55 protein-coding genes (2 of these 55 cut by a window edge) are annotated in these 57671 nt (G+C 63.8%); 29 read left to right on the forward strand and 26 right to left on the reverse strand.

Annotated features, from left to right (window positions below; genetic code table 11):
• The 7 genes from gcvH to idi form a co-directional block, all read right to left on the reverse strand.
• Positions 1-91, reverse strand: the beginning of a protein-coding gene (gene gcvH / locus ABZ677_RS18640; RefSeq protein ID WP_037189244.1) for a glycine cleavage system protein GcvH. 314 nt of this gene lie to the left of the window's left edge; only the first 91 of its 405 coding nucleotides appear in the window; the start codon lies at positions 89-91; its stop codon lies off the left edge, out of view.
• A gap of 40 nt (positions 92-131) precedes the next feature.
• On the reverse strand, positions 132-881 hold the full coding sequence (locus ABZ677_RS18645) for a DUF881 domain-containing protein (protein ID WP_358371964.1): 750 nt from the start codon (positions 879-881) through the stop codon (positions 132-134).
• A gap of 3 nt (positions 882-884) precedes the next feature.
• Positions 885-1313 (reverse strand): DUF1290 domain-containing protein, encoded by a 429-nt coding sequence (locus ABZ677_RS18650; RefSeq protein WP_082323574.1) that lies wholly within the window; start codon positions 1311-1313, stop codon positions 885-887.
• Positions 1310-2107: a DUF881 domain-containing protein gene (locus ABZ677_RS18655; RefSeq protein ID WP_230596205.1), complete on the reverse strand. Its 798-nt coding sequence runs from the start codon at positions 2105-2107 to the stop codon at positions 1310-1312. The genes ABZ677_RS18650 and ABZ677_RS18655 overlap by 4 nt, the downstream gene beginning before the upstream one ends.
• A 71-nt stretch (positions 2108-2178) precedes the next feature.
• Positions 2179-2781 carry a CDP-alcohol phosphatidyltransferase family protein gene (locus ABZ677_RS18660; protein WP_358371969.1) on the reverse strand — a complete coding sequence of 201 codons (603 nt, stop codon included), beginning with the start codon at positions 2779-2781 and terminating at the stop codon, positions 2179-2181.
• A 61-nt stretch (positions 2782-2842) separates the two neighbouring features.
• A complete protein-coding gene (locus ABZ677_RS18665) occupies positions 2843-3373 on the reverse strand; it encodes a CoA pyrophosphatase (RefSeq protein ID WP_230596233.1) in 531 nt (176 codons plus the stop codon).
• A gap of 131 nt (positions 3374-3504) precedes the next feature.
• Positions 3505-4113 (reverse strand): isopentenyl-diphosphate Delta-isomerase, encoded by a 609-nt coding sequence (gene idi / locus ABZ677_RS18670; RefSeq protein ID WP_037189239.1) that lies wholly within the window; start codon positions 4111-4113, stop codon positions 3505-3507.
• A 44-nt stretch (positions 4114-4157) separates the two neighbouring features.
• Between idi and ABZ677_RS18675 the strand changes: the two genes are divergently transcribed.
• The 3 genes from ABZ677_RS18675 to ABZ677_RS18685 all read left to right on the forward strand — a co-directional run bounded on the left by ABZ677_RS18675 (position 4158) and on the right by ABZ677_RS18685 (position 5936).
• The gene (locus ABZ677_RS18675; protein WP_358371971.1) at positions 4158-4316 is read left to right on the forward strand and encodes a hypothetical protein; all 159 of its coding nucleotides are present in this window, start codon (positions 4158-4160) and stop codon (positions 4314-4316) included.
• 103 nt (positions 4317-4419) lie between these two features.
• Positions 4420-4677: a hypothetical protein gene (locus ABZ677_RS18680; RefSeq protein WP_032398144.1), complete on the forward strand. Its 258-nt coding sequence runs from the start codon at positions 4420-4422 to the stop codon at positions 4675-4677.
• The gene (locus ABZ677_RS18685; protein WP_358371974.1) at positions 4674-5936 is read left to right on the forward strand and encodes a cupin domain-containing protein; all 1263 of its coding nucleotides are present in this window, start codon (positions 4674-4676) and stop codon (positions 5934-5936) included. Before ABZ677_RS18680 ends, ABZ677_RS18685 begins: the two co-directional genes overlap by 4 nt.
• 6 nt (positions 5937-5942) lie before the next feature.
• Here the strand turns inward: ABZ677_RS18685 and ABZ677_RS18690 are convergent, their stop codons facing one another.
• Together ABZ677_RS18690 and ABZ677_RS18695 are read right to left on the reverse strand one after the other, a co-directional pair.
• A complete protein-coding gene (locus tag ABZ677_RS18690) occupies positions 5943-6704 on the reverse strand; it encodes a glucose 1-dehydrogenase (RefSeq protein WP_094634450.1) in 762 nt (253 codons plus the stop codon).
• A gap of 26 nt (positions 6705-6730) precedes the next feature.
• A complete protein-coding gene (locus tag ABZ677_RS18695; RefSeq protein WP_358371976.1) occupies positions 6731-8527 on the reverse strand; it encodes an acyl-CoA dehydrogenase in 1797 nt (598 codons plus the stop codon).
• A 343-nt stretch (positions 8528-8870) separates the two neighbouring features.
• On the opposite strand from ABZ677_RS18695, the gene car reads away from it, so the two are divergent.
• Positions 8871-12398 (forward strand): carboxylic acid reductase, encoded by a 3528-nt coding sequence (gene car, locus ABZ677_RS18700; protein ID WP_037189966.1) that lies wholly within the window; start codon positions 8871-8873, stop codon positions 12396-12398.
• 42 nt (positions 12399-12440) lie between these two features.
• Here the strand turns inward: car and ABZ677_RS18705 are convergent, their stop codons facing one another.
• The 4 genes from ABZ677_RS18705 to ABZ677_RS18720 are packed head-to-tail and all read right to left on the reverse strand — an operon-like array spanning position 12441 to position 17306.
• Positions 12441-14021, reverse strand: a complete 1581-nt coding sequence (locus ABZ677_RS18705; RefSeq protein WP_037189235.1) for a hypothetical protein — start codon at positions 14019-14021, stop codon at positions 12441-12443.
• 10 nt (positions 14022-14031) lie between these two features.
• Complete coding sequence (locus ABZ677_RS18710) at positions 14032-14745, reverse strand: cysteine hydrolase (protein ID WP_094634452.1); 714 nt, start codon at positions 14743-14745, stop codon at positions 14032-14034.
• Positions 14742-16574, reverse strand: a complete 1833-nt coding sequence (gene atzF / locus ABZ677_RS18715; protein WP_358371981.1) for an allophanate hydrolase — start codon at positions 16572-16574, stop codon at positions 14742-14744. Before atzF ends, ABZ677_RS18710 begins: the two co-directional genes overlap by 4 nt.
• A gap of 57 nt (positions 16575-16631) precedes the next feature.
• Complete coding sequence (locus ABZ677_RS18720; protein WP_094742164.1) at positions 16632-17306, reverse strand: GntR family transcriptional regulator; 675 nt, start codon at positions 17304-17306, stop codon at positions 16632-16634.
• A gap of 105 nt (positions 17307-17411) precedes the next feature.
• Here ABZ677_RS18720 and ABZ677_RS18725 point away from each other — a divergent pair, with 105 nt between their 5' ends.
• A complete protein-coding gene (locus ABZ677_RS18725; RefSeq protein ID WP_037189233.1) occupies positions 17412-17708 on the forward strand; it encodes a DUF503 domain-containing protein in 297 nt (98 codons plus the stop codon).
• A 16-nt stretch (positions 17709-17724) separates the two neighbouring features.
• Here ABZ677_RS18725 and ABZ677_RS18730 read toward each other — a convergent pair whose 3' ends face one another.
• On the reverse strand, positions 17725-18288 hold the full coding sequence (locus tag ABZ677_RS18730; protein ID WP_037189232.1) for a dihydrofolate reductase family protein: 564 nt from the start codon (positions 18286-18288) through the stop codon (positions 17725-17727).
• Between the two features lie 81 nt (positions 18289-18369).
• Here ABZ677_RS18730 and ABZ677_RS18735 point away from each other — a divergent pair, with 81 nt between their 5' ends.
• The 5 genes from ABZ677_RS18735 to ABZ677_RS18755 all read left to right on the forward strand — a co-directional run bounded on the left by ABZ677_RS18735 (position 18370) and on the right by ABZ677_RS18755 (position 21115).
• Positions 18370-19521: an FAD-dependent oxidoreductase gene (locus ABZ677_RS18735; RefSeq protein WP_037189231.1), complete on the forward strand. Its 1152-nt coding sequence runs from the start codon at positions 18370-18372 to the stop codon at positions 19519-19521.
• Positions 19522-19540: 19 nt separating this feature from the next.
• The gene (locus ABZ677_RS18740; protein ID WP_358371986.1) at positions 19541-19831 is read left to right on the forward strand and encodes a hypothetical protein; all 291 of its coding nucleotides are present in this window, start codon (positions 19541-19543) and stop codon (positions 19829-19831) included.
• Positions 19832-19881: 50 nt separating this feature from the next.
• Positions 19882-20301 (forward strand): hypothetical protein, encoded by a 420-nt coding sequence (locus ABZ677_RS18745; protein WP_358371989.1) that lies wholly within the window; start codon positions 19882-19884, stop codon positions 20299-20301.
• Positions 20298-20594 carry a transcriptional regulator gene (locus tag ABZ677_RS18750; protein WP_358371992.1) on the forward strand — a complete coding sequence of 99 codons (297 nt, stop codon included), beginning with the start codon at positions 20298-20300 and terminating at the stop codon, positions 20592-20594. Before ABZ677_RS18745 ends, ABZ677_RS18750 begins: the two co-directional genes overlap by 4 nt.
• Positions 20595-20692: 98 nt before the next feature.
• A complete protein-coding gene (locus tag ABZ677_RS18755) occupies positions 20693-21115 on the forward strand; it encodes a VOC family protein (RefSeq protein ID WP_358372089.1) in 423 nt (140 codons plus the stop codon).
• 6 nt (positions 21116-21121) lie between these two features.
• On the opposite strand, the gene ABZ677_RS18760 is transcribed toward ABZ677_RS18755, so the two are convergent.
• The 4 genes from ABZ677_RS18760 to ABZ677_RS18775 form a co-directional block, all read right to left on the reverse strand.
• Complete coding sequence (locus tag ABZ677_RS18760; RefSeq protein ID WP_358371995.1) at positions 21122-22393, reverse strand: MFS transporter; 1272 nt, start codon at positions 22391-22393, stop codon at positions 21122-21124.
• A gap of 13 nt (positions 22394-22406) precedes the next feature.
• Positions 22407-23039 carry a GyrI-like domain-containing protein gene (locus tag ABZ677_RS18765; protein WP_358371998.1) on the reverse strand — a complete coding sequence of 211 codons (633 nt, stop codon included), beginning with the start codon at positions 23037-23039 and terminating at the stop codon, positions 22407-22409.
• Between the two features lie 79 nt (positions 23040-23118).
• Positions 23119-24639, reverse strand: a complete 1521-nt coding sequence (locus ABZ677_RS18770) for an amidohydrolase (protein ID WP_358372001.1) — start codon at positions 24637-24639, stop codon at positions 23119-23121.
• 40 nt (positions 24640-24679) lie between these two features.
• The gene (locus ABZ677_RS18775; protein ID WP_358372004.1) at positions 24680-26137 is read right to left on the reverse strand and encodes a cytosine permease; all 1458 of its coding nucleotides are present in this window, start codon (positions 26135-26137) and stop codon (positions 24680-24682) included.
• 128 nt (positions 26138-26265) lie between these two features.
• On the opposite strand from ABZ677_RS18775, the gene ABZ677_RS18780 reads away from it, so the two are divergent.
• The gene (locus tag ABZ677_RS18780; protein ID WP_358372007.1) at positions 26266-27774 is read left to right on the forward strand and encodes a PucR family transcriptional regulator ligand-binding domain-containing protein; all 1509 of its coding nucleotides are present in this window, start codon (positions 26266-26268) and stop codon (positions 27772-27774) included.
• A gap of 18 nt (positions 27775-27792) precedes the next feature.
• On the opposite strand, the gene ABZ677_RS18785 is transcribed toward ABZ677_RS18780, so the two are convergent.
• Complete coding sequence (locus ABZ677_RS18785; RefSeq protein WP_037189225.1) at positions 27793-29337, reverse strand: alanine/glycine:cation symporter family protein; 1545 nt, start codon at positions 29335-29337, stop codon at positions 27793-27795.
• A 92-nt stretch (positions 29338-29429) separates the two neighbouring features.
• Positions 29430-30647, reverse strand: coding sequence for an EAL domain-containing protein (locus ABZ677_RS18790; RefSeq protein WP_358372010.1), 1218 nt, complete (start codon positions 30645-30647; stop codon positions 29430-29432).
• Positions 30648-30833: 186 nt separating this feature from the next.
• On the opposite strand from ABZ677_RS18790, the gene ABZ677_RS18795 reads away from it, so the two are divergent.
• The 7 genes from ABZ677_RS18795 to ABZ677_RS18825 all read left to right on the forward strand — a co-directional run bounded on the left by ABZ677_RS18795 (position 30834) and on the right by ABZ677_RS18825 (position 40327).
• On the forward strand, positions 30834-32204 hold the full coding sequence (locus tag ABZ677_RS18795) for a serine/threonine-protein kinase (protein WP_358372014.1): 1371 nt from the start codon (positions 30834-30836) through the stop codon (positions 32202-32204).
• A gap of 30 nt (positions 32205-32234) precedes the next feature.
• Positions 32235-33569, forward strand: a complete 1335-nt coding sequence (locus ABZ677_RS18800; RefSeq protein ID WP_358372016.1) for an NAD(P)/FAD-dependent oxidoreductase — start codon at positions 32235-32237, stop codon at positions 33567-33569.
• A 314-nt stretch (positions 33570-33883) separates the two neighbouring features.
• Positions 33884-35947, forward strand: a complete 2064-nt coding sequence (locus ABZ677_RS18805) for an AMP-binding protein (protein ID WP_358372019.1) — start codon at positions 33884-33886, stop codon at positions 35945-35947.
• 566 nt (positions 35948-36513) lie between these two features.
• Positions 36514-36882, forward strand: a complete 369-nt coding sequence (locus ABZ677_RS18810; protein ID WP_358372091.1) for a carboxymuconolactone decarboxylase family protein — start codon at positions 36514-36516, stop codon at positions 36880-36882.
• A gap of 50 nt (positions 36883-36932) precedes the next feature.
• Positions 36933-37751, forward strand: a complete 819-nt coding sequence (locus ABZ677_RS18815) for a DNA-formamidopyrimidine glycosylase family protein (RefSeq protein ID WP_358372021.1) — start codon at positions 36933-36935, stop codon at positions 37749-37751.
• A gap of 261 nt (positions 37752-38012) precedes the next feature.
• Positions 38013-39755 (forward strand): DEAD/DEAH box helicase, encoded by a 1743-nt coding sequence (locus ABZ677_RS18820; protein ID WP_358372024.1) that lies wholly within the window; start codon positions 38013-38015, stop codon positions 39753-39755.
• Positions 39755-40327 (forward strand): hypothetical protein, encoded by a 573-nt coding sequence (locus ABZ677_RS18825; protein ID WP_358372026.1) that lies wholly within the window; start codon positions 39755-39757, stop codon positions 40325-40327. The genes ABZ677_RS18820 and ABZ677_RS18825 overlap by 1 nt, the downstream gene beginning before the upstream one ends.
• 33 nt (positions 40328-40360) lie before the next feature.
• Here the strand turns inward: ABZ677_RS18825 and ABZ677_RS18830 are convergent, their stop codons facing one another.
• Positions 40361-40825, reverse strand: coding sequence for an SRPBCC family protein (locus ABZ677_RS18830; protein WP_037189215.1), 465 nt, complete (start codon positions 40823-40825; stop codon positions 40361-40363).
• A 194-nt stretch (positions 40826-41019) separates the two neighbouring features.
• Here ABZ677_RS18830 and ABZ677_RS18835 point away from each other — a divergent pair, with 194 nt between their 5' ends.
• The 9 genes from ABZ677_RS18835 (at position 41020) to ABZ677_RS18875 (ending at position 49561) form a co-directional block, all read left to right on the forward strand.
• Complete coding sequence (locus tag ABZ677_RS18835) at positions 41020-42045, forward strand: LacI family DNA-binding transcriptional regulator (protein WP_094741880.1); 1026 nt, start codon at positions 41020-41022, stop codon at positions 42043-42045.
• 18 nt (positions 42046-42063) lie between these two features.
• Complete coding sequence (locus tag ABZ677_RS18840; RefSeq protein WP_358372030.1) at positions 42064-42930, forward strand: transporter substrate-binding domain-containing protein; 867 nt, start codon at positions 42064-42066, stop codon at positions 42928-42930.
• A gap of 34 nt (positions 42931-42964) precedes the next feature.
• The gene (locus ABZ677_RS18845; RefSeq protein ID WP_358372033.1) at positions 42965-43612 is read left to right on the forward strand and encodes an amino acid ABC transporter permease; all 648 of its coding nucleotides are present in this window, start codon (positions 42965-42967) and stop codon (positions 43610-43612) included.
• Entirely contained in the window at positions 43612-44409 is a 798-nt protein-coding gene (locus ABZ677_RS18850; protein ID WP_358372035.1) for an amino acid ABC transporter permease, read from the forward strand. The genes ABZ677_RS18845 and ABZ677_RS18850 overlap by 1 nt, the downstream gene beginning before the upstream one ends.
• A gap of 68 nt (positions 44410-44477) precedes the next feature.
• The gene (locus ABZ677_RS18855; protein WP_358372094.1) at positions 44478-45200 is read left to right on the forward strand and encodes an amino acid ABC transporter ATP-binding protein; all 723 of its coding nucleotides are present in this window, start codon (positions 44478-44480) and stop codon (positions 45198-45200) included.
• Between the two features lie 38 nt (positions 45201-45238).
• Entirely contained in the window at positions 45239-46456 is a 1218-nt protein-coding gene (gene manD, locus ABZ677_RS18860) for a D-mannonate dehydratase ManD (protein ID WP_358372038.1), read from the forward strand.
• Positions 46453-47952 (forward strand): mannitol dehydrogenase family protein, encoded by a 1500-nt coding sequence (locus ABZ677_RS18865; protein ID WP_358372041.1) that lies wholly within the window; start codon positions 46453-46455, stop codon positions 47950-47952. The genes manD and ABZ677_RS18865 overlap by 4 nt, the downstream gene beginning before the upstream one ends.
• Entirely contained in the window at positions 47949-48596 is a 648-nt protein-coding gene (locus tag ABZ677_RS18870; protein WP_358372044.1) for a bifunctional 4-hydroxy-2-oxoglutarate aldolase/2-dehydro-3-deoxy-phosphogluconate aldolase, read from the forward strand. The genes ABZ677_RS18865 and ABZ677_RS18870 overlap by 4 nt, the downstream gene beginning before the upstream one ends.
• Positions 48593-49561 (forward strand): sugar kinase, encoded by a 969-nt coding sequence (locus ABZ677_RS18875; RefSeq protein WP_358372046.1) that lies wholly within the window; start codon positions 48593-48595, stop codon positions 49559-49561. The genes ABZ677_RS18870 and ABZ677_RS18875 overlap by 4 nt, the downstream gene beginning before the upstream one ends.
• 94 nt (positions 49562-49655) lie before the next feature.
• Here the strand turns inward: ABZ677_RS18875 and ABZ677_RS18880 are convergent, their stop codons facing one another.
• From ABZ677_RS18880 to ABZ677_RS18900, 5 genes are all read right to left on the reverse strand, one after another.
• Positions 49656-51647, reverse strand: a complete 1992-nt coding sequence (locus ABZ677_RS18880; protein ID WP_358372049.1) for a TerD family protein — start codon at positions 51645-51647, stop codon at positions 49656-49658.
• 132 nt (positions 51648-51779) lie between these two features.
• Positions 51780-52511 (reverse strand): amino acid ABC transporter ATP-binding protein, encoded by a 732-nt coding sequence (locus ABZ677_RS18885; RefSeq protein WP_288143195.1) that lies wholly within the window; start codon positions 52509-52511, stop codon positions 51780-51782.
• Between the two features lie 53 nt (positions 52512-52564).
• Positions 52565-53305 (reverse strand): amino acid ABC transporter permease, encoded by a 741-nt coding sequence (locus ABZ677_RS18890; RefSeq protein WP_094634473.1) that lies wholly within the window; start codon positions 53303-53305, stop codon positions 52565-52567.
• A gap of 30 nt (positions 53306-53335) precedes the next feature.
• Positions 53336-54196, reverse strand: a complete 861-nt coding sequence (locus ABZ677_RS18895) for an ABC transporter substrate-binding protein (protein WP_037189208.1) — start codon at positions 54194-54196, stop codon at positions 53336-53338.
• Positions 54197-54424: 228 nt separating this feature from the next.
• Positions 54425-55429 (reverse strand): LacI family DNA-binding transcriptional regulator, encoded by a 1005-nt coding sequence (locus ABZ677_RS18900; RefSeq protein ID WP_358372053.1) that lies wholly within the window; start codon positions 55427-55429, stop codon positions 54425-54427.
• A 172-nt stretch (positions 55430-55601) separates the two neighbouring features.
• Here ABZ677_RS18900 and ABZ677_RS18905 point away from each other — a divergent pair, with 172 nt between their 5' ends.
• Both ABZ677_RS18905 and ABZ677_RS18910 read left to right on the forward strand, forming a co-directional pair.
• Positions 55602-56564, forward strand: coding sequence for a dihydrodipicolinate synthase family protein (locus ABZ677_RS18905; RefSeq protein ID WP_358372056.1), 963 nt, complete (start codon positions 55602-55604; stop codon positions 56562-56564).
• Positions 56554-57671: the 5' portion of an FAD-binding oxidoreductase gene (locus ABZ677_RS18910; protein WP_358372059.1), read on the forward strand. Its footprint extends 31 nt past the window's final position; only the first 1118 of its 1149 coding nucleotides appear in the window; it begins with the start codon at positions 56554-56556; the stop codon falls past the right edge of the window. Before ABZ677_RS18905 ends, ABZ677_RS18910 begins: the two co-directional genes overlap by 11 nt.

The following is a 57671-nucleotide window of genomic DNA, read 5'->3' on the forward strand; positions in this document are numbered from 1 at the left end:
TACCGATGCGCACCGTTGCAGGCCCTGTGCGCTGCACCCACTCGTGCTCGGGGGTGTAGTACAGATCAGCTGGTGTGTCGATGTCGCTCAACGCGGCATTCCCTTCGATCGTGGCCCGGGCGAGCGGGCGGTCAGTTACCGGGCTGAGCGTATTGACGCGGGCGCGGGTCCCGCAAGGCGGACACCGTGACCTGGTCCGACTGCGCAATGTTCGACGTCGCACCGTTGCGAGTCACCGTGTCCACGACCCCGCCGGGAATGTTCAGGGCCGACGCGAGCGTCGGCGGGTCTCCGATGGCAGTGAAGGTATACGGAGCTCGCAGTTCTCGACCGTCGACCACCACCCGACCCGCGGAACCGGCGATCCACGAATCGACGCCGATACGGACGGCATCTGCGCCGCCCTCGAGCTGGAGTGCTTCGGCACCGGCGGCGCGCAGTTCCTGCATGGCGTCCAGCAGCACCTCGGATCCCACACCCGAGCTCGGGTCCTCGATCACCAGCGTCACGCCTGGCCCCTGGGCTGCGACGGTGCCTACTTGAATCGACAACGCGGACAATCGTTCCTGGGCTTCCGCCACTGCGGCCTCCGATCCCGAACCGGACTCGCGCAACGTTGCCAGAGTGGCCTGCAAGGTGCTGATCTCGTCCCGGATGGACGCCTCGCGACGGGTCAGGGTGTCCAGCACGACCAGTAGGTCCTCGGGCCTCGAGTTCTCCAGGCCATCGGTGGTGCTCGCCTCTCGTACCTGCGTGGCAAGGCCGATTCCCAGGACGCACAGCAGAGCGAGCGCGAGAACGCCGAATGCCGCTCCGTGCCTTCGCAGCTCTGCATCGGGACGTCGCGCGCGCCATCCGTGCCTACCGCCGCCTGCCGTCATGATCTAGGCACCGAACAGACGTCTGCGCAGAGCGGCCGCGTTGCCGAAGATACGAATTCCGAGGACGACGACAATGGCCGTCGACAGCTGAGTTCCCACCCCGAGCTGGTCGCCGAGCCACACGATCAGGGCCGCGACCAGGACGTTGAAGACAAACGAGATCACGAACACCTTCGCGTCGAAGATTCCGTCGAGGAACGCCCGAACACCGCCGAACACCGCGTCGATCGCCGCGACTACGGCGATCGGCAGATAAGGCGCAACCACGGCCGGAACCTGAGGACCCGCGACCGTGCCGATGACGACCCCGACGATCAATGCGGCAATTGCGGCGAGGGCGTAGACGCCGTGGGTGGGGGTGATCGGAGCGTCCGCCGACACCGGCACGTCGGACTCGGCCGATAGGGCATTCGGTGGATCGTGCTCCGTCATCGTGGGCCTGCCTCCTCTGCCTGGAACGACTCTCTCACAGCGGCGGGACCGAACTCGAGATCGGTTGCCGGGCGCACCGTGAATCCGACGCCGTACAACTGCGCCACCGTGCTCATCCGCAGATAGGCGTCACTGACGACGAACTGGACCTGAATGCGCTGCGGCGGCCCGATCGCGTCGATCTCGTAAGGCGAGTCGATAGGACGATTGTCCAACAGCATTGCCCCGCCTGCCTGCCGGATGGTCACGTTCGGTCCGACGCGAATACCGTCCACCGACACCGCCTCGGCACCGCTCACCCACAACGAATTGACGATCGCTGCGATGTCTCGATCGAGCACGGCCGCGCCCGAACCCCGGCGAACCGACCGATCCGACGCACCGTCCTCGGCCACCGGCTCGGTGACGACGACCGAGAGCCCGGGGCCGGACACCGAATCGATGCCCGCAGCGGATTCGACAGCGCTCAACCGGTCCAGCAACGCACTGCCCGAGACATCGGACTGCAGGGCTCTGTCACGCTCCGAGGACACCTGCTCGGCCAGAGCCTGTTGCGTCGCCTCCAATTCGGCACTGCGATCCTGCGCGGCGCGGACAGCAGCCGACGCATCGGAACCTGCACGGTCCACATCGGCGCCGGAAGCCAATTGCGAGAACGCGATACCGAAGATCACCCCGACCACGACGGCACCGCCCAACAACCAGAGCGCCGCAGGTACCCGCGGCTTGCGGGTGTGCTGCGCCGTACGTTCGGCGGCCGCTGCGCCGTATCCCGGGTCCAGATGGTCGGTCAACAAGGACGTCAGCAGCGACGGGACGGGATTCCTCCTGACCTGTTTTTCCGGTCGTTCCGCAGGCTCCACCGTCAGGTGCCGGCCGCAGTCGGCTCGACTGCCCTCGCGACAGCGATCGCTTTACCGAGGTACAGCAGACCGGTCCAGACGTACAGAGCCGTGCCCCAGATCAGCAACGCGTATCCGAGTGGTCCTGCAGCGTCGGCCACCGAATTGCTGCCGGCGGAGACCAGCAGGACCGGCAGCGCGATCATCACCACGAAGGTGGCGGCCTTACCGAGGTAGATGACGTCCGGAGGCGGGAGGGATCTGCGGCGATAGACGAACATCGTCAGGCCGAGTACGGCATCGCGCCCGATGAGTATCGCTGCAACCCACCAGGGAATGATGCCGCGCACAACGAACGCCACCAGGGTGCTGACGACGTAGAGCCGGTCGACCAGCGGATCGAGGATGGCACCCAGCTTCGATGCCTGACCGAGCATGCGAGCCAGTTTGCCGTCGAGCCAATCGGTTCCACCGCTGACGAGCAGGATCACCAGCGCCCACCCGTCGGCCTCGGGGCCCAGCATGAGGTAGAGGAACAGAGGAACGCCCAACAGCCGGACTGCGCTGAGCAGGTTGGGGATGGTCGCGATGCGATCCGACACCTCGAGCTCACGATCGTTCGTCATCGGCGATCACCTCCTTCTCGTCCTGATCGTCGCGGTCTGCCCACCCGGGCCTGCGGCCACGTTAGCGCCACGCGAACACCGGCTGTTCGAAGTCCGCGACTCGGGTGTGTCGACCGTGCAGTGCCACTTCACGGAACTGGTGGACGATCGCGCCGGTCGGAGCGTGGATGGCCCCGGATCGGTACGGCCATCGAATGACCGGACGCGTCGATTCGGGAATCGACACGAATTGGGCGTCGACGTCGAGTTCGTGGACCGTCACCTCGAACACTTCGGCCACCTCGTCCTCGCTGGGCTGCAACGAGGACGAGTAGTCGCCGACCCACACCACGAACGGCGTGATGACATACCCGGATCGAGTGACGTAGTCGTCCAACCTGCCGAGCACGTCGGTCTCATCGGCTCGAATCCCCAACTCCTCGGCCAATTCCCGCAGACAGGCCTGCATCCTGGATTCGCCCGGGTCCACACCGCCGCCGGGCAACGCGTACTGGCCCGGATGGGCGCGCAGCCGATCCGGCCTCCTCGTCAGAAGCATCCGCCTGTCCCCCGGCGGCCCACCGATCGCAACGGCGACCGCGGCGGCGCGCAATCCGTCGGCTTCGGCGGTGCGATGGGCGAAACGGGAGAGTTCGCGCGCGACGGAAGCCCGGTCGAGCAGGTCCTCTTTCGGCCTACCGGAATCGTCGACAGTCACAGCACGACCCTAGAGGCCCGGGGAGATCAGTGAGTACCGGCAAGACGGGCGGCGGGGGGAAGCAGATCGTCCGGCGACGCCGGCCAACCGAGTGGCTCGTCGGCCAGAGCGGTCAACTGCTCCACCTGCGTTCGGCACCAGGGTGATACGTCGATGGTGCCGTCCAGCACTCCCGCGGAGAACTCGGGCCACGACACCCATCGAGTCTCCTCCACCTCGGCCGGATCGGGATCGAGTGTCGCGTGCTCGTCGACTCTCACGCGGTACACGGGACATATCTCGTTCTCCACGATTCCGTTGTCCATGACGGCGCGGTACCGAAAGTGCGGCAGTACCAACTCGGCGGATTGCGCACGCAGGCCCAGTTCTTCACCGATTCGGCGCAGTACGGCGTCGTCGAGCTTCTCACCGGGAGCCGGGTGGCCACAGCACGTATTGGTCAGCACTCCTGGCCAGGTCGTCTTGCTCGACGCTCTGCGCGTGAGAAGAACAGCGCCGTCCGACCTCACCACGTAGCTGGAAAACGCGAGGTGAAGGGGCGTGTCCTGCGTGTGGACGGTGGTCTTGTCATGCGTACCGACGGCACGGCCTTCGTCGTCCAGCAGCACCACGTGCTGCGCTCGGGATCGATCCATCGTTCCATGGTCCCACGGCCTCCGCGGCGGTCTACTGTCGAACCATGGGACGTGACGAGAACACCGACAACGAGAACCCGACAGAGACCGCGAAGACATCGGACACGCCGAAAGGCGGCCGACCAGGACCTGTGGACGGCGGCGGCGGAGGCGGGATGGCGACGCGGGAGAACGCCCCCCAGATCGCCGATGACTCTGCCTGAAATTCGCCGCGCCACCGCTGTTTGAGAAACACAGTTTGCGTCAATACCTCCGATGTTCTCGCGCTGCGCGGGCACACGAACCTCCACTACCGGAAGGACCTCGATGAGCATCAACGACGACGACATCACCACCACGGGCGGAGCCGCAGGCGAAGGACCCGCCGACGGCGGATCGAACCCCGGTGGCCATGACGGCGGAGCAGACGGCCCGGCCGGAGCCGGTGAAGGACCCGCCGACGGCGGATCCAACCCCGACGGTCACGACGGCGGAGCAGACGGCCCCGCCGGAGCCGGTGAAGGACCCGCCGACGGCGGATCCAACCCCAACGGACACGACGGCGGTGCGGACGGTACCGCTTGAGCACTGACTCGAGCGGCGAGCGCGGATCGGATCATCGGTCCGCGCTCCGTCGTCTCACCGGTACAGACTTCGGGACGTTCGCAGACCAGCACTGGGGAATCGCACCCAAGCTCACCCGATCCGCCGAGCTGTCGGGATCGTTCGACGATCTGATGACACTCGACTCGGTGGACGAGCTGATAGCCGAACGCGGTGTACGTACCCCGTTCGTGCGCATGGCCAAGGACGGGCGTCTGCTGGACAGAACGCAGTTCACGGCGTCCGGCGGGTTCGGGGCCGAGGTGATCGATCAGGTGGATTCGGGCGCAGTGTTGGCGGCGTTCGCGGCCGGGAACACGCTGGTTCTGCAGGGCCTGCACCGGCTGTGGCCGCCGCTCATTCATTTCGTCGGCGATCTCGTCCGCGAGCTGGGCCACCCTGTGCAGGTCAACTCGTATGTGACACCGGCTGCGTCGCAGGGCTTTTCGCCGCACTACGACGTGCACGACGTGTTCGTCGTGCAGATCGCGGGCACCAAGCGGTGGAGCATTCACTCGCCGGTGCACGTGCATCCGCTCAACAACCAACCGTGGTCGGACCGAAGGTCGGCCGTCGAAGCACACGCGCTCGGCACCCCCGAACTGGACGTCGTCCTCGAGCCCGGCGATGTGCTCTACCTACCGCGCGGGTGGATCCACTCGGCGCAGGCACTCGGCGACACCACCGTGCACCTGACCATCGGAGTGGCCTCGTACAACGACTACGACCTCGCCCACCACGTGCTGAAGTCGCTGGGCGACGTCGAGAGTCTGCGTGCTCCCCTCCCCGCCGGCCTCGACCACTCCGACCCGGAGTCCATCGTTCCGCATGTCCACCGAGTCGTGGACGCCATGCGCGCGGCGCTCGACGAGATCGGCCGAGACCCCGACGCAGTACGTCGACTGGCCGAACGCGTCGCAGATCGTCACGACGATCTCGTCCGACCGGAACCGGTGCGCCCACTGGCAAGCGTCGCCGCGATGGGAGCGTTGCGGGGCGAGGATTCGATCCGACTTCGGCCCGGTGTGTTCGCGCGCGTCGTGCGATCGGCCGATGCCGTGTCCGTGATCGTGCGCGCCAAGACCGTGACGATGCCGCTCCAGTGCGCGGACGCTCTCGACCTGCTGACCCGGGGAGCACCGTACCGCCTGGATGCACTGCCCGGACTCGACACCGACGACGCGTTGGTGGTCGCGCGCAGACTCATCCGCGAGGGGATTGCAGTCCCGGCAGTGCTGTGACAGCCGTCAGGTGATCGTGATCCCACCGTCGACGGCGATGGTCTGACCCGTCACGTATCCCCCGGCGTCCGAGGCGAGCCAGATCGCGGTTGCGGCCAGTTCTTCGGGATCGCCCTTGCGTCCGAGAATCATTCGCGGAGCCATCGAGTCGAGGTATCCCGGCTGGTACGAGTCCGTCATCTCGCTCTGGAAGAAACCTGGCGCAATGGCGTTGACCCTGATGCCTTTTCGCGCGCCCCACTGCTGCGCGAGATCGCGGGTGAGGCCGATGATGGCTGCCTTGCTGGCACTGTAGGCCGCCTGCGGAAGGCCTGCGGTGGTCAGCCCCAGAATGCTCGAGATGTTCACGATCGAACTGCCGGGTGCCATCACCCGTCCACAGGCCTGCGCTGCCCAGTACGACCCGTTCAAGTTGATGTCGATCACCGAGCGGAACTGCTCGGGTGTCTCACGGGTTGCGGGGTAGGCCGTGCCTACTCCGGCGTTGTTGATCAGAACGTCGACCTTTCCGAACTCCGTCATCGCGGCCTCGACCATCGCGGTGCACTGATCGGGGTCGACCACGTCGGTGGCGACCGTGATCGACCGACCTCCGACGCTGTCGATCAACTCGGCGGTCTGCGCCAACTTGTCCACTCGTCGTGCGGCGAGCACCACATCCGCTCCTGCCTCGGCGGCTGCCTTGGCGAATGCCACGCCCAGTCCGGAGGATGCACCGGTGACGATGACGACGCGACCGTCCAGGCGAAATTTGTCCAAGATCGACATGTTCGATGAATCTCCTTGTTTTCGACTCAGAACCAAGCGGGTGACATATCGAGGGTGGTGCGGTCCAGCCTCGCCAACAGATCGAGCTGAACATCCACCTTCGGCAATTCGTAGACGTAGAAGTATCTTGCTGCAGAACGCTTTCCGTCGTAGAAGTCTCCGGATTTCGTGCCGACCGCCAGCAACTGCTCCAGCCACATCCAGGCGATGACCGTGTGCCCCATCGCCTCGAGGTAGGCCGTGGAGTTCGCCAGCGCCACAGCGGCGTCGCCGGTACCCCACACTGCCGCGGTCACCTCGACGATTCTGCCGAAGCGTGCGTGCAGTTCGGCGGCGTACCGAGCAGCGTCACCGCCCGCAGCGTGCGCCCGCTCGACTGTCTCTCCGATGTGTTCGGACAGCAGAGCCAATCCCGCGCCGCCCTGCATGATCACCTTGCGCCCGAGCAGGTCCAGACCTTGAATACCGTGTGTGCCCTCGTGAATGGGATTGAGGCGATTGTCGCGGTAGTGCTGCTCGACGTCGTAGTCACGGGTGTATCCGTAGCCGCCGTGCACCTGAATGGCGAGACTGTTGGCTTCGAGGCACCACTGTGACGGCCAGCTCTTGGCGATGGGCGTCAGTACGTCGAGCAACAGTGTCGATCGCGCCGCTTCGGCATCGTCGGACGCCGAGTCCTGATGATCGACCAGACGTGAGCAGTAGAGTCCGAGCGCCAGCGCACCTTCGACGTAGGACTTCTGCGCCAACAACATTCGACGAACGTCGGCGTGTTCGATCAGCGCGACCGCAGGTGCGGCCGGATCCTTGGCGCCGAGCGGTCGGCCCTGAGTGCGGGTCTTCGCGTACTCGACCGACTTCAAGTAGCCGACGTACCCGAGGGCGATCGCGAGGAATCCGACGCCGATCCGGGCTTCGTTCATCATGTGGAACATGTACGACAATCCGCGGTTCTCCTCTGCGACGAGGAAGCCGACTGCTCCGGGTTGCCCACCGGGAGAGTGGGTTCCGTCGCCGAACGTCAGCAGGGTGTTCGTGGTGCCGCGGTTGCCCATCTTGTGATTGAGGCCGGTCAACACGATGTCGTTGCGCTCGCCTGTACCTCCGTCGCCGTTCGGGAGGAATTTGGGAACGATGAACAGCGAGATTCCCTTGACACCCGGAGGGCCTCCCGGGGTCTTGGCGAGCACCAGGTGGACGATGTTCTCGGTGAGTTCGTGATCTCCACCCGAAATCCACATCTTGGTACCGGTGATGCGGAAGCTACCGTCGTCCTGCGGTACCGCCTTGGTCGTGATGTCCGCCAATGACGATCCGGCCTGCGGCTCCGACAGACACATGGTTCCGAACCAGCGCCCGTCCAGCATGGGCCGGACATAGTCACGCACCTGATCCGGCGTGCCGTACGTCGCGATCAGGTTGGCGTTGGCCATGGTCAGAAACGGGTACGAGGACGTCCCGGCGTTGGCGGCCTGGAAGAACGCCATCGCTGCCCGGGAGACGGTCGCGGGCAGTTGCATGCCGCCGATCGATTCGTCGAACTGCCCGGCGATCAGACCCGCCGACGCATAGACATCGAGCGCTTCCTTGACTTCCGGTATCAGCTCGACCGAACCGTCCGCATTCATCGTCGGCTCCTGCGCGTCCGCCTTCTTGTTGTGCGGCGCGAAGTGTTTGCGGGCGATGTCCGCACTGAGGTCGAGGACCGCGTCGAAGGTCTCCTTCGAGTGCTCCGCGAAGCGAGGTCGAGCAGTCAGTGCCGCCACGTCCAGCCATTCGTACAGCAGAAAATCCAGGTCGCGTCGCGAGAGGACGTCCGACATTCACTTCTCCGATCGAGAGGGGGCACCGCCGCCGCATGGGTCGTTCCGCAGAGGTTCCACTCCTGCGTGAGCGCTGTGACGCACGTGACTACTTTCCTCACCATACAAGTCACGTTTCGCCGGCCACGCCGAGCATCGCGACAGACCGTCCGGCCTGCGGGCTGTTGATCGGTTGGACGTCCAAAGCCGCAGCAGGGCAGACATTTACGGCGAACCGGACTATGAGCAGCATCACGATTGAAAGGAGCTCCATCGGCATATGCTTACCTTTGATAACGATATTTGATCGAACAATCGACAGCGCCCGGCAGTTCCGGTGCGCATCGTCGGAGGGGAGTCGAGCATGACGCACACACTGGCCGTCGACAGCGAACGTGAGCGGGAGATCAGACAGCGTGACCGCTTCACCGAGCTCCACCGGTCCGATCGGGAGTTCCGAGCGGCAGAGCCGGACAGCGCAGTGGCCGACGCCGCCCAGGAGTTGTCGCCGAACCTGGCCCGCGTGGTCGCCGAGATCATGACGCGTTACTCAGATCGGCCTGCCCTCGGCCGCCGAGCTCGAGAGATCGCACGAATCGATGACAAGAACACTCTTCGCCTGCTCCCCCGCTTCGACACTGTCACCTACGGCCAGGCGTGGAGCGACGCCGGTGCACTCGCCTCGGCGCTGACCCACGACGCAATCGGTATCGCTTCGGGAGACTTCTTCGCAACGCTGGGTTTCGCGAGTGCCGACTATGTCGTAGCGGAACTGGCCACTATCCGACTCGGCGCGATTGCCGTTCCGTTGCAGGCCGGAGCCACCGCGGGCCAGCTCTCGGCCATCGCCGACGAGGTCGAACCTGTCGTCCTCGCAGCCGATGTCGACAACCTGTCCGTCGCGGTCCAGGTCGCCACGCAGTGCAGGTCCATTCGGCGAATCGTCGTCCTCGACCACGACGGGGCGATCGACGCACATGCACGGATCATGGAGTCCGCGCGCAGCGATGCCGACCGGGTGGGAGTCTCCGTTCGGCCGCTCACCGAGCTGGTCGGCGACGGCGCGCAACTCCCGGAGGTTCCGCTTCCGGACGACGAGGATCCCGACCGACTCGCGACGCTGATCTACACCTCCGGCAGCACCGGAACCCCCAAGGGGGCGATGCACACCGAACGAATCGTGTGCGGAGCATGGACCGGTGCCTGGCACCACACCGGAGCATCCTCCGAAGCCAGCGACCGGCCGGCCTTCCCGGTCATAACCCTCGACTACCTTCCGATGAGCCATCTGGCCGGCCGTGGCCTGGTCTTTTCGACGCTGGCGGCCGGCGGCACCGTCCACTTCGCAGGAGCGAGCGACCTGTCGACCCTGTTCGAGGATTTCGCGCTCGCTCGGCCCACGATGGCCCTGTTGATCCCGCGGGTGTGCGAGATGATTCGGCACAACGTCCTCGCCGAGATCGACCGAGAGGTCGAACGCTCTGCCGGTGGCGATGCCGACAGCACGCGTCGAGAGGTACTCGAACGCAACAGGATCGAACAATTCGGTGGACGTATCCTGGCAGCGATGGTCGGCACCGCACCGATCGCTCCCGAGGTCAAGGACTTCGTCTCGGAACTGCTCGATATTCGGGTGCGCGACAACTACGGCTCCACCGAGGCCGGAATGGTGTTGCACGACGGCGTCGTTCAACGCCCGCCGGTGATCGAATACAAGCTCGACGATGTGCCCGAACTCGGTTACTTCTCCACCGACACACCGCATCCGCGCGGTGAGCTCCTGCTCAAGACGGCGTCCATCATTCCCGGTTACTACAAGCGACCGGACGTCACGGCCGACGTCTTCGACTCCGAAGGCTTCTATCGCACCGGTGACGTCGTCGCCGAGCTCGAGCCGGACCGACTCGCCTACGTCGACCGACGCAAGAACGTGCTGAAGCTGGCCCAGGGTGAGTTCGTGGCCCTCGCCCGCCTCGAAGCGCTGTTCGGTACCAGTGAGCTGGTCGACCAGATATTCCTCTACGGCAACAGTCAACGGGCGTATCTCCTGGCAGTCGTCGTTCCGGCTCGACCGGACACAACCGCGGGTTCGGTCATCGAATCGCTGCAAGAGATCGCTCGCCAGGAATCGCTGAACTCGTACGAAATTCCGCGTGACGTGACCGTCGAGCACCAGCCGTTCACGCAGGAGAACGGGCTCTTGTCCGGTGCAGGCAAACAACTGCGACCCAAGTTGGTCGAGCGCTACGGAGACGAACTCGAGCGTCGTTACGCAGAACTCGAATCCGGTCAGAACGAGCGCCTGCGTGAGCTCAGGCGCAGTGGTGCCGATGCCCCTGTCCTGACCACGGTCGGCGATGCCGCACAGGCTCTGCTGGGATGCGCCGGGTCCGATGTTCGCCCCGATGCTCACTTCAGCGACTTGGGCGGAGATTCTTTGTCGGCGTTGACGTTCTCGACGCTCCTCCGTGAGATCTACGATGTCGATGTTCCGGTCGGTGTGATCACCGGGCCCGCCATGGACCTGGCAGCACTGGCCGAGTACATCTCCTCCGCCCGCGACAACGATTCCGACACGGCCACATTCGCATCGATCCACGGTCGCGGCGCAACCGTCGCCGAAGCGTCCGACCTGAGGCTGTCGGCATTCCTCGACGACGCCCTCCTCGACGCCGCGCACCACATTCCGGGTCCGCGAGAACAGACCAGCACGGTCCTGCTGACCGGTGCCAACGGATACCTCGGTCGCTTCCTGTGCCTGGAATGGCTCGAGCGCATGGCCGAGATCGGAGGAAAGGTGGTCTGCCTGGTGCGCGGACGCTCCGATTCCGACGCGCGAGCCCGACTCGACGCAGCCTTCGACAGTGGAGACGCCGAGCTGTCGGAGCGGTATCGAACCTTGGCCGACGCTGCGCTCGAGGTCGTGGCGGGCGATCTGGGCACGCCCCGGTTCGGACTGGGTGACGAGGACTTCCGGACGCTGTCCGAGCGGGTCGATCGCATCGTCCATCCCGCCGCGCTGGTCAACCACGCCCTGCCCTACGAGCACCTGTTCGGCCCCAACGTCGTCGGCACGGCCGAGGTGATCCGGCTGGCGCTCACTCACCACGTCAAGCCGGTGACCTACCTGTCGACGGTGGCCGTCGCAGCGGGCGTCGAGGATTTCCGAGAGAACGGCGACATTCGCGCGGACAGCCCGTCGCGGGCTGTCGACGATTCCTACGCCAACGGGTACGGCAACTCCAAGTGGGCCGGTGAAGTGCTGTTGCGCAACGCATTCGACGAGTTCGGCCTACCGGTGTCGGTCTTTCGCTCGGACATGATTCTTGCGCACAGCACGTGGACGGGGCAGCTCAACGTGCCGGATGTGTTCACGCGTCTGATCTTGTCGGTCGTCGAAACCGGTCTGGCTCCGCACACGTTCTACGCCACCGACACCGGGGCACCGACCGACGAGAAGGGACGACCGCTGGCCCACTACGACGGACTGCCTGCCGATTTCAGTGCGTCGGCCATCACGTCGATCGCGGGTGGGGATACCTCGGGCTACCGAACCTTCGACATCCTCAACCCACACGACGACGACATCTCGCTGGACACGTTCGTCGATTGGATCCGTGCCGCAGGTCGCGACATCGAGATAGTCGACAACTACGACGAGTGGTTCGAGCGTTTCAACGCAGCAGTCGAGGCTCTTCCGGAGAAGCAGCGTTCGCACTCGCTGCTCCCCCTGATCGATTCGTACGCACACCCGCAACACCCGTCGTCCGGGGCGATGCTGCCCGCCGACGAGTTCGCCTCGGCCGTCGGGGATATTCCGCACCTCGGGCGCGAGTTGATCGAGAAGTATCTCTCCGATCTCGTGGCGCTCGAGCTCGTGAGCACGCGGTAGAGCAATTCCCGATGCGGGCCACGCGGCCCGCATCGGGAAGTCCTACTCCCCGACCGGTTGTGGTTCGCTCGTCGGATTCGTGGCAGGAACGAGCCGGGAGTACGCCAGACACACGAGTCCGAAGAACAGGTAGCCAAGGGCAACTTGGGGATTGGCAGCCCAACCCACTTCGTGTGAATGGATCAGGCCGACCCACGACAGTGCCGCGGCCACTCCACCCGCTGCTGCGGCGGCGAGAAACCGTTTGTCGAGAACGAACGTGACGATGGTGCCCAACATCAGTCCGGCGAGTACCGCTCCCGACCCGAACGTCTTCAGCCCGTCGTACACGACACCCGCCTGACCCAATGCCTCGCTTCCCACTTCCGTCGCAGATGTGCCTGCCGCGCTGAGTGCGTTGTCGATCAGACCCACCGCCCACTCTGCGAGATTGGGGAGCAGTGCCACCACCACCGCGATGGCGTGCAGCTTCGGCACCGACTGGAATGCCTGGGCACCGATCAGCAGTCCGATGTACAGCAGAATCGGGACGATCGCGGGAATCGGCAGCAACGTTGCCAGCAATCCGAACAATCCGAGAAAACACATCAACCCGATCGCGACGCCCGACGCGACCGAGTAGCCGGTCCGGCCACCTGCGTCCTTCCAGCCTGGATGGCCGATGTAGACCGCGGGCGGGAACGGCGATCCGAACGCCGAGCCGACGATCGCACCGAAGCCGTCGGCGAGCAGCACACTGCGCAGGTTGTAGTTGTCTCCGGCAGCAGATGCACTCTCGACGTTGCTCATCGCCTCGGTGAAGTTGTAGACGCCCAGAGGAATTGCGGTCGCGAGCAGCGGTGCCAGATTGCCGAGACCGTCGAGGAGCAGGTCGAGGCGCAGATCAGGAAGGCCGAGCGCGATGTTGCTCGCCGCCTCGGTCACGTCCGGCACGGACATGTATCCGCCGATCCAGCCGATCGCTGTGCCCACCAGCAGCGCGGCGAGCCCGACCGGAATGTTGCCGGGCAACTTCACATCCGTGAAGAAGCCGATCAGAATGATGGCGAGAACCGGCAACCCGATCCAGGCGGCCTCCCACATCTGCGCGGCCGGGCGCATCGCGATGAACGTGATCGAGATGCCGGCCAAGGTACCGAGCATCGCCGCACGCGGGGTGATCCTGCGAATGTAGGGCCCGACGAACGCTCCGATCATGACGATGATGCCGATCATGAAGGCCCAGGCGAGCCCCGCCGCCCACGCCTGAAGCGCGTCGCCCGAGGCCAGGTAGACCGGGAGCATGACCACGAACACGACGATGAACATGTGCGGAACGCTCGGACCGTACGGTAGCGCGGTCACGTCGGTTCGATTCTCGCGCTTGGCAAGTCGACGAGCGAGAACCATGTAGTACAGGTTCCCCAGGATCAGGGCGATCCCGAGAGCAGGCAGCAGCGTCCCGAGGACGTCACTGCCTGGAATTCCGACCACCGCGATGCTCAATGTCGTCAGAGTGAGCACATTGACGAGAATGTTGAAACCGAGTCCGAAGAATGCGTTGGTGTCGCCCTTCGTCCACCACGACAGAGTGAACGAGGACGGGGAGCCTGCAGCGGGTGTGTCTTTGACATCCATGGTCATGTTCTCGGTCCTATCGACTCGCAGTAGAGGGGACGAACGCAACCAACGCGGCCACGACGTCCTCCGACGGCGCGGTCCAACCGAAAATCCCGCCTTGAGCCGAAATCATCTCGAGGCCCACTCGCTGGAACTCAGGAAAATACGAACCGACACAGTCAGTCACCACGAGGCACTCGTATCCTCGATCGTTGGCCTCCCGAACCGTGGTGTGCACACACACCTCGGTGGTCACACCGGTGACGAGCAGAGTCGTGATCCCGGCGCTCGTAAGAACCTCGGAGAGCTCGGTGGCGTAGAACGCCCCTTTGCCGGGCTTGTCGATGACAGTCTCGCCCTCGAGCGGTGCCAGCTCGTCGACGATATCGTGACCGTACTCACCGCGAACGAGGATGCGGCCGAACGCTCCTCGATCACCGATGCGCTGCGAGGGCGTCCCGCGGCGCAACTTCGCAGGCGGGCAGTCCGACAGGTCCGGGAGGTGCCCCTCCCTGGTGTGGATCACCGGTATCCCGGCTTCTCTTGCGACAGCGATGAGACCTGCGAGTGGTTCGATCACGGTCCGGAGCAGACCGACATCGTTGCCGAGGCTCTCACCGAACCCCCCGGGGAGCAGAAAGTCCCTCTGCATGTCGATGACGATCAGTGCCGTCGTTGCGGCATCGATGGTGAACTCGGATGGTGACGCCGACGGTATCGACGTTACCGGTGTGGGTGCTGAGGTCATGAGATCTCCTGTGCTGCAATGGAATTTTCGTGAGCAGAACTGATCGCCCGGGAATATGCCCGCCAGCCACCGAACTCGCTGATGTCGTCGACGGTGTGCCTGTCCGCGCCGGTCTGCACAGTGGCGTCGCAGACGTAGCCGAGAACGTCGGAACCGTCGGCCAGCAGTACTCGTCCCAGAGCGAGTACCGCCGGCATTCTGCCCGCGAGTACCGCAAGAGAAGTGGCGGGCAGACGCCACCTCTCCACGTCGATTGCGCTGCCGCCGAATGGAACTCGCAGCAGTCCGGGTGTCGGATCGGCGGTTCCGATCCGAAGCAGGGTGTACGTCGCCGCGGTGGACGTGGCTTCGACCAGGGAGCCACCCAGCTCGAGCAGCTGCGGGTTGGCCCGCTCCCCCGACAGGTGGTGCCCGGCAACCACGATGTCGATGGTCTCGACTGTCGACCCTTCGGCCGCGGGAGGCGGTGAGTCGGCGCGCCCTTCCCCGAGCAACCGGGCCGCAACCGCGAGAATCGTATCGTCGGACAGCGCGGGCCCGATCACCATGAGACTGACCGGTCGACCGTCCTCGGTGAGCCCTACGGGAACCGCTACGGCCGTCAGGTCGAGAAGGTTCCCGAAGTGGGTGTAGTGACCGAGCTTCGTATTGCACGCGATGGGGTCTGCCAGCACCTCCGCCACGGTGAAGGTGGTGCCGATCGTCGGCACGATCATCACGTCCATCGACGTCCAGAGCTGCGCGACCCGGGCGCGGAGGTCTTGCAGCGTCTGCAGTGCACGGAAGGCATCGACGGCGCTGTACCGGCGCCCTCCCAGGAATATCTCGCGTACGACCGGAACGATGGAATCGGGTCGTTCGCTGAGGAATTCGTCGAACTCGACCAGCCGCTCGGCGACCCACGGCCCCTGGTACAACAGCGATCCGGCATCGAGAAACGGAGTGAGATCGACTGCTGTGGTTCGTAATCCACGCTCCGGAAGCGACCGGCGCGCGACCGAATGCGCATCGAACATGGCTGCGTCGCCGAAGAAGTCCAGCTGCTGCAGGTCCGGTAGTCCGACGGTGATCTCTCGCCCGTCGTACCGCCCTCCGCGCGGACGTGACCAACCGTCGGCCGGATCCTCGGTGCACATGACGTCGAACACGAGGTCGAGGTCCTCGATCGTGGTCGCCATCAGGGTGATGCAGTCCAGTGACTTGCACGCGGGGACGAGTCCGACGGTGCTGATCAGGCCGCGTGACGGCTTGTATCCGACGATGCCGTTGAGCGCGGCAGGCACTCGACCCGATCCTGCGGTGTCGGTGGCCACACAGAACGGCACCTGCCCGAGGGCAACTGCCAGTGCCGAACCGGAACTGGAGCCACCCGAGATCATGTCGCTGCCGTAGACGCTCCGCGGAATCGGGTGCGGTGTTCGGGTTCCGTTCAGTCCGGTCGCGAACTGGTCGAGGCTGGTCTTGCCGACGAAGATGGCTCCCGCGTTCACAAGCGCCTGCACTGCCGGGGCCGTCGAATCCGGCGTGTAGGCGTAGTCGGGGCAGGCAAGGGTGGTCGGGTATCCGGCCACGTCGATGCTGTCCTTGACTCCGAAGGGAATTCCGTACAGGGGTAGCGATACCGCGTCGGGTCGCGCTTCCAGAGCCGCTGCTGCCGCGAGCAATTCCGCGCGGCCCACGACGGTGATCCACGTACCGTCGTCGCCGCGTGCAGCCACGGCGGTCGAGAACGCCTCCACCGTTGCAGTGGGAGTCGACGCGCCGGTTCGGTACGCCGCGAGCATCTCGGTAACGGTCGGGCCGAGCGCTGGTCCGGGGTCTGAATTCATACCGTCGATTGTCGACAGTTTTCTGTTACTGCAGGTTGTTGCCGTGTTTCGAGTCTGTTAGGAAATACTCTCGAGATGGAGGTAGGTCAGCTCGCCATGCTGCTTCAACGCGGCGAGCGCCACCGATACGTCGTTCGATTCGATGGCGTCGAGCAACCACTCGTGACGCCGGATCCCGTCGACCGGATTGGCGACTCGGGCTTCTTCCCTGAGATTGCGGGCCATCGGTAGCTGCAACTTCAGCAGGATCGGTGCGTACGCCACATCGAGTTGCCGACTGCCTGCCAACGCCACGATGGCTTCGTGGAAACGTCGGTGGGCGTCGTCCTTCTCGAGGGTGTCGCCCCGCGCATCCGCGTCACGCATCTCGTCGAGCGCCGTTCGTACCGGAGCGAACGCATCGCCGCGAGACGACGCTAGCGGGAGCGCACGTTCGAGCGCATGTCGTTCGAGAACCTGACGCAGCTCGAAGAGTTCGAGAATGTCCTCTGCCGACCACACCGTCACTCGGAACCCGCGACGTGGGAGATGCTCGACCAGACCCTGCTGAGCCAACAGGCGCAACGCCTCACGTACCGGTGCTCGGCTGATCCCGAGGCGCGCGCACAGGGTTTCCTCGACCACTCGGGATCCGGGCTCGAGCGCACCGCTGAGAACCTCGGATCGGACCTGGCGAGTCGCCATTTCGACAAGGCTCGGCGGCAAGGAGCCGTGTTCCGCCGGTGCAGCCATGACGCCAGTGTACGAACATGTTCGGCGAATGGTGCGCATCGGAAAACATCGCCGAGTCGAATCCAGAGCGCTCGGGTATCCCCCCAGCGTTAGAATGGTCGGCATATGTGGATTGGATGGATAGAATTCGACTTCCTTCTCGGAGATGTTCACTCACTCAAAGAGAAGCGCTCCGTGATCCGGCCGGCGATCTCCGAAATGCAACGCAAGTTCGCGGTGTCGGTCGCGGAGACCGATCATCGCGAGTTGCACAGACGAGCGGGTATCGGCGCGTCCGTCGTGGCAGGCGATCGCGACCACGTCACCGATGTTCTCGACCGCATCGAGCGCGTGGCGGCCTCACGTCCCGAGCTGCAACTCGTCTCCGTCCGACGGCGCACCATCCGAAGCGACGACGTCTGAGGCCTGCCCCGCCGGCTCATCGACGTACGTCGAACACCTGCTTCTGAATTCCGTTGCCGTAGACCTCGTGTTCGACCAGTTCGAGATGCGTGGTGTCCTTGTCGGCCTCACTGAACAGTCGTTTTCCCGCCCCGAGCAGGAGCGGAAAGACGAGCAGGTGGTACCGATCGACGAGCCCGGCGTCGGCGAGACTTCTTCCCAGGGTGGCGCTGCCGTGTATCGAGATCGGCCCACCATCGGAGTTCCTGAGCTCGGCAACGTCGTCGACACCGCGCAGAATGGTTGCCGGCCACCGTGAGTCGTCCTGTTCGAGCGTCGACGACACCACGTACCTCGGCATCGCGTTGTACCCGGCGAAATCGTCCATGGTGGGCCAGATCGGCGCAAATGCCTCGTACGAGGTGCGGCCCAACAGCAGCGCAGTGGCTTCTTCCTGCTCACGGCCCTTGATCTCGTACGCTGCCGGGTCGAATTCGATGCCCTGGAACGTCCACCCGGAGTTGCGATAGCCCACCTCGCCGCCCGGTCCTTCCATCACGCCGTCGAGTGAAACGAACGCGGTCACGATCACAGTGCGCATGGACGGTCCTTACCGGTGCTGGGATGCGGGTGCCGGAATCGTAAACCATCCGCCTGCCGAATCCGCCGATACCATCGACCGATGATTGCCAGTGACAGCTCCCGCCCGGCGTGGGACGACGACCCGGTCGTGTCCGGCTGGGCGGGGTTACCCGCACTGGAGCGTGAGAGCACCGCGGACGTCTGCGTCGTCGGCCTCGGAGGGTCGGGTCTGGCCGCTGTCGCCGACCTCGTCGACCGTGGTCTCGATGTGGTCGGAATCGACGCAGGGCGTATCGCTGCCGGAGCCGCGGGTCGGAACGGTGGCTTCCTGCTCGGCGGTCCTGCGACCTTTCTGCACACTGCGCTCGCAGCATGGGGTCCGTGCGCCGTGGATCTGTATCGAGCGACTCTGGCCGAGATCGACTCTCTGGAAGGTCTTCTCGGATCCGAGGTCGTCCGCCGCACCGGATCCATCAGGCTCGCGGGAGTTCCCGGTGCGCCGATCGAGCACGCCGATTCGGAGGATTGCGACGCGCTGGCACAGTGCTTGCGCGAGAACGAGATTGCCGTCGAGCACTATTCGGGCGAGTTGGGGCGCGGCATCTTCCTACCGGACGACGCGGCGATGAATCCTGCACGTCGCGCAATCGGGCTGGCGTCGATCCTCGCGGGCCGCGCCAGGCTGTACGAGCACACGCCCGCAACCACCATCGGGCCAGGAACGGTCACGACGCCGAGTGGGGTGGTTCGGTGCGGCCTGGTTCTCGTTGCCGTCGACGGTCGCCTCGAACAGGTACTCCCCCAGCTCGACGGCCGGGTTCGGACCGCACGTCTGCAGATGCTCGCCACCTCGCCCGTCCCGCCGGGACGACTGCCGTGCCCCGTGTACGGACGATGGGGCTACGACTACGCGCAGCAGGATGCGTCCGGACGGCTGTACGTCGGGGGCGGTCGTGACCTCTTCGCCGAGGACGAGTGGACACCGTCCGGTGAACCGACAGCTCAGGTGCAGAACTACATCGAATCTGTTGCGACATCGTTTGCAGGAGAACCTGTCTCGGTTCGTGCGCGATGGGCAGCATCCGTCGGGTTCACCGCGGATGGGCGCCCGCTGTGCACATTCGTCGACGACACCGTGATCGCATTCGGCGGCTACAACGGGACAGGCAATCTGGTCGGACCGGTCGCCGCTCGTGCCGCGGTGGCGCTCGGACTCGACGGAATTGCAGTGCCGCAGTATCTGAGCAGCTGACACATGGCAGTGTGGACCCATGGCCGAAGAACCGGAACGCACCGAGGACGGTCACTACATCGTCATCAAGGGTCGGCGTTGGCGCGCAACGGATCCTGACATCCCGGAGGATCGCAATGCCGAATTGCGGTCGATTCTGATGGCGTGGCGCAGGGAGGTCAAACGCACGTCGGGCGCACCGGAATCTCGTGCAGGTGTGCAGGCCACCAAAGTCGCCCTCGGCGAGCGAGGAACACCGTGGTGGGAGCAGTCCGACGACGAACGACGGGCCCGATGGGAATCGGACATATCGCGGCCTGCCGACTCCTGACCCTCGCCGGATTGTTGCCATGGTGGAAACTATCCAATACAGTTTCCATCATGGAAAGCATCGGAAGACCCACACCTGCCGAAGCACGAACAGCTCTCGACGACATCGACCGCGTCCAGCGCGCGGTACGAGACACTCCGTGGCCGGTGTGGCTGTATCCGATCAACGCCGCGCTGCTCGCACTGTTCGCACTGACCGCCCTGCTCGACAGCCGGGCCGCCTTCCTGGGGATCGCCGCGGTGATCGTCGCGGTCAACGTCATCACCGGATATCGGATGGGGACGCCGTGGGCCCTACCTACCAACCGAGGCTTCCTCACCTGCGTGGCGCTCTCGGCGCTCTGCGTCGCACTGGCACAGGCTGTCGGCAATCCGAGCGGACCTGCCTGGCCGGTGGTTCTGCTCGCGGCCGCGGCCGCGGCGATCTTCTCGACCGGATCGATCCTGCACTACCGCAGTACACGCCGATGACGGACGACCTCGACCCGATCATTCATCCGGCACATCGGCTACGGATCTGCGCTCTACTGGTTGCGGCGACCACTCTCGAACTCTCGATCATCAAGGAACACAGCGGGTTGAGCGCGTCCGCGCTCAGCAAACAGGTCGCCGCTCTGGTCGATGCGGGATACGTCGAGCAGCAGCGATCACGCACGGACTCGCGTCGACTGTGGTTGTCGTTGACCAAGGACGGTAGATCGGCGTATCGACGTCATGTGGCTGCACTGCGCACCATCCTGGCCGACACCGACGCCTCCATCTGATCGTCTGCGGTGACTTTCCCTCGTGGTGCGTGTCTACTGTTTCGACGGATGACGTCGACGTAGTTCAGCCCGCTCGTTCAGCGAAGAAGGAGACTTCGATCATGTCCATTCTCAATCCATACCTGTCGTTCCGAGACAATGCCCGCGAGGCGATGGAGTTCTATCGGTCGGTCTTCGGTGGCGAGCTCACCGTCACCACGCTCGGCGAGGCCAATGCCAGCGAGGATCCCGCCGATCAGGACAAGATCATGCACGGCCAGCTGACCACCCCGAACAGCTTCACTCTGATGGGAGCCGACACGCCGTCGTCGATGGAGCACACCCCCGGCAACACCATGAGCGTCTCGCTCAGCGGCGACGAGGAGGACGAACTGACTGGCTACTGGAACAAGTTGGCCGTCGACGCGCAGTTCACGATGGGCCTGGAGAAGGCTCCGTGGGGTGACGCGTTCGGTATGTTGACCGACAAGTTCGGTGTGCAGTGGATGGTCAACATCGCAGGCTCGAGCACTGGGAGCTGACCGCCTCTACACGACGACGGTTTTCGGCGGGATCACCTGCCGGAGACCTTCGGGCCCCCAGCCCCGGTCGAGTGCCACCAGCAACAACGCGCAGCCGAGACCGGACAGGACGAGTGCTGAACCGAACATCGCCGTGTATCCGAACAGGTCTCCGACCACACCGGCGGCAATTCCGGCCACTCCCTGCGCGAAGACGATCGCGCACGCCATCAGTGTGTAATCGCTTCCTGCGAAACGCTTCTCGGACGCGTCCATCATCAGCGCGAACACCGCAACGGTGGCCGCACCACCGAGCACGTGTTCGGTGATGTTGGCGGTGACGAGAAGAGGAAAGCCGCCGACGCCCAGGGACGCAACGACATACAGCGCGAGGCTCAGCGTTTGGCTCACTCCGCCCACCAGCAGCGCCCGACGACGTCCGTGCCGAAACGCCAACCATCCCCCGAGGGCTGCTCCCCCGACCGCAGCCACCGACGACAGTCCGCCCTCGACCAGCGCAATCTGGGGCAGCGACAGTCCGCTGTCCGACAGAAACGGACCCACGAGTGCCGATCCCATCGAGTTGCCGAACTTGAACCCGATGATCAGCAGAATGAATGCCACCATTCCGGGTCTGCGAAGCCGCGACCACCACGCGCCGGCGAGCCGCCCCGGCGTCGGACGCTCGGCGTGTGGATCGGAGTCCCCGTCGGCCGCGTCGAGTTGTCTGCGCATCCACCACACGGGGATCGTCGTCAGCACGATCAGCAGTGCCATCGCAACGAACAGCACCCGCCATCCGGCGAAGGTGAACAGCCACAACAGTAGTCCGCCACCGCACACCATCCCGATGCGGTAAGCACCGACCTGCAGACCGTTGCCCAACCCGCGCTGCGCCACCGTGAGCGTACGCACTGCGATGCCGTCGGTCGCGATGTCCTGCGTCGCCGAGAGAGCATTCATGACGAAGATGCCGACGAACAGCCAGCGCAATGTCGAGGACAGATCGAGGAACGACAACGCCAGTGCCACCGCCGCGGCCGAGCACTGCAGCGACAGCAGCCACCGCCGCCGGGATCCGTACCGATCGACATACGGCGCCCAGAGAAACTTGAGCGCCCACGGCAGGAACAGCACACCGGTCGCGCTGATCTTCACCAAGGAGAACCCCGACTCCCGCAGTACCACCGGAAGGGCCTGGGTGAAGAATCCGAACGGCAGTCCCTGTGCGAAGTAGAGCGCACCCAGGAGAGTGAGGGTCCCGGCGGTGAACGACGCCGGGCGCACCGCGTTGGTCATGCCGGTCATCGTGTCAGAGCGAGGCCGATTCCGCCGAATGCGCTACCGGCTGGCGAAGAATGGTGCGCAGCTTCGCGGGTTCGACCCGGCGCGCATCGCTCAGGTAGATCTCGTGATGTTTGCCCGTCATCGTCAATCCAGATTCGGGGATGTATCGACGATGGAGCTCCTCGAGTACCGGCGTCTCGTCGTCGTAGGACCCGATGTGCAGCGTCTGCACGCACAGTCCCTCGTCGAGAGTTTCCAACCGAACCCTGCTCGACGCATCCGAGTTGCTCTTCGAGGCGGCGGTCGCCACCGCCGCCTCGAACATCGGACGGTCGATCCAGTCGGGCACCATGATCATGGTGGTCCAGTTCCACTCGCTCTTGTCCCTCTCGGTGGTGAACGAGTTCATGTCCTCGGCCCACCACAGAGCCTCGAGCGGCGGGACGACGTAATCGCGGTCGAGGGTGTTCTTGCTGGCGAACTTCAGCGCGTAGGCGACGGGGTAGATCGCGGCGATCGCTTCCGCATACTGCGGGGCGGTGTTCGGGTCGCCGTGCCCGTCGATCATCAGGTAGGTCAGCGGCGGAACGACAAGGGTGCGAAAGGTGTTGTGCCGCGCCGAATATGCGTCGAGCGTCTTCTTGAAATCGATCTTCATGACACCCGTTCCCATTCGATCGTGGATTTCAACGTACCGAACGTTGCGCGCCCTCCGGCACGGTCCCTGAGACGACCGTTCAGACGAGCCACGTGCGTTCGTCGTCGCTGAATCGGTTGACGGTGCCGCGGGTCGCAATCGCCCTGTCGTACATGGTCGCCAGCGCGTCCAGCAGGGGCTTGTTCAGCGAATCGAGTGCATTCTGGCGTGCCACGATCTCGTCGAGGCGCTCGGAGAGTTCGGCCAGCACCGCCGAACGGTCGACCGTGGTGACGCGTCCGCCCTCTACGACGATCCGGCCTGCCACGATCACGATATCGATCGAGGAGCCGTTCTCGGAGTACACCAGTTGCCGGTCGAGCTTCTGCCGAGGCGTGAAAGCCATGGTGTCGAGATCGAAGATCACCAGGTCGGCCTGCATCCCCACCTCCACCGTGCCCACAGTGTCTTGAAGGAGCGCACTGCGGGCCCCGCCGACGGTGCCTGCGTGCAGTACCTCGTCCACCGTCGGCCAGGTGGTGAAGTCCGGGTTGGTCACCTTGTGCAGCAGCGCAGCAGCTTTCACGACGTCGAGCATCCGGGGGGAATCACTGCTCGAGCATCCGTCGGTTCCCAATCCGAGGTTCACGCCTGCGGTACGCAGGGCGTGCCACGGAGCGATTCCCGATCCGAGCTTGAGATTCGAGATCGGATTGTGCGAAATAGACGTGCTCGCCGAGGCGATCATCGACATATCGTCTTCGGTCAGCCAAATGCCATGCGCCAGGGTGGTATTGGGTGACAGCGCGCCGATCCGATCCATGTATTCCACCAGCGACCCGCCGTACATCTCCGCTCCCGTGACCAACTGGGTCTTGGTCTCGAGGACGTGAATGTGGCATTCGGCGTCGAATTCGGTCGCCAACTGCGTGGCACCGACCAGGAGCTCCGCACCGCACCGTTGGGGTGCGGACGGCGCGACCATGTATCGCAGACGACCGTTGCCTCGACCGTGATACTGCTCGAATGCCTGCCTGCTGAAGGCGAGATACTCCCCCGTCGTGGGAACGGGATGTGACAGGATCTCGGCGGTGATCTGCTGCGGTAGGTGGTCGAGGACGAACGGCACGGTATCGACGAACGGTTTGCTGATCACATGGCCGGAAATGTTCGCTCGGATGCCGATCTCTTCGTAGGCGTCGAACACCGCCGACAGTTGCGCCCAATCCTGAGTCGGGTTTTCGAGGACGTCGTCGACGATCGTCGTCACGCCGGCTTCGAGGGACTCGATTGCGAACAACGTGCTGCGCAGACGAACCAGATCGGGTTCGACGCGACTGTCGCCGAGGATCGGGTAGGCCATGGCCATCCACATCTCGAGGGGCATGTTGTCGTATCTGCCCTTGTAGAACGTCTCCCAGGAATGGGTATGTGCGTTGACGAAACCCGGTGTCACCAGCCTGTCGGTGCCGTCGATGATCGTATCGCCGTCGGTGGGTTCGAGATCACCGGCGACTGCAGTGACGACGTCGTTCTCGATTCGGATGCTACGGACGATCGGCTCGGAACCGGTGGACGCGTCCATGGTGATGACGTGCGCGTTCCTGATGAAGATTCCCATGTTTCCTTCCTTGACTGCGCGGTGCGATGACGGCGAGGAGCTATTCGACCGGCTGTGGTGTCGGAGCCTGCTCTTCGGGCTGCTGCTGACGAATCATCCACTGCCGATGCGACTTTCGTGCGAGAAGGTAGTAGGTGGCCGCCGCCGCACTACCGCCGACGAGCCACGAGATGTCGAGACCGCCGAGTGCCTGCGAACCGAACCCCTGCAATGCCGGGACCATACCGTTGAGGAACATCCAGGTGCCGAAAATTCCCACTGCGAACGCCGCGAGTGCACGCCAGTTGACGTCCTGCATCCTCGTCGAGCCCACGTCGTCGAACAGATGGCCGTAACGGGTGCTGGCGCGCTCGAAGACGTAGTAGTGCACCAGCATGATCGCGCCCCACGTCGCCACCCAGCCCACCACACCCACGAGCCAGGCGTCGAGGGTCTGCGCCGCATCTTCCTGGAAAACGAAGAACACGCTCGCGGCCAGTGCGAGAACGCCGACGACAAGGTTCAAAGTGCGCCGACTCAACTTGATGTCGAGGGCCTGCGCCGTCACACCGAAGCTGTAGACGTTGAGAACGTTCGTGGCGATGGGGCCGTGCAGAACCAACAGCAGCACCGGTATGGCGAGCGCACCGAAGTTCTCGACGATGAGCTTGCCCGGATCGATGGAGCCGTTGGTGGTCGCCAACGTCGCTCCGAGCACACCGAGCCACACGACGGGGATCAACTGTCCCAATGCACTGACCAGGTACAGCTTGCGTCGGGGAACACGCGTACTGACGAAGCGGGAGTAGTCGGCGGCGTAGGTCAGCCACGTCAGGCCCCAGCCGATTCCGATGGCCGTCATCACGGCCGACATGGCGACGATGCGCTCGGTGCCGGCCAAGGCGACGCCGTCCGGACCGGAGTAACTCCAGTCGATGTCGAGGTGGAACCAGGCCACGATCGACATCAAGACCAGCACCACGACGGTGGGCGGCACCGTCCAGCGCTCGAACGCCGCGATCGCCCGGTATCCGACCATGGAGATACCGACCTGGACCGCCATGATGGCTGTGGCCACCGCTACCTTCCATCCGACGTTCGCGGCATCCGGGTCGACCCAGCCGAGTTCGCCGAACAGAGCCATCACCAGGTCGAGGACGATCCATGTGTTCACCGCGCACCAGCCGACGACCACCACGGCCTGGACGGCGGAGGGGACATAGTTGCCTCGACGGCCGAAGACCGACCGGCCCAACAGCATTCCGGTCGTTCCCGTTCGTTGCCCGAGCAGAACGAAGAATCCGAAGATCGCCATTCCGATGACGTTTCCGAGGACGAGCACTGTCAGCGTATCGGCCAGGCCGAGGCCCATGCTGATGCCGAGCGCGCCGAGCACCCAGTTGATCGGTGCGATGTTCGCACCCGCCCATATCCAGAACTGACCGGACAGCACGGTGGTTCTCTGGCTCTCGGGAATCGGTTGCAGCGAATCCTCGACGTCGTGGGAATGTGTGGTCACCGTGAGCTCCTCGGGATGCGGTCGACCGGCGGTTCGGTCGGCCTGGTGAGAAGCCTCGTGCCCGTGTGTTTCCCGAACCCTTACGTAATGTAAGCCACTCGTAACAGCGGGTGGACAAAATGTCACGTATGAATGTGCTCGACGCCTTCGACGACGTCTATCTGTCCGCGGCGCGACCCGAACTCGTCGCGGGAAGGCGTTCGTCGACGCGATCTCTGCGGTGGGTTCACGCCAGCGAGCAACTCGACATCGCACCGCTCTTGCGCGGCGGGGAGCTGATTCTGATGGAGGGTGTGTACTTCGGCACCTGTTCCGACGCCGATCTGGTGACGTACCTCGACTCGATCGATGCCGCGGGAGTCGTCGGAATCGCGGTGGAGACGGGGGGAACGCTCGACGTCATTCCGCCGCTACTGGTCGAGCATGCCGAGCGGATCGGCTTTCCCGTGGTGCATCTCCGACGGCGGGTGCCGTTCGTACAGGTATGCGAGAGCATCAACAGCCAGCTTGCCGACTCGGCTCTGCGTCGGCTGCAGATGGCAAACCGGATGTCTCGGTTGCTGTCGGCGTCGATCGAAACGGACGGAGCGGTGGACGCCGTTCTCGATGTGCTCGGCGTCGAGACTCGGTCGTCGGTGACGCTGCGTTCTGCGTCGGGAGATCTGATCGGGCAATCCGGACTCGTCACCGAGCCATCGGATTTCACCACGTTCGAGGTACCCGTCACCAGTGGCGGTCGGGACGTCGCGGTGTTGACCGTGACTCCGGGCCCCGATGCGGACATCTACTCGATCAACGCCGGATTGGAGAGAGCTCCGGAAATCCTGTCGATCGCGTTGCTCAGCGCGCGCCCGGCCAGGGTGGAGGACCGACTGCGTACCCGCTTCTTCTCTCTGTTGTCGGCGATGAATTACCCTGCCTCCGATGTCACCGACCATCTCGACGGCGTCGCCGAGCGTATGGGTATGCCCGAACACGACGCCTACCTGACCGTGTCCGTCGAATTCGACGACGACCCGGAAGCGGGCACGTTGCAGCGCTTGTTGAGTTCGGTGTCACCGAACATCTGGTGTCAGAAGATCGGCGACCGACACGTCGCGGTTCTCGGTTTCGCCGGCCACGAGATGCTCGACGCCCAACGGCCGGTTGTGCTGTCGATGTTGCAGGCGACGCAGGTGCGTATCAGGCGAGCAGGTGTCGGTCCTGGAACCTCCGACCGCCACGGTCTGCGTCGGTGTTTCAGCACGGCCACAGCAGTGCTCGCGCTGGACCTCGGCCCTGACGACCGCATCCGCGATGCGCGCAATTTCGCGCTTGCCCTTCTGGTGGAGTCGATGTCGGGGGAATCCACTGTCGAGAAGTTCGTCCACGAGCAGATAGGACCACTGCTCGCTCACGATCGAGAGCGGCACGGAGAGTTGTTCGCGACCCTGCTGGCGTACATCACCCATTGGGGTAGCAAGACCGAGACCGCGAAGAGCCTTCGGATACAGAGACAGACGCTCTACCAACGGCTCGACAGGCTCTTCGACGTTCTCGGTCCACTGCCGGCAGGCTCCCCTCGATTCCCGGGGATCGCCACTGCGGTGTTTCTCGAACAGGCCCGCCGCCAAGGCAGTACCGGCCCTGGCGGCTGACCCGTCGACCGATCCTTCTCACACCTCGGCGTCGACCTTGTCCGTCTCGCCTCGGCGCATGGCCAGGTACTCGGAGAGTTCGCGCTTGACCACAGGCAACAGCAGGTACAGGCCCGTGATGTTGACCAGCGCCAGCAGGAACAGGGTCGCGTCGGCGAAATCGAGCACTGAGCCGAGCGAGAGCACGGTTCCGATGACGGTGAACATGCAGAACATCACGTTGAAGAAGGTGCGCGAGAAGCGGCTGCGTCCGAACAACGACGTCCACGCCTGCAGTCCGTAGTAGGCCCAGGTGATGGCAGTGGACAGTGCGAACAGAGCCACCGCAAGAGTCAGCACGTACGGGAACCACGGCAGCACGGTCTCGAAGGCGTCGGAGGTGAGGGTGACACCTCCGGCGGGTAGCTCGCCGGTCTCGGCGACGATCGCGCGCTGGTCCTGCCAGGTGACGGTATTGGCGATCACGATGGTCAGCGCGGTCGCGGTGCAGATGACGACCGTGTCGATGAATGGCTCGAGCATGGCCACGAAGCCCTCGGTGACCGGATGCCTGGTCTTGACGGCCGAGTGCGCGATGGCCGCGGAACCCAATCCGGCCTCGTTCGAGAATGCGGCGCGCTGGAATCCGATGATCATGACGCCGAGGACGCCGCCGGCCACGCCCTCGGGCGAGAACGCGCCCTCGAAGATCGCGGTGAACGCCGTGGGGACCGAACGGAAGTTGACGGCGATGACGACGCCGCACGCGACGATGTAGATCAGCGCCATGGTCGGCACGAGCTTGGCGGTCACCGCCGAGATCGATTTCATGCCGCCGATGATGACCAGTCCGATGATCAGCGCGACGACGATACCGAACACTGCCTTGGCTCCGTCGGAAGCGAGGAACCCATCGTCACCGCCGGTGACCGAACGGACCTGTGCGTACGTCTGATTGGCCTGGAACATGTTGCCGCCGCTGATGGCGAAGAACGTGATGACGATGGCGTAGAAGACGGCCATGACCTTGCCGACCTTGGCGAGTCCCCGCTCTGCGAGACCCTTGGTCAGGTATTTCATGGGTCCGCCGGAGACGGTGCCGTCCTCGTTGATGTCTCGGTACTTCACGCCGAGCGTGCACTCGACGAACTTCGATGCCATGCCCAGCAAGCCGGCGAGGATCATCCAGAGTGTGGCACCGGGTCCACCGAGTGTCACGGCGACGGCGACACCGGCGATGTTGCCGAGCCCGACGGTTCCGGACACCGCGGCAGTGAGAGCTCTGAAGTGGCTGACTTCACCGGGCGCGTCCGCCTCGTCCTCCTTGCCGCTGACGAGAATCAACGCTCTCTTGATTCCGCGGACCTGGATGAACTTGAACGCCACCGTGAAGACGACGGCACCGACGATGAGCCAGAGGACGATCAGCGGAACGGCGGCTCCACCGATATTCACGGTGAAGAAGACGACATTCGACACGGCAGCGGAGATCGGATCGAAGGCATTGTTGATCGCCGTCTCGATAGAGCTGATCGTGCCTCCGTCCGCGGCCAGTACATCGGTTGCGAGGGGGTGAGAGCTCATGGCTTCGAGTGAACAGCACGTGGACGGCAGAGGACGTGATTTACCGAATTTCTAGCAACAATTTACTTGATCTTGACCGAGAGCCGGTGGGTTCACACCGCAGATCGGGCGGGTATTCGCCTCAAAAGCACTGTTGCAGCATCCAGTACGACATGTCGGTCGTAGGTAAGGCGGTAGTCGTACATCGGGGTACCGTCCTCGGCCGTTTCTCGCTCCACGGCAATGAGCGCCACGCTCGACATCGGAGCCACGATCACGATCGAACGTTCCAGCGCCAACGGCTCGTCCGCGCCCACGGCCACGGTCCGGAAGCCGGAGGCAGGCGGCGCGGCGTGCGAATCGAAGACAGCCGTCAGCGCAGTACGTGCGGCAAGGTCGTCGAAGATCGCACGCCGCGCAGGCGTAAGGCCGGTGGACGCGCTCACTGTCGCCAGTACGACGGTCGAGGAACCGGTGCCGTACGCACTGTGCAACAAGCTGTTCTCGATGGCGTCGAGCAACGTCGAATCCGCTTGTCTGCGGGCACCGAGTGAGTGGGTGAGCCCGTACGGAGTGACTGCAACGGGGGCACGCACGGTCACCGTTCCATCCAGATCGAGCGAACGGGCCGGCTCGAGCACCTCACCGAAATCCGGGAGAGCGTCCGGTGCGCCGTAGAGGTATCCCTGCCCCAGAACCGCGCCCATGGCTCGTGCAGAACTCTCGTGGCGCTCGGTTTCGATCCCTTCGGCCAGAACCAGGGCACCGGTCCGTTCGGCCTCGGAGGCAACGGCAGCAACGATGGCGGCGGTCTCGCGGCTCGAACGCCCCTGCACGAGAGCCATGTCCAGCTTGATCACGTCGGGACGCAGCAGTGGAATCAGCGCCAGGCTGGACGAATCTGCCCCCACATCGTCGACCGCGACTCGCCACCCCAGGTTTCGAGCGTGCTCGGCCGCTCGCAGCAGACCTGCCGGATCACCCATCAGGTCTCGTTCGGTGATCTCGACGATGATGGACAGCCGCGACGCGTCCGCGAGCATCGGTAGGCAGTCCCGAGGAGGCGGTGCATCGAGGGCGACGGGTTCGGCATTGACGAACAGTGCGAGCCGGTCGGGATAGCCGGACTCGACGGCACCGCGCAGCGCGCTGAGTCGGCACCGCCAATCGAAATCTGCAGCGACGCCTTGTGCACGTGCCACGCCCAACAGTTCCGGTGGCGGAATCGGCGGACCGTCTCCGCAGGTCCGCACCAACGCTTCGAACCCCACGACGGCGCGTCCGTCCAGTTTGACGATCGGCTGGTAGACCGACGTGATATCGATCGACATCGGCGAATTCTCGGCACTCGTCGTACGTCGACGCATGGGTGGAACCTCCCTCGATACCGATCGATAGGTCCCCACCCGCGGCATCATCATGCCCGACCGCACCGTGATGTCGTTACGCGACTGCGGTCTGTGCGTCGATCGACTGGCTATAAGGTGCTCGAAGGACTCGACGAACGGCGGTGACCGATGGTGGGAGCGGACTCTCGCGCTCGTGCCCCTCTCGACAACCTCTTCGCGGGACGATACCGACTGGGCACCGTATTGGGACGCGGCGCGATGGCCGACGTCGTGCACGCCCACGACCACGTTCTCGGCCGATCCGTAGCGGTGAAGATATTCCGCCACGACGAGCCGCCGGACACTGCCCAGCGCATCGATGCAGAAATTCGGACTCTCGCGTCGCTGTCGCACCCGGGTCTGGTGACGCTGTACGACGCGGGCACTGCACTCGATGCCAGCGGGGTGCCGGTGCCGTACCTGGTGATGGAGCTGATCGACGGTCCTACTCTGAGTGCGTATCGCCAGGGCCGAGCGATGGACGGCTCCCACGTCGCGCGGATCGGGTTCGAGCTGGCGGAGGCTCTCGCCTACATCCACGATCAGGGTGTGGTGCATCGCGACATCAAACCGGCCAACATCCTCGTTGCGCAGTCTCCGGACGTCGGCGTGGGACAGTGCGCCAAACTTGCCGATTTCGGCATCGCCCGCATCCTCGATTCCGAACGACTCACCGAGCACGGCACCACAGTCGGTACTGCGCACGGTACTGCGCACTACCTCAGCCCGGAGCAGGCGACGGGTACGTCCGTCGGTCCACCGACGGACGTCTACACGCTGGGGCTCGTTCTCATCGAGTGCCTCACCGGCACAATGGCATTCGAGGGAAGCGCCGTGGCAGCAGCGGTGGCGCGCCTACACCGCGATCCTGACGTCCCCGAGAGGCTCGGATCGGACTGGCACGCACTGTTGACGGACATGACGTCCAGACGCCCGGAGGATCGGCCGGCCGCAGCCGCCGTCGCCCACCGACTGCGCGGGCTCTCGCGCAGCACGACACCTCTTCCCCGCACTGCCGTGATACCCGCCGAACCCGCGAACATGGTTGCGACAACAGCAGTTCCAGCGTCGGCTGCAGCGAAATCTCCACACCGACGATGGATGATCCCGGCGGCAGCCGCGCTGTTCACTTCGCTGGGAGCGGCGATAGTCTGGGTCGCAGTCGGCACGAGTGATGAGCCGGAACCCAGCACGCCGTCGACACCGACTCCGACTCTCGTGGAGTCGACGACAGTGGTGCCCACGACCCTTGCACCCGATCCTGCACCTGCGACGTCGATTCCGGTCTTCTCGAATCCGCCCGAGCCAGCTCCCGTCCCCACGGCGAATCCGGCTCCGGTCGAGCCGGCTGCGCCGGCCCCGATACCTCTGGATGACGGCAACGGCAGCTCGGGCAACGGGAACTCCGGCAACGGGAACTCGGGAAACGGGAACAGTGGCAACGGGAACGGGAACGGGAACAGTGGGAACGGCAATGGCAACTCCGGCCGGGGGAACTGACCCCACGGCCGTCGACAGACAGGAGCGACGGTGACACACGTCGATACCCTCGTGGTGGGAGCAGGCATTTCCGGCTTGGTCGTTGCGACACTTCTGCATCGTGCCGGTCAGCGCGTTGCCGTTCTCGAGGCCAGAGACCGCGTGGGCGGTCGGGTCTGGACGATGCGCACAGACGAAGGCACCCTCGACGTGGGCGCTTCCTGGATTCACGGAACTGACGACAACCCTCTCGCCGACGCCGTGCACGCTTTCGGAATGCGGACCGTCGAATTCACCGTCGGCAGCTACCAGCCGGACGGCAGACCCATCGCTTACTACTCCCCCACCGGGACCAGGTTGAGCGATGAGGCTGCCGCACGATTCGGCACCGACGTTCACCACTTCGACGAACTGTTCGCCAGGACGATCGCGGAGTCGTCCCCGGGGACCTCGTTCGGTGACGCCGTGGAAGCAACTCTGACGCAACTGGATTGGAACGACGACCGACTCGAACGAGTTCGTGAGTTTCTCGGACATCGAGCCGAGGAGCAGTTGGGCGTAGGAAAGGACCTCCTCGACGCGCACGGCTTGGACGACGACGCCATCGAGGGCGACGAGGTCGTGTTCCCCGACGGATACGATCGACTGGCCGTTCACCTGGCCGAGGGACTCGACGTCCGGCTCGAACACGTGGTGACGCAGGTCCGTTGGGGTCGAGACGGAGTTCTGGTCGATACCGGTTCCGGGACGTTCTCGGCCGAGCGCGCTGTGGTGACGGTACCGATCGGAGTACTGAAATCGCCGGAGTTCACTGTGGAACCCCCTCTGCCGGAACCTGTTTCGGGTGCGCTGGAACGTCTGGAGATGAATGCCTTCGAGAAAGTGTTCCTCCAGTTTCCCAGCAAGTTCTGGGACGAGAACGTCTATGCCGTACGGCAGCAGGGCGAAGCCGGGCGCTGGTGGCACTCCTGGTACGACGTGACCATGCCGCAGGGCCGTCCGACGCTTCTGACCTTCGCTGCGGGCGCGTGCGCGCAGCAGACTCGGCACTGGTCGGACGCGCGCATCGCGGACTCGGTTCTCGAGGCACTGCGCGGCCTGTACGGCGACCGAGTCCTCACACCGGACCGCGTGTATGTCACTCGCTGGCAGGACGATCCGTTCGCGTACGGCTCGTACTCGTACATGACGGTGGGCTCACGCACGCGCGATCACGACGACCTTGCCACTCCGATCGGAGATGTACTTCACCTCGCCGGTGAGGCGACCTGGACCGATGATCCGGCAACGGTCACGGCGGCGTTGAAGTCGGGACGTCGCGCAGCTGAACGCATTCTGGGGCGTCCGGTACCGTTCGGAGACATCTGGGGTCCTACGGAGCACTGACAGGATGCACCGCCATCACGATCGGTCAGATGATGCGAGGTGGTTTCTGGCTCGATCGGATCGCCATCTCACTGATCACCATCGCCGCGTACACGGTGTTCGCGTGGTCGCTGGGCATTCAGTTCTGACGCAGTGGGCCGGAGAAATCGGTAATTCGACACCGACTTCGGCCGATTTGGCCCAGACAACCGTGCTTCGGGTTTACGATGACGTCTTCATCCAGGCGGATGACCCGTTCCAGGTGCTCGCCGCCATCCCCTGGTCGGTGCTGAGTCGGCATTGCTGTCGGCTCGGCAAGGTACGGGGGTTGGGGCATGGTCTCGGACGTCATCGACTGCAGCACGGTCTTCGCACACGATATCGAGCAGGTGTGCGCGGTGTTGAGCGCGGTCGAGCTGTACCCGCGCTACTTTCCCGGGCTCGACTACTGCACGCTTCGTGAAGCCACGGCCGGCTACCGATGCGGAGTCGGCGGTGTCGAGCATGCCCTCGACCTGGTGGTGAACAGACGAAACCGGCCGATCATCACCATCGAGCACGTCGAGTCCGGCGGGTTCATCAGATTCACCCTCACTGCCCGCTCGGCAGGCGAGACGAAGATCGATGTCACCGTGTTCCGAGCGGGACTCGGCGGGTCCTACTCACCCCAACCCGAACACAACCGGGCCGTGGTCGAATGGGTGATGGGTGGTCTGCGTCGACTGGACAACTCCCTGTCCGGAACCTCGACGTCGATCGTGTCCAACACCGGGGATTCGCGGTCGCTACCGCTGGCGATCATGAAGACGATGGTGGGAACCGGCGTCATTCGTGCTGCACGTCCCGACCGCGCGTACCGGCAGTTGAACTCGCTGGCGAAGTGGGGCTTCACCCTTGGCGGTGGTTTCGCTGCCGCAGCAGCGAAGTCCCCGAACGAGATCGCGTTGATCGACGACAGAGGGACCAGGACCTTCGCAGAGATCCACCACCGTTCGCACCGCATCGCGGCAGGTCTCCACGCGTCCGGAATCAGCCCTGGAAGCACCGTCGGAATTCTGGCCCGCAACCACTCGGCGATGATCGAGTGCACCGTCGCGTGCGGCATGCTCGGAGTCGAGGTGGTTCTTCTCAACACCGGTCTCGCTGCCCGCCAGATCGAGACGATCGCTGCCCGCCACCAGCTCCGAGTACTGTTCGTCGACGACGAGTTCGACTCGATGGTGCGCTACCTGCCCGACGATGTCACCCGTGTGAGCCTGTCGTCCCATACCGCCGTTCCGCGTCGGCGCACGCTCGAACACTTCGTCGCACCACCGTCCGCCACATTCACCAGGCCGGATCGGCCAGGATCGGTGGTCGTGTTGACCTCCGGAACCAGCGGGTCGCCGAAGGGTGCGGTACGTCCCACACCGAAGGGCTTCGGAACAGTGGCGGCCATGCTGTCTCGCATGCCCCTTCGGATGAACGAGAGGATGCTGATCGCGGCACCGATGTTCCACAGCTGGGGACTGGCGGCACTGCAGATCAGTACTCCGCTGCGCGCCACGGTGGTTCTCCAGGATCGGTTCGATCCGGAAGATTGCTTGCGGGCGATCGAGGCGCACCGTTGCACCTCGTTGATCGCAGTTCCGATCATGCTGCAGCGGATACTCGACCTGCCCGACGAGGTCCGATCACGCTACGACACCTCGAGCCTGCGAGTCGTCGCGTGCAGTGGGTCGGCATTGACCGGATCGACCGTGAGCCGCTTCATGGACGTCTTCGGTGACGTCCTCTACAACTTCTACGGTTCCACCGAGGTCTCGTGGGCCACGATCGCCACTCCCGAAGACCTGCGCGCAGCCCCCGCCACCGCCGGACGCCCTCCGCTGGGTACGACGGTCGCGGTTCTCGACGCGAACGGTACTGCCGTTCCGGTGGGAACCCTGGGCCGAATTTTCGTCGGCAACGACATGTTGTTCGACGGGTACACCAACGCCGAACCTCCGTCGACGGCCTCCGCCCGCGGAGCTGCCCTGATGGACACCGGCGATCTCGGATACATCGACTGCAACGGACGGCTGTTCGTCTGTGGCAGGGACGACGAGATGATCATTTCCGGAGGCGAGAACGTCTTTCCCGGCCCCGTCGAGGATGCGATCGCCAATCTTCCCCAGGTCGGCGAGGTCGCGGTCGTCGGTGTGCCCGACCCGGAATACGGGCAGCGTTTGGCCGCGTTCGTCGTCGGCCGCGGATCGGCCGGCCTCGATGCGGACATGGTGCGCGCCTACATCCGAAATCGGTTGAGCCGCTTCTGCGTTCCCCGCGACATCACGTTCCTCGACGAGCTGCCCCGAACGGCGACCGGCAAGGTGATCAAGAGGATGCTGATCGAGCCGCCCACCGCCGCTGGGATGTAGCCCTCAACTCGAAGGCACGGGCAGCGATAGCCAGCCCCTCTGCCGATGCGTTGCAGCTTGGGCACCCTCGACGCCCACACACACCGTTAGAATTTGCTCGATCGCCACCTCCTTCCGATCGTTCACTTAGTGCCGCGCTTTGTACCTACTGTCTCAGTTGCTTAACTATTCAGAATCTGAGACTGTTGTTCGCGACACGGGAGGAACGCGAATCGCTATGTCGAAGGCATCGGAAGACCCCCGAGAGGGAAGACCCGCGCAGGACCGAAGCGCGCATTCTTCCTTCCTTCAACTGTTTCTCGAAGCAACTCGCGCAGAACAATTCTCCGACAACACACAGCCTTCGCGCGACGACGGTGACGGTGGACCGGTTTCTCTGCGCTGAGCCGGTCCCAGGCCCGATAGTCGTGGTCGAGTTCGCCTCCGCCTGCGGTTCCGATGAAATCCCCTGCCATGATCTGTCGACACCGCAGACAAGGGAGAGGGACGCCGTGATCGACGAAGAATCCACGAATCGGAACAGGGGACCACGCTTCGAGGACGGACTCGAGGTCCGCCAGAACGTGATGGGCGAAGACTACGTCGACAAAGCGTTCGCCAATGCCGCCGACACCGACTCCGCTGCACTGCAAGACTTCGTCACCGACACCGTGTGGGGCAGCGTGTGGACGCGGCCCGGACTCGACTACCGCAGCCGCAGCCTGCTCAACCTCGGAATCCTCATTGCGCTGCGCGCCCACGAGGAACTGGCAGGACACGTGCGCGGAGCTCTCCGCAACGGCCTCACCCGAACCGAGATCACCGAAACCGTCATCCACACGGCGGGGTACTGCGGTGCGCCTGCCGCGCTGGCGGCAATGCGCGTCGTACAGAAGGTGCTCGACGCGGAACTTGGTCCGCTGGTGCCGGAAAGAGACGACGAACGAGTCAAATGACCGATGACGGCACCCGCGCATAGTGCCCACGAATTGGGTACACCGGATGCATGCCGGAACTACCCGAAGTGGAAAACGCCCGACAGGTCGTCGAGAAAGCTCTCGGTCGCGTCATCGTGGACATCGATGACACCGACACGTTCGAGTGCCGACCACACATGCCGGGCGATATCGCCCGCGCACTGACGGGCGGGAAGCTCACCGAAGCGCGTCGACGTGGCAAAGCGATGTGGTGCGAAACCGTCACGGCAGACGGCTCGAGCGGACCGACTCTGGGCATTCACCTGGGCATGGGCGGACGCGTCATCGTCACCGCTCCCGACGGTGAGCGGACCTCGCAGTACGGAGGCGGCGATCCACATGTCGGTGAGCGCCCGACCGACAAGCCGGAGTGGACGCGGTTCTCCATGACGTTCGACGACGGTGGGCACCTCCGACTCTTCGACAAGCGACGCCTCGGCCGGGTTCGACTCGAACCCGATATCGGCGCTCTCGGGCCGGACGCCGCGGAGATCACGCGAGACGACTTCCGTCACCGAATCGGTTCCAGCGGTGCACCTCTCAAAGCGAGGCTGCTCGATCAGGCCGCGATCGCGGGGGTCGGCAATCTACTGGCCGACGAGGTGCTGTGGCAGAGCGAGCAATCCCCGTCCAGGCGAGCCAAGACGCTCACGACAGAGGAGCTCGACGAGCTTCGCGTCGTTCTGCGTCGTGCGATCAGATCAGCGACGAAGAAAGGCGGCGTGCACACCGGGGAGATCATTCCCTTCCGAAAGACGGACGCGGCGTGCCCTCGATGCGGTGCCCCGATGACACGCGGAACGGTGGGCGGACGCACGACCTGGTGGTGTTCTCGCGAGCAATCCTGATCTCGTCCAGTGCGTGGGAAGGTGCTCGATCGCGCTGTAGGACAGTATTTTTCGATAAAGTCAAGCTAATCCTGGATGCGGCACAACTACACCGGACGGCGTACGGTGTTGGCAGCTTCGGACGTCACCGAGGCTGCCGACTTCGCCGGAGGGTGCATGCTTTCGACCGCCGACACAGACCCAGCTCCTCACGTCACCTATCTGCCTCACCGTCATTGTTTCGCCGTCTGGCACAGCACACCGGAGGCGACGCTCGAAGGAGTGTCCACCCCCATCGAGCTCGCGGTTCCCGGCGCGGACGGAACCGTTGCCGTTCGTACCGTAGGCGCGCAACTCGTGGCAGCGAACGCCGGCGAGCTCCGAACCGCAGCCCGCTCCGCGAAAGGTCCATCGGCTCGCGGATGGTTGGGGATCCTGAACCACGTCGAGGACAACCCCGACGTGAGTGGGATTCCCCGAGCTCTCGTCGATGCACTCCCGCCTGCGGCGCACGCGGTTCCCAACGCCGGCGGGTCGAGCGTGCTGACAGCACACGGTGCCGCTGAGGCACTCCGCGCCAGCCTGCACCTGCAGAACCATCTGATCGAGCATGCATCGACCTTCACGCCCAGGCCCTATCAAGTGCACGGTGCGGCCTGGATGCCGACCGTTCAGGAGGTCGGAGGCGGCGGAATCCTCGCCGACGAGATGGGGCTGGGCAAAACGCTCCAGGCCATTTCGCACATGATCGTCGGAGCACGACGAGGCGAGGGCAACTATCTGGTTGTGTGCCCGACGTCGTTGATCAGCAACTGGCGGCGAGAAATCGAGAATTTTTCCGACGGCGAATTGGTCGTCAACGTATACCGCGGGCCGTCCCGCACCCTCGAGCAATGCGCCGACGCAGGCTCGGTGACAGTCACCGGGTACCCCACCCTGCGTACCGATGCAGAGCGATTGAGCGAAATATTCTGGAGCACAGTGTTTTTCGATGAGGCGCACATCATGAAGAACTCCCGGACCAAAATAGCCAGAGCGGCGCGTCGGCTGAATTCCACCACCCGCATCGCCCTCACCGGCACGCCCGTCGAGAACCGCATGGACGAACTCTGGGCCTTGATCGATCTCACCAATCCCGGTTTGCTCGGAACCCGGGCTCGGTTCACTCGACGATTCTCAGCACCCATCGAGCAGGGAGGCTCAGCGGCCGCACTCGCACAACTGTCGAGTGCGATCGCGCCGGTCGTCCTTCGCCGGACGAAGGCCGAGGTTGCGACGGATTTGCCGCCGAAGCACCACATCGATGTCCTGTGTCCCATTTCGAACGAGCAAGCATCGCTGTACAATTCGGCCGTCGAAGAAGCATTCGACACCGGTTTCGGCAGCAACCGCGGCCGTGGAACAGCAGTGCTGGCGCTACTGACGTCGCTCAAACTGATCTGCAACCACCCGGGCCTCGTCAATGGAGACTTGTCTCGGTTGGCTGATCGCTCGGGCAAACTCGACAGGCTCACCGACATCGTCGAGGAGCTCGCCGAATCCTCGCGCGCTGCACTCGTCTTCACCCAGTACCGCCGCACCGGAGAGATTCTCGCCGAGCACCTCGAAGGCCTCACCGGAGCCCCGATTCCGTTCTTTCACGGCGGGCTCGACGTGGACGAGCGCGACAGGATGGTCGACGACTTTCAGAACAGCGACCGATCCCCCGTCATGGTCCTCAGTCTGAGGGCGGCGGGGTACGGCCTCAACCTCACCCGTGCCAGCACGGTGATTCACTACGACAGGTGGTGGAACCCCGCGGTCGAGGCGCAGGCCACAGACCGGGTTCACCGCATCGGGCAGAAGTCCGGCGTGACGGTCATGGCACTGACGACGGAGGGGACACTGGAGGAGCACATCGCTTCACTCCATACCCGGAAGAAGGCGATCGCCGGATTGACCGAGAGCAACAACGAGTCGGCTCTGGCGGCGCTCGACGACTCGACATTGCGAGAAACGCTGTCGCTGCGGGCGGTGACGCGCTGATGGCCACAACACCGCAGCCTGCCGCCTTCGGGTCGACGCCCTGGGGGAAAGACTGGATCAGGCGAGTCGAACCCATCGCCGTCACCCGGCCGAACCCGATGCTCCCGCGAGCACGAAGCCTGGTGCGCAACGACGCAGTTGCAGTGGACCCCAGCAAGATCGGAGAGTTTCGCTGCGTCGTGTCAACGGGCAAGAAGGTCGAGACCGCCGTGATCTCCCTCCCCCGGTATGGAGCGGGCGAACGGAAGTCGGTGCTGCGCATCCTCGCCCGCCACACGCGCGGGGCCGTAGCCAGCGGAGACCTCCCCGACGAGGTCCACGCCGAACTCGTAGCGAGCGCACTGTCGCCGGTCCCGAACGTAACCGAAACGTCCTGCACGTGCTCCAGAAGAATCGATCCGTGTCTCCACGTGACGGCCGCTACCTACGCCGTCAGTCTGATCGTCGATCAGATGCCGACGTCGGCATTGGCCGTCCGTGGAGTCGATCTGTCGGCTACAACCGTGTCGACGGACTTTCCACGGCGTTGGATGCCGATAGAGAGTGTCGACGCCGCAGCGTTCTACGGCTGAGCCGAGACTCTGCGTCCCAGAGAAGTCGAATGGTCAGGAAGTCGCTTCGACTGCCAGCCGAGCGAGTGTGTCGTTCAGCTGGTCCTCGGTGACCAGCGGGAACTTGATCTGCTGCAGAAGCTTCTTGTCCGTCACCTTCGACCAGTCGTAGGTGTGGCGCACCAACGTCTCGTTGGGACCCTGAGACTCCAACTCCCACAGCCACTCCCAGCCGGGAGGCTCGTTGCCTGCGGGTGCCGTCTTCCATGCGAGCAGCTTGTCCTTGATGTAACCGCTGACATGGTTGTCGGTTTGGTACTCGCCTCCCATGTGATCGCCCTGCATGTTCATCGTGAACTTCTCGCCGACCTTCTGAATGCGGTCGGCGTGGTCCACGCTCCGGACGAACCCGGATCCGTCGAGAGCCTGATGACGCTCGGGGTTGGACAGCACATCGAAAACTGCGTCGACGGGCGCTTCGATGGTGCGTTCGACTGTGACCTTGGTGTTCTCTGTCATGACTACCGCTTGCCCAGAACTCGCCACCTTCAATCGCCGAGCCACGGAAGACGCGACGCCGATGTTGCAGCCCCGCTGCATTCGAGCGTTTTCTGAAACTTTTTGCAACCTATTGCAACAACCTGAACGTCGTGTGAGAGTGGTTACACACCGCTCGGGTTGAGATGTACGCAACAGGACCGAAATGAGGAACCGTGGTCGCAAAGTTGAAGGACGTTGCCATCGAGGCCGGAGTCTCCATGGCGACTGCCTCGCGAGCGTTCACTTCGGTCGACCTGCTGGCCCCGCACACTCGACAGCGGGTATTGGAAGCCGCTCGCCGGATCGGCTACGACGCACCGGCACCGACGAGGGCGCGCACCATCCTCGTCTTGGTTCCCGACGTGTCGAACGCCGTGTACGCGAGAATGTTGCGGGCAATCCAGGAAAAGCTGTGGCCGGGTCGTCACCGCATGCTTCTTGCCGACACCGCCGAGGATCCGGCACGCGAGATCGAGTTGCTCGACACGGTCGGCCGAGAAGCCGACGCGGTGATTCTGTGCTCTCCCCGATCGAACCCAGCGGACGTGGCCCGGGCGATCGGTTCGACCCCACTCGTCGTCGTCAATGGCGAGTCGAACGGCTCTCCCGTTATTTTGATGGATGTCGAGCAGGGTCTGCGTCAAGCTGCAGAACACCTACAGTCTCTCGGGCACCAGTCTTTCGTCTACGTTCCTGGCCCGGCGGCCTCGTGGGCCAACCGCACGCGCGCGCAGATCTTGTCCGACCTGTCGTCCGAGCGAGGGTTCGACCTTGCTGTCGTCGGCAACCAATCGGCGGACGTGCACGGTGGGTTGGCCGCGGCCGCGGCCGTAGCGGCAAGTGGCGCAACGGCGGTAGTCGCGTACAACGACATGGTCGCCATGGGAGTTCAAGCCGGAATCCGTTCCCTCGGCTATCGGTGCCCGACCGACATCAGCATCGTCGGTATCGACAACGTCGATGTCGCAGCAGCATCGGATCCCGGTCTGACCACGGTGATGGTCGACATCGAGAGCAGCGGGTCCCTGAGCATCGGGCTCATCATGGACCAAATCGACGGAAAGCCATGGCGCGAGGGCTCGGTTCGATTGCGATCCCAGCTCATCGTCCGTGGGTCGACGGCCCGACCGCCGGAATCCGCACCCCGATCTGCTCGCAGCGCGCGCGAAATCGAACGCAGCGCGTCAACCTCTCGTTGAAGAAAGAGACGAACAATCATGTTTCATCGATCGAAGTGTGCCGTTTTCACGGCTGCCGTGGTCACGATTCTCGGGATGACCGCGTGCGGCAGCGCGACCGTGGACCGTCCCAACGATTTTCCCGAGGGCTCGACCATGGCCGAGTTGGCGGCGGCACCGAAAATCAAGGTGGGCGCGTCACCGAACCAACCTGGTCTGGCCGAGCTGAACCTTCAACACGACTGGGAAGGGTTCAACATCGATCTGGCTGTGTTGCTCGTCGAATCCCTGGGCATGTCCAGCGATGACATCGAATGGGTTCACACCACCGCCGCCAACCGAATTCCCTTTCTGAAGCAGGGGAAGGTGGACCTGTTCGCCACAGCCCTCGCCATCACTCCAGCGCGCGAAGAGGCCATCTCGATCTCCGGACCTTACCTCGACACGGCCCCTCAGTTGATGGTCAGAAAGGACGACGCCGAACGCATCGAGTCGCTCCAGGATGTTCCTGCAGGCACCAAAGTGTGTGTGCTACAGGGCAGCCAGGGACAACCACGCGTGGCGGAGTTCATCCCGCAGGCGGAGATCTCCGAGTTCAACACTCTGACGAACTGCGTCCGGGCACTCGAACAAGGCACCGTCGATGCCATCGACTCGACCGCACCGCTGCTTGCGGGATTCGTGGTCGACAAACCGGACGAGTTCGCTCTTGCGCCCATGACGTACGGCGACGGTGAGAAGTGGGGTATCGGTTTGGCCGACGATCGCAGCGACCTGTGCGAGTACTTCAACGAACAGCTGACGCAGGCTTTCGACGACGGCACCATCGAGGAACTCTGGGACCGCCATATGGGTGCCTCCGGCCTGAAGGCCCCAGTCGCCCCCGAATCCATGACCAGCTGCTGATGCCCGGACCGATTCGGGAAAGGACCTACTCGACATGAACGCAATCATCGACAATATCGACGTCTTCTGGGAAGGGTTCGTCAATACCGTTCTCCTGGTGGTGATCTCGGGACTGATGTCCGTGGCGGCCGGATTGGTGCTCGCCTCTTTCGCGATCTCGCCCATTCCGTTACTACAGAGAATCAGCGGCATCTATGTCGGACTCATGCGGAACATTCCCGCCGCAGCACATCTGTTCTTCACCATCTTCATACTCCCTCTGCTCGGCGTACGTCTGTCGTTCTTCGCACTTGCCACCATCGGCATCACGTTGTACTTCTCGGCCTACTACTGCGACGCAGTCCGTTCCGGTATCAATGCCATCGGCCAGGGCCAACTCGAAGCATCACGCGCCATCGGGCTACGCAAGGCGCAGACGCTTCGGTTGATCGTGTTGCCTCAAGGATTACGCAACTCCGTTCCACCACTGATCAATACGACGATCGCACTCGTCAAGGTCACCGCAATTGCCGGCGTATTCGGCGTGACCGAATTGTTCGGCGCAATGCTGCAACTCATCAATACCAACGATTCGGCCGTGATCGCACTGATGCTGTTCACCGCACTGCTGTACTCGGCAATAACTGTTCCGGCCGGACTTCTCGCGGCCGCCGTGGAACGAAAGGTTGCGTTCACTTCCTGATGACTACAACACTTTTCGAGCAACCAGGACCAAGGGAACGGCGCCGGATCCGGGCGTGGACCGCAGGCGGAGTCATCCCCGTCGTCGCGGTGGTCGCCCTGGCTGCGATAGTCCTGAACAACGCGGACCTGTTCGATCCCGAGATCTGGTCGGTACTCGGTCGCGCCGACCTCGCCGCGGCGCTGCTCCGCGGTGTACTCGCCACCCTGCAGGTTGCCCTGTTCACGGTGGTGCTGTCGTTGTTCTTCGGTCTGCTGCTCGCGCTTGCGCAGATGTCGTCGAATCCGATGGTCAATGTCCCTGCCCGCATCTGGGTTCAGACACTGCGCGGACTGCCCGAACTGCTCCTGGTCTTCTTCATCTACCTCGGCGTGCCGGCGACCACCGGTTTTAACATCAGCACCTTCTGGGCGCTGGTCATCGGACTCGTACTCTGGGAGAGCACGTCCATGGCCGAAGTGTTTCGCGGTGGATTCCACGCCCTCCCTCGCGGCCAGAGCGAAGCTGCGATGGCAGTGGGGCTACGAACCGTCAAGACGCTGCGATTTGTCCTACTCCCCCAGGTCGTACGGCAGATTCTACCCAGTCTCGTCAGCGAGATGGTGCGCGTCACCAAGGCGTCGTCGCTCGGTTTCGTGATCGGCTACACCGATCTGCTGCTCACCGGAGAACTCGCGATCGAATATCTCGGCGGAGAGTACGCAGCACCGGTCTTCGCCGCCGTGGCTGCCCTGTACGTGCTGCTGTGCCTCATTCTGGGTCGGCTGTCGAACATATTGAGTGAAAGGCTTCACTGACAATGACTTTCGTAGAACACAACGGTTCCGATCATGAGCAAGGTGCATGCATGCGTGAGGCCGGAACGATGATTTCGGTCAAAGGAGTTCAGAAGTGGTTCGGCAGCCATCAGGCGTTGGCCGACATCGATCTCGAGGTCTCGGTCGGTGAGGTCGTCGTCATTCTGGGGCCCTCCGGTTCCGGCAAGTCGACCCTGTGTCGAACCATGAATCGATTGGAGCCGATCGACGGTGGCGTCATCGAGATCGACGGTGTGCCGCTGCCCGAGGAGAGCGCCGAACTCGCCCGGCTGCGCTCGGAAGTCGGAATGGTGTTTCAACAGTTCAACCTGTTCGCACACATGACGGTACTCGAGAACGTCATGCTCGGTCCGGTTCAAGCTCGAGGCGTCGACGCCGGTGAAGCCCGTACGCACGCAATGGATCTCCTCACCCGTGTCGGAGTCGAATCTCAAGCAGACAAACGCCCCGCTCAGCTCTCGGGTGGCCAGCAACAACGTGTCGCCATAGCGCGGGCTCTCGCGATGAACCCCAAGGTGATGCTGTTCGACGAACCGACGTCGGCTCTCGATCCCGAGATGATCAAGGAGGTCCTCGACGTCATCGTCGAACTGACCAAGGGAGGCATGACGATGGTGGTGGTCACGCATGAGATGAAATTCGCGCAGACTGCTGCCGATCGGATCATCTTCATGGCAGACGGCAGAATCGTCGAAGAGAGCACGCCCGACGTGTTCTTCACGGACTGCAAGACCGATCGAGCACGCGAGTTTCTCGCCAAAGTGCTCTGACATCTCACCCGCATCACTGAAATGAGCCTTTTCACAATATGACTCGAAAAATTGTCGACGCCCGCGTCATCGTCACCAGTCCGGGACGAAACTACGTCACTCTGAAGATGACGACCGACGACGGTCTGATCGGGTGGGGCGATGCCACGGTCAACGGCCGGGAGCTCGCTGTTGCCAGTTACCTTCGCGATCACCTCGCGCCGTTCTTGATCGGTCGCGACGCCGAGCGCATCGAGGACACGTGGCAGTACCTCTACCGTGGTGCCTACTGGCGTCGCGGACCGGTCACGATGGCAGCCATCGGGGCGGTGGATCTGGCCCTGTGGGATATCAAGGGCAAAGCCGCCGACATGCCGGTCTATCAGCTCCTCGGTGGTGCTGCGCGCGACCGTGTTCTGACCTACACGCACGCCACCGGTTGGGACCTGCCCGAGCTTCTCGAATCGGTGAACAAGCGCCGAGATGAGGGGTTCCGCGCTGTCCGTGTGCAATTCGGCGTCCCCGGTCTGGACAAGGTGTACGGCGTCACTCGTGGTTCGGCAAGTTACGAACCCGCGGGGCGCGGCGTCGGCCCTGTCGAGGAGCAGTGGGACACCGCCGCGTACCTCCGACACGCACCGGACATGTTGGCGGCCGTACGCGAGGCGGTCGGACCCGAGTTGCACCTGCTGCACGACGTCCACCATCGGCTCAATCCCACCGAGGCAGCGCGACTCGGCAAAGCCCTCGAAGCGGTGAACCTGTTCTGGCTTGAGGACGTGATGCCCGCCGAGAATCAACAGCTGCTCCGCACGGTCCGGGCGCACACGACGGTTCCACTGGCGATCGGCGAGGTGTTCAACACCGTCTGGGACTGCCAGCAATTGATCACCGAGCGTCTCATCGACTACATCAGGACTGCGATCGTGCACGCGGGTGGCATTTCGCACGTCCGCAAGATATTCGCTCTCGCAGAGATCTTTCAGGTCATGGGTGCGCCGCACGGTCCGTCGGATGTGTCTCCGATCAACCTGTCCGCGTCGTTGCACCTGGGTCTGGCCACCACCAATTTCGCGATACAGGAATTCATGGGTTATCCGGAACAGGTCTCCGAGGTGTTCCGCCCGAGCTACACCTACGACGACGGCTACCTACATCCAGGCGATGCACCCGGCCTCGGCGTCGAGGTGGACGAGGCTGCCGCCGAACGCTTTCCGTACGAACGCGCGTATCTGCCGGTCGCACGTAATCTCGACGGTTCGGTGAAGGACTGGTGACGATCATTCGCACTCCGTTGCCCCGTTTGTCGGCTGCCACGGCCCCACCGTCGTCAACGGGTAGAAACCGTCCACCGGAACAAGGCATCGTCCACCTCGGTCTCGGTAACTTCCACCGGGCGCATCAAGCCGTGTACACCGAGGCAGCACTCGCGCATCAGGACGGTGCCTGGGGCATCCTGGGCGTCGCAAGTAGATCCGGAACGGTAGCCGATGCCTTGCGCGCGCAGGACCTGAGGTACTCGGTGGCGGAAATCTCGCCCGCGGGCGCGACCTACAGCGTTCCTTCGGTTCATACCGGCGCGCTTGTGGCCGCTCGGGAACCGGACGACGTCGTCGCTGCGATCTCGGATCGGACCACGAAGATCGTGTCCTTGACTGTCACCGAGAACGGGTACACGTACAGCCCTGCCACCAAGGGTCTGCAACTCGACCACCCTGATATCGCTCATGATCTTGCCGGCGGTGCACCGAGATCCACCATCGGCTTGATCGTCCGCGGATTGCAGGGGCGCGTCGCGCACAACACGCCTGTGACGGTCCTGAGCTGCGACAACCTGAACAACAACGGTGAGCACACTCGAAGACTGGTGCTGGAGTTCGCAGCCCAGCTGCCGGGCTCCGAATCAGGTGAGCTCTCGACGTGGATCGAGCAGAACGTGGCGTTTCCCTCCACGATGGTCGACCGAATAGTCCCCGCCACCACCGACGCTCATCGGTCGAACCTGGCGCGCGACATGGGTTTCGAGGACTCGATACCCGTGGCTGCCGAACCGTTCAGCATGTGGATTCTGCAGGACAACTTTGCCGCCGGTCGGCCGGCGTGGGAAGCCGGCGGTGCAGTGTTCTCGGACCAAGTCGGCCGGTACGAACAGCTGAAAGTACGACTGTTGAACGGAACTCATTCGCTCATAGCGTATTTGGGTGCCCTGTCGGGCGCGGCGACGATACCGGAGTCGGTTGCACAGAGCTTCGTCGAACGGGCCGCGCACACGATACTGCGGGACGAGTATCTACCGAGCGTGGACGTTCCCGATGGCATAGATCCTGACCTGTACGAGGAAGAACTGTTCGTCCGATGGAGCAACACGGCGTTGGGGCACCGTACACAGCAGGTGGGGTCCGACGGTTCGGTCAAACTGCGAGAACGCATTCCGGAACCAGCGATGATGTTCCGTGAGGCCGGGCGGACTCCCCACTTGATGGCTTTGACCACAGCGGCGTACTTGAGCTGCCTGGCCCCGATCGACGGCTTCGATCCAGGACCTCATGCGACCGCCATGCAGGATCCGGCGCGAGGATGGCTTTCCCAGCTTGCATCGCGAAGCACATCAGGTGCGCAGATGGCGAGGGGCGCGCTCACCGACCGGCGGTTGCTCGGTGACGACATCGCCGACTGGGTCCCGTTCGTCGAACGAACCGGCGAGTTGATCGATGTCATCGTCGGACACGGAATCGACGCAGCGACGTCCGAAGCATTGAAAGGTGATCGATGAACCGCAGGAGCGAGCCGTCGGCGCTACTTCGCCAGACCCGCGTCGTGGCTGTCCTACGTGCGAAGTCTGCCACCGAATACGCGCCGGTCGTGGAAGCACTGATCGCCGGTGGGGTTGTGAGCATCGAACTGACCCTGAGCACCCACGGCGTGATCGAAGAGCTGCCGAAGCTACTGCAGCGATTCGGTACCGACGCCGAACTCGGTGTGGGCACCGTGACAACACCCGACCAGGCGAGCGAGGCCATCGATGCAGGTGCCGCGTACCTGGTCACACCGATCACCGAGACACCGATCATCGACATCGCGATCGATCGAGGGGTGCCGGTGTTTCCTGGCGGGTTGACTCCGACCGAACTACATCGCGGTTGGACGGCCGGTGCCACCGCAGTGAAGGTCTTCCCGGCTTCGATGGTCGGTGCGAAGTATGTTGCCGACCTACGTGGACCATTTCCCGACATCGAAGTCATTCCCTCGGGAGGAGTGGGCATCGCCGAAGCCGCCGCGTGGATTCGAGCAGGCGCGGTGGCGGTGAGCATGGGCGGGCCTCTGCTCGGCGACGCGTTCTCCGGTGGAGACATCCGTGAATTGACAAGGCGTGCCGAAGAAATACGCCGTGTCGTGGATGAGGCGGCGACGCTGTGAGGTCTCGACTGTCCACCCCCTACGTCGTGACCTTCGGCGAAACCATGGCGCTGTTCCGCAGCGAACATCCAGGACCGTTCGCCCATGCCGGAAACGTGGCCGTGGGAATCGGTGGAGCCGAGTCCAACGTCGCGATCGGACTGCAACGCCTGGGTACTTCGGCAGTCTGGTGCAGCAGGCTCGGCTCCGATGCACCGGGTGAGTTGGTACGCAGAGAGATCAGAGCCGAGGGCGTCCACGTCGTCGCGCCCGAGGACTGCACTGCTCCTACCGGCGTCATGGTCAAAGAACTCAGAACGCCCACCCTGCAGCGGGTGACCTACTATCGCGCACACAGCGCGGCATCAAGGATCACCCCCGACGACGTCGACTCCGACATCGTGTCGGGCGCAGCCCTGTTGCACGTCACCGGGATAACTCCTGCCCTGTCTGCGCAAGCCGCCGAGACCTGGCGTCAGGTGATCGCTCGGACTCGCGACAGCGGTGTGCGCGTGTCTTTCGACGTGAACTATCGCAGCGCTCTCTGGTCGAGCGACGTTGCAGCCCAGGTCTATCGAGACATACTCCCCTTCGTCGACGTCGTGTTCGCGGGCGAGGACGAAGCTGCGCTCGTGCTCGGGCCCGCTCACGCCGACGACCCGGAGTCACTCGCCCGAGGGCTCGCCGAGTTCGGCCCCTCGCAGGTGGTCATCAAGCGCGGCGCCGACGGTGCCCACGCGATCATCGATGGCGAGACCTACCGACAGGATGCGATCTCGATCGATCCCGTCGACACCGTAGGAGCGGGCGATGCATTCGTCGCGGGCTACCTCGCCGAGTTGATCGACGGCCACGATCCCGCACAGCGGCTGCGCACGGCCGTGCGGACCGGAGCCTTCGCATGTCTGGCCCGTGGGGACTGGGAGGGGTTGCCGCGACGACGTGAGCTCGAGCTGCTCGAGGGGTGCGAACCCGTCATCCGATGAACGGGTGATCGACGGTCGAGCAGTTCCTCGTTGTCGGCTTCCACGCCAGGATCGGACGCGGACAGTTCCATGGGCAGATCGCACAACCGATGGGTCAGTCGTCCGTGCTGCCGACAGAGGGTGCCTCCGGGGCCGACGGCACCCATGGCTTCAGAGGTTGCACGACGTCCCGGTAGAACGCGTCGAGACCGTCGGTCACGCTACCGATGAAACCGGCCGCGGATCCCGAGCGCTTGCTGCCCATCTTCGTCGGTGACGTCAGCGTGAAGTACTGCAACTCGCTGCTCCGGCCTGCGGTCAACGATTTGGCATCCGCGCGCACGGTCGCCAGGTTCTCGCACGATATTTCGCCTGCGTCTGCGAACACGGCTTCGACCAGGATGTCGGCTGGAGCGTTCTTCAGTTGTTTGAGCAGCCATGATGCTCGCCGGAGCGCGGTGCCGTCGGTCGGCGCGTCGATAGCGGTTCTGCACTGAATCTTGTTGGTACGCATATCCGCTTCGACAGTGACATCTCCGGCGGCATCCGGGATGCGCAACGTGGCCGAGAGGCACCCGGAGGCGACGAGCTGTTCGACGATGTACTCGTTGCGCGCCTGGGGATCTCCACCGAATTTCCTCGGAAGGTGGTGCTTCACCGGAACGCCGAGATCGGCAGTCATCCGTAACGCCAGATGCCTCGACAGCGACGCCCAGGTGTTCGCCACCGACATGGCTTTGACATCACTCGAACGGAGGGTTCCGGCGGTGACGGAGTCACGAACTGCCACCCAGTGGCGACCCATGTCGACGAACTCCGTAGCGCCGGACTTCGGGTGCGTCAGATACCGGACGAATTCGCTCAGAATCCAGACCTGCAGTGAATCGGCAAGGTCGCCGTGTGACAACAACATCCGGGCCTCGTGAATGACCTCGGACCATGAGATATGCCGAAGCGCTACCTTGCTCAGCTTGGTCTTGTTCACCTGGACCGGGAGCTCACCGGCGGAGGCAGGTATGTCGTTGGACAAACTCAGAACGGTCTCGTACCTGTGCCGTCTCGCGACGTCGAGGTAATTCTCGAGCTGCTCTTTCTGCAACTTGCCGGTGCCGGTCTTCACTTCCAGCAACGCGGTCCACACTTGGCCCGCGCGCGATACTCGGAACACACCGTCTGGGATGACCTTGCCCTCGCCCTTGGCGAACTGCACTTCGAGGTAGCCCTCGAAAGGACCGGATGGAGCTCCGGCATGCGCGCATATTGCGCGCGCGAACGGACGAACCGCCTGCATCGTCGCGATCAGTGCCGAGGTGGCCCTCTTCTCCTGCTCCTCACCGGATCCGACACCGGAAACGGAGAACAGACGAGCCGTCTGCCACCCTTCTCCCCCGGCCAGGGTGAACCGAGGCGGCGTGACCTTCTTGGCAACGGGTTTCTTGGTGCGCACGCCACGTTTCGGCGGTTCGACATCGACAACCGAGACGTCGACGATTTCACCGGTCGTGTCGACGGCCTGCACGTGCGAGTCGGCGACCTCGACCACGACCACGTCGTTTGCCGCCGCTTCGGGCTCGCTGTCGTCGACGTCGACGCCGAAGTCCTGCGCCAAGCCACCCAATCCGGATTCCCAGCCCTGCCCGACCGCGCGCAGTTTCCACGCGCCGTTCCGCCGGTACACCTCCCCGAACACCAACGCACGTTCCGACGACGCATCGGCGGTGAGGAATTCCCCGAGCACCGAACCGGTTTGATCCCGCACCTGCATCGACAGCTTCCCGAAGTCACCCAACGGAACATCGTCGGAGCTCCCCGCGATGACCACCTTGTCGATTTCGGCTGCGAGAGAATCGAGATGAATCGACACTCGTTCCTGCTTGCCTTCGTCGGTGCTACTGCTCCCGCGGTAGCGTACGGTCGCGTCCTCGGACTCCGGCTGATTGTAGAAGACGAAGTCTGCATCGGACCGAACGCGCCCGCTCGAATTCACCAGCAGCGCAGACGCATCCAGATTTCGTTCCGGGTCGACCCAGGACACGATGACATCCAGCTCGGTCACCTCGTCCGGCAGGGAAATGTTCTGTCCTTTTACGAGAATGGGTGAACTCACGCTGACACGCTCCTGTCGGACAAAACGGACTCCGACTGCTCACCCTATGCACCGCGTGGCAATGTGAGTCGTCCTCGCTCGACATTCATTCATTCGACCTACGGCACGCCTGGTTGGTCCCCCTTGCGCCTGTCAGAGAATGCGGCTCAAGAATTGTTGTGTACGAGCGCTTTTGGGACTGTCGAAGAACTCGCCGGGAGGTGCCTCTTCCACGATCTTCCCGTCGCTCATGAAGACGACCCTGTCTGCGGCCGCTTTCGCGAAGCCCATTTCGTGGCTGACCACCACCATCGTCATGCCCTCGTCGCGCAGCCGAAGCATGACGTCGAGCACTTCGTTGACCATCTCGGGATCGAGGGCAGACGTGGGCTCGTCGAACAGCATCACTTCGGGCTTCATCGCCAACGCTCGGGCGATCGCCACGCGTTGCTGCTGTCCACCGGACAGTTGCGACGGGTAGTTCTCCCCCTTGTCCGCAAGGCCGACGAGGTCGAGCAGTTCCTGAGCTTGCCTGCGCGCCTTGTCCTTCTGCGTGCCGAGGACATGACGTGGACCCGATGCGACGTTGTCCAGCGCCGTCATCATGGGAAACAGGTTGAAGCTCTGGAACACCATTCCTGTGTGGTGCCGCTGCTTGGCGATCTGCGCCTCCGACAGCGGCGTTCGCTTGGCCCCTTCCGAGAAGCCCATCATCTCGCCGCATACTCGGACGGTCCCGGATTCGATCGTTTCGAGACAGTTGAGCGTGCGTAGCAAGGTGCTCTTTCCACTTCCCGACGGCCCGAGGAGCAGGACCACTTCCCCCTTGTCCACCGTGAAATCGATGTCGTCGAGAACGACGAGATCGTTGTAGGCCTTCGTCATATTCCTGACCTCGACCATCGTCGTGGTCTTCGTGGTCGCAGATGTCGCACTCGTCATCGGTTCACGGCCTCGGCTTTCATCGCGCTGTCGTCGATCTTCGGACTCGACGGGCCGCCCTTACGGCGGTAATTGCGGTCGTATCCACGCCCTACTCGTACTTCGATCATCTTCTGAATCAACCCCCACAGAGTCGTCAGCACCAGGAAGTACAACGCTGCCGCGCAGAGCCCTTCCAGCACTCGGAAATTCACCTGCACCAAGAACTGTGTGCGTCGCAGCAACTCCTGCACGGAAATGACCGATACCAGAGTTGTGGTCTTGAGCAACCCGTTGAAGCTGTTGCCGAGTGGAGGAATCATCACCCGCAGCGCCTGTGGAAGAACCACCACGCGGAAGACCTTCGTGGGTGACATGCCCAGGGCCCGTGCCGCTTCCGTCTGTCCGGTGGGAACCGACAGCAATCCGGAACGGACTATTTCCGACAGGTAAGCGGCTTCGTTGAGAACCAGGCCCACGAGTGCCGCCTCGATCACACCCAGTTTGATGCCGACCTGAGGCAGTCCGGTGTAGATGATCACCAGCTGCACCAGTAGAGGCGTGCCGCGCATCAGCCACACGTAGAACCCGGCGACTATCCGCAAGGGCACGAGCTTCGATGATCGCGCGGAGGCCACCACCACTGCGAGAGCGAGTCCGAGGATCATGCTGACCACGGTGAGCCAGATCGTGACCCACGCGCCTTCGAGCAGCTGAGTGCTCGTCAGGATGGAGAAAAATGCGTCCCAGGACCACATGGGGGTGCCTTTCGACTTGCGTTGGTCGGATCAGCTGTCGAGAGGACCGGTGCTGACGGCAATATCGCCGTCGTATCCGGTGACGTCGTACTGCTCGAACAGCTCGGGCAGATATCCATCGCTCCTCATCTCCGACAGCACTCGCGCCACCTCAGCGGAGGACTTGCTGCCCTTGGCGAATCCCATTGCCAGGGGTGCCTCGTTGATTCCACCGACGGCTGTCTCGAAGCGTCCGTCTTCCTGGTAGAACGACGTGACCGACTCGACGATGGAGGTGCCGTCGAGCTGTCCCGCCGAAAGCGCCTGATAGGCATCGGCATTGGTCTTGAACGTCTGCACCGTCAGCGCCGGCTTTCCTTCGGCCGCAAATTGCTCGGCCATGGCGGTCAGCGTGTCGAATTCGTATCCGGGCGCTTCCACGCCGATGGTCTTGCCCGCCAGGTCGTCCACGCTGGAGATCGATTCGGGGTTGCCCGACGGCACCGAGATCGAGACTGCCTGGACCTCGTACGGAACGAGATCGATGGTCTCGGCACGTGCAGGCGTGTAGAACATGCCGGTGTCGATCATGTCCCAGCGGCCGGCCTGCACACCGGGAATCTGTGCCTCGAACTCGATGTTGACGAACTTCGGCGTCAGACACAGGCGCTTGGCGATCTCCTTACCGAGGTCGACGCGCATGCCGATCACGTCGCCGTTCGGATCGACGTACTGCATCGGCGGAAGAGTCGCGTTGGTGGCCATCGTCAGTACGCCTTCTTCGGCGAGGTCCGAAGCACCGAGCGTGGGTGTGCAATCCGTCGGCGCGGCTGCGGAATCGTCCGAGGAACTACAGGCAGTGAGGCCGGCCACCACAACAGCGATAGCGGCGAGTCCTGTTAACTTGCGCATTGAGCGAGCCTTTCGATATCGACTGCAGCACTACACGTTCGAGGACGGGGCGGCAGCGATGATGACGGAGTGATTCGAGAAGGGCCGATCCTTTGGGATCGATTGCATCAAGCGTCGCAGACGAATTCGGAGGCGTCAACGCGGTTAACACTGCCGACACGCGGTACATCAACTGTTAACCGTTCGCACGTGATCGCGCTCCCCATTCCTGCGATCCGAGAACGTCGATCACAGTGCGGCACACGACGCCCGCTCCACCAAACGAGCACCGATTCGATACGTACGCCCGTCGGGTTCGAGTGAGTCCTTGATCTGCTGGAACAACAGGTCCATAGCCACGTTGGCCAATTGGGCGGCGCCGTTGTCGACGACTGTGATTGCCGGCTGCCACATCGCGAGCCACGGCATGTCCTCGTGGCAGATCATCGACAACTCGTCCGGTACCGACACACCTCTGCCGACGAGCGTGGGCAGGATGCCGAAGACAGCCTCGTGGTTGGCCGCGTACAGAGCAGTCATTGCCTGGGGTGCATCCAGTAACGAGTTGATCGCTTCGGCACCGAATTCCGTGGTGAACGGACCTTTCCGGACGATCGTCTCGTCGACCGGAATACCTGCGTCGGCCAGCGCCAGTCGATAACCCTCGTAGCGCTCACGTCCGGACGTCGCATCCTCGTTTCCACCGATATAGCCGATACGACTGTGCCCGAGCTCGATCAGGTGCGCTGTCGCATCGCGAGCACCCGTGACGTCGTCTGCCAGCACCGTCGACGCCGAACTCCCCTTTACCGAACGGATCAGGTTGACCACCGCGCGGCCCTGCTCCAGAAGCGCATTCGACGCCGCCGCACTTCGACCGCTGCCGATCACGATGGTTCCGTCGACGCCGTGCTCGCCCAGCATGGCCAGTACGTCGTCCTCGCGCGCCGGATCGGCATCGGTGATGCAGAGCAGGACCTGAAATCCGCTGGCTGCCGCCCTCTTCTGGACGACCTCGGCGACAGTGTGAAAGGTCGCATTGAGCAGGTTGTTCATGACCAGACCGATCAAGTGCGACCTGTTCGAGCGCAGCGCGCTCGCAGCCCTGTTCGGCCGATACCCGAGAACGCGGGCCGCATCCTCGACCGCTGCCCGTGTCTCCGCGGAAATCAGTGACGATCCACTCAATGCGCGTGATGCCGTGCTGCGCGAAACCCCAGCAGCGCTCGCAACGTCGATCAAGGTGACCGCCATCGGTTCTCCGTTCTCTTGCTTCACGCCTCGGACAAACATATTCGACCGTGGTCGCGTTACAAGTACGTTTCCGGCTTGACGACTCGACCACCCCGAAGGCAGTCTATGCAATCGATCCCACAAATGCGGGTACGACGCGTCGTCGATCGTCCCGAGCCCGAAAGGCACTCCCATGAATCGCGATGATGTCGCGTGGTCCGGTTACTGGCCCGCTGCCCCTACACCGTTCACGCAGTCGGGTGACGTCGACACCGAGGCAATTTTCGACTTGATGAATCTCTACGCGCAGACGGGTGTTCACGGTGTGCTCGTGAACGGCAGCACAGGCGAATGGTTCAGCCAGAGCGACCACGAACGAAAGACCGTCGCGGAAGCGTCGATCGATGCAGTCGCAGGCCGCTTCCCTGTTGTGATCGGTGTCAGTGCGTACACAGCTGCGCAGTCCTCCGCGCTCGCGAAGCACGCTGCTTCCGTCGGCGCAGACGGCATACTGGCAACGCCTCCGCCCTACGTACACACCTCGGCGGAAGAGACCTATCAGTACTACCGAAGCGTCAGCACCGCAACATCGTTGCCGTTCATGGCCTACAACTGGCCACGAGGCGTTGCGGTCGACATGGGGACCTCACCCGACCTGTTCTCTCGACTGGCCGACCTGGAGAACGTCGTCGCGATCAAAGACAGCACCGGTGATTGGCTCGCCATGCTCGACACCGTCGAGGCCGTGTCCGATCGCGTCCGTGTATTCGGGAGTTTCCTGCATCGACGCGGCCTTGCCACGCTGCTCGAACTGGGCGGGGACGGCAACATCGACGGCGGCGGGGTGGGCGCTCCCTTCGCGGTGCCGTTCTACGAGGCCGTCGCTGCACGTGACGCCGACACCGCACGCATGTGGGTCGATCGCTATCGCGCGTTCTCGGGCCGGCTCATCGCCTCGGACTACAGCGGCGTGTACGCCTCCCCCATCCCCCAGCTGAAGGCCGTGATGAACCTTCTCGGCCAACCGGGAGGCACCGTGCGCGAACCGTTACTGCCGATCACCGACGCCGACACGCTTGCCGCGCTGCAATCGGTCATCGTCGAATCGGGTATCGACGATGCCTACGCGACCGTAGGAGCTGGTCATGCGGTCTGAGGTCGACGTCGTTGTCATCGGAGCCGGAATCGTCGGTGCAGCAACGGCTCTCACCCTCACCCGCGCGGGATCCCGCGTTGCTGTGCTCGATCGCACCCTACCCAACACCGCCGGCTCCGGTACGACCGCGGGCAACCTGCACATCCAGACCATTCACACGCGCAGGCCCGGGCAGGGCACGGCCGTCGACGTCGAACAACTGCTTCCACTGCAGAAGTCGACGAGCACGCTGTGGAACACACTCGACGAGACGGTGCCCGGTCTCGGGCTGAACCGGTGCGGCGGATTCATGGTGGCCGAAACCGAGGAGCAGGTCCACGTCCTCATCGCGAAGCACCGATGGGAACGAGCTGCAGGGATCCCGACGGAGGTACTGAGCGGCGACGAGGCTCGGCAGGCGCTACCGTTGCTCGGCCCGAGCGTTCAGGCCGCAACCTGGTGTCCGTGGGACGGATTCGCCGAACCCGACCTCGCCGGTCCTGCCCTGTTGCGGCAGGCCGCGGCCGAAGGAGCGTCTGTACATCCGTCGACACCGGTCACCGGATTGACCCGCGACGGTGATGTCTGGACAGTAAGCACCAACGGTGGAACGTGGATTGCACCCGTGGTGATAGACGTTGCAGGGCCGTGGATGGCTCCGATCGCGGCTCTGGCAGGGGTATCGCTCGATCTCGTCCCGACCTCGTTGCAGATGCACTCGCTCGATGCCGCACCTCGGACACTCGAAGTGCTGGTACAGCACGTCGGGGAGGGAATGTCGATCAAGCAGAATCGAACGGGACGCCTCGTCCTCGGCGGCGGTTGGCCTGCAGGTGCGTTCCACGACAGCGAGACGGCCCCGAGCAGATCCGACAGCACCACAGGAAACCTGGAGCAGGTCCGACGGCTTCTGCCTGCGCTGGGCCACAATGCGCTTCTCGATACCTGGACCGGGCCCGTGGTCACCACGCCCGACGAAATGCCGGTCATCGGCGAACTCGCCGGAGCCCCGGGACTTTTCGTGGCAGGCGGCACGTACTCGTTCACCTTCGCACCGTTGTGGGGACACATCCTCACCGAGCTGGTGCACGGTAGAAAACCAGAACTCGATATCTCGGCGTTCTCCCC

Source organism: Rhodococcus sp. NPDC006774, assembly GCF_040636045.1.
Classification (GTDB): domain Bacteria; phylum Actinomycetota; class Actinomycetes; order Mycobacteriales; family Mycobacteriaceae; genus Rhodococcoides.

What these genes read in the sequence shown, in the direction of transcription:
- ABZ677_RS18830 (WP_037189215.1), bottom strand. Translation starts at nt 40,825, where the DNA reads ATGACAGAGAACACCAAGGTCACAGTCGAACGCACCATCGAAGCGCCC.
- ABZ677_RS18840 (WP_358372030.1), top strand. Translation starts at nt 42,064, where the DNA reads ATGTTTCATCGATCGAAGTGTGCCGTTTTCACGGCTGCCGTGGTCACG.
- ABZ677_RS18765 (WP_358371998.1), bottom strand. Translation starts at nt 23,039, where the DNA reads ATGAAGATCGATTTCAAGAAGACGCTCGACGCATATTCGGCGCGGCAC.
- ABZ677_RS18780 (WP_358372007.1), top strand. Translation starts at nt 26,266, where the DNA reads ATGAATGTGCTCGACGCCTTCGACGACGTCTATCTGTCCGCGGCGCGA.
- ABZ677_RS18760 (WP_358371995.1), bottom strand. Translation starts at nt 22,393, where the DNA reads ATGACCAACGCGGTGCGCCCGGCGTCGTTCACCGCCGGGACCCTCACT.
- ABZ677_RS18695 (WP_358371976.1), bottom strand. Translation starts at nt 8,527, where the DNA reads ATGTCGGACGTCCTCTCGCGACGCGACCTGGATTTTCTGCTGTACGAA.
- ABZ677_RS18870 (WP_358372044.1), top strand. Translation starts at nt 47,949, where the DNA reads ATGAACCGCAGGAGCGAGCCGTCGGCGCTACTTCGCCAGACCCGCGTC.
- ABZ677_RS18825 (WP_358372026.1), top strand. Translation starts at nt 39,755, where the DNA reads ATGGCCACAACACCGCAGCCTGCCGCCTTCGGGTCGACGCCCTGGGGG.
- ABZ677_RS18740 (WP_358371986.1), top strand. Translation starts at nt 19,541, where the DNA reads ATGGCCGAAGAACCGGAACGCACCGAGGACGGTCACTACATCGTCATC.
- idi (WP_037189239.1), bottom strand. Translation starts at nt 4,113, where the DNA reads ATGGATCGATCCCGAGCGCAGCACGTGGTGCTGCTGGACGACGAAGGC.
- ABZ677_RS18750 (WP_358371992.1), top strand. Translation starts at nt 20,298, where the DNA reads ATGACGGACGACCTCGACCCGATCATTCATCCGGCACATCGGCTACGG.
- ABZ677_RS18720 (WP_094742164.1), bottom strand. Translation starts at nt 17,306, where the DNA reads ATGGCTGCACCGGCGGAACACGGCTCCTTGCCGCCGAGCCTTGTCGAA.
- ABZ677_RS18745 (WP_358371989.1), top strand. Translation starts at nt 19,882, where the DNA reads ATGGAAAGCATCGGAAGACCCACACCTGCCGAAGCACGAACAGCTCTC.
- ABZ677_RS18730 (WP_037189232.1), bottom strand. Translation starts at nt 18,288, where the DNA reads ATGCGCACTGTGATCGTGACCGCGTTCGTTTCACTCGACGGCGTGATG.
- car (WP_037189966.1), top strand. Translation starts at nt 8,871, where the DNA reads ATGACGCACACACTGGCCGTCGACAGCGAACGTGAGCGGGAGATCAGA.
- ABZ677_RS18660 (WP_358371969.1), bottom strand. Translation starts at nt 2,781, where the DNA reads ATGACGAACGATCGTGAGCTCGAGGTGTCGGATCGCATCGCGACCATC.
- ABZ677_RS18905 (WP_358372056.1), top strand. Translation starts at nt 55,602, where the DNA reads ATGAATCGCGATGATGTCGCGTGGTCCGGTTACTGGCCCGCTGCCCCT.
- ABZ677_RS18680 (WP_032398144.1), top strand. Translation starts at nt 4,420, where the DNA reads ATGAGCATCAACGACGACGACATCACCACCACGGGCGGAGCCGCAGGC.
- ABZ677_RS18650 (WP_082323574.1), bottom strand. Translation starts at nt 1,313, where the DNA reads ATGACGGAGCACGATCCACCGAATGCCCTATCGGCCGAGTCCGACGTG.
- ABZ677_RS18885 (WP_288143195.1), bottom strand. Translation starts at nt 52,511, where the DNA reads ATGACGAAGGCCTACAACGATCTCGTCGTTCTCGACGACATCGATTTC.
- ABZ677_RS18705 (WP_037189235.1), bottom strand. Translation starts at nt 14,021, where the DNA reads ATGACCATGGATGTCAAAGACACACCCGCTGCAGGCTCCCCGTCCTCG.
- ABZ677_RS18815 (WP_358372021.1), top strand. Translation starts at nt 36,933, where the DNA reads ATGCCGGAACTACCCGAAGTGGAAAACGCCCGACAGGTCGTCGAGAAA.
- ABZ677_RS18770 (WP_358372001.1), bottom strand. Translation starts at nt 24,639, where the DNA reads ATGGGAATCTTCATCAGGAACGCGCACGTCATCACCATGGACGCGTCC.
- ABZ677_RS18785 (WP_037189225.1), bottom strand. Translation starts at nt 29,337, where the DNA reads ATGAGCTCTCACCCCCTCGCAACCGATGTACTGGCCGCGGACGGAGGC.
- ABZ677_RS18895 (WP_037189208.1), bottom strand. Translation starts at nt 54,196, where the DNA reads ATGCGCAAGTTAACAGGACTCGCCGCTATCGCTGTTGTGGTGGCCGGC.
- ABZ677_RS18710 (WP_094634452.1), bottom strand. Translation starts at nt 14,745, where the DNA reads ATGACCTCAGCACCCACACCGGTAACGTCGATACCGTCGGCGTCACCA.
- ABZ677_RS18735 (WP_037189231.1), top strand. Translation starts at nt 18,370, where the DNA reads ATGATTGCCAGTGACAGCTCCCGCCCGGCGTGGGACGACGACCCGGTC.
- ABZ677_RS18850 (WP_358372035.1), top strand. Translation starts at nt 43,612, where the DNA reads ATGACTACAACACTTTTCGAGCAACCAGGACCAAGGGAACGGCGCCGG.
- ABZ677_RS18795 (WP_358372014.1), top strand. Translation starts at nt 30,834, where the DNA reads ATGGTGGGAGCGGACTCTCGCGCTCGTGCCCCTCTCGACAACCTCTTC.
- ABZ677_RS18725 (WP_037189233.1), top strand. Translation starts at nt 17,412, where the DNA reads ATGTGGATTGGATGGATAGAATTCGACTTCCTTCTCGGAGATGTTCAC.
- ABZ677_RS18690 (WP_094634450.1), bottom strand. Translation starts at nt 6,704, where the DNA reads ATGTCGATCTTGGACAAATTTCGCCTGGACGGTCGCGTCGTCATCGTC.
- ABZ677_RS18890 (WP_094634473.1), bottom strand. Translation starts at nt 53,305, where the DNA reads ATGTGGTCCTGGGACGCATTTTTCTCCATCCTGACGAGCACTCAGCTG.
- ABZ677_RS18855 (WP_358372094.1), top strand. Translation starts at nt 44,478, where the DNA reads ATGATTTCGGTCAAAGGAGTTCAGAAGTGGTTCGGCAGCCATCAGGCG.
- ABZ677_RS18810 (WP_358372091.1), top strand. Translation starts at nt 36,514, where the DNA reads ATGGGCGAAGACTACGTCGACAAAGCGTTCGCCAATGCCGCCGACACC.
- atzF (WP_358371981.1), bottom strand. Translation starts at nt 16,574, where the DNA reads ATGAATTCAGACCCCGGACCAGCGCTCGGCCCGACCGTTACCGAGATG.
- manD (WP_358372038.1), top strand. Translation starts at nt 45,239, where the DNA reads ATGACTCGAAAAATTGTCGACGCCCGCGTCATCGTCACCAGTCCGGGA.
- ABZ677_RS18845 (WP_358372033.1), top strand. Translation starts at nt 42,965, where the DNA reads ATGAACGCAATCATCGACAATATCGACGTCTTCTGGGAAGGGTTCGTC.
- ABZ677_RS18790 (WP_358372010.1), bottom strand. Translation starts at nt 30,647, where the DNA reads ATGTCGATCGATATCACGTCGGTCTACCAGCCGATCGTCAAACTGGAC.
- ABZ677_RS18675 (WP_358371971.1), top strand. Translation starts at nt 4,158, where the DNA reads ATGGGACGTGACGAGAACACCGACAACGAGAACCCGACAGAGACCGCG.
- ABZ677_RS18900 (WP_358372053.1), bottom strand. Translation starts at nt 55,429, where the DNA reads ATGGCGGTCACCTTGATCGACGTTGCGAGCGCTGCTGGGGTTTCGCGC.
- ABZ677_RS18805 (WP_358372019.1), top strand. Translation starts at nt 33,884, where the DNA reads ATGGTCTCGGACGTCATCGACTGCAGCACGGTCTTCGCACACGATATC.
- ABZ677_RS18645 (WP_358371964.1), bottom strand. Translation starts at nt 881, where the DNA reads ATGACGGCAGGCGGCGGTAGGCACGGATGGCGCGCGCGACGTCCCGAT.